51 protein-coding genes (2 of these 51 only partly in view) are annotated in these 55,772 nt (G+C 68.8%); 26 read left to right on the top strand and 25 right to left on the bottom strand.

The genetic code is table 11. The annotated features are described in order from the left end of the window. Together norR and AC07OZ_RS03985 are read left to right on the top strand one after the other, a co-directional pair. A protein-coding gene (gene norR, locus AC07OZ_RS03990) for a nitric oxide reductase transcriptional regulator NorR (RefSeq protein WP_495465857.1) crosses the window boundary here: on the top strand, positions 1-1,366 show its 3' portion. The gene continues 254 nt to the left of window position 1, outside the view; only the last 1,366 of its 1,620 coding nucleotides appear in the window; its start codon lies off the left edge, out of view; the stop codon is at positions 1,364-1,366. 58 nt (positions 1,367-1,424) lie between these two features. After that, the gene (locus AC07OZ_RS03985; protein ID WP_495465856.1) at positions 1,425-2,624 is read left to right on the top strand and encodes a PAS domain-containing sensor histidine kinase; all 1,200 of its coding nucleotides are present in this window, start codon (positions 1,425-1,427) and stop codon (positions 2,622-2,624) included. Between the two features lie 145 nt (positions 2,625-2,769). Here AC07OZ_RS03985 and AC07OZ_RS03980 read toward each other — a convergent pair whose 3' ends face one another. From AC07OZ_RS03980 to AC07OZ_RS03965, 4 genes are all read right to left on the bottom strand, one after another. After that, on the bottom strand, positions 2,770-5,061 hold the full coding sequence (locus AC07OZ_RS03980; protein WP_495465855.1) for a di-heme oxidoreductase family protein: 2,292 nt from the start codon (positions 5,059-5,061) through the stop codon (positions 2,770-2,772). A gap of 177 nt (positions 5,062-5,238) precedes the next feature. Beyond that, complete coding sequence (locus tag AC07OZ_RS03975; RefSeq protein WP_495465854.1) at positions 5,239-7,017, bottom strand: hypothetical protein; 1,779 nt, start codon at positions 7,015-7,017, stop codon at positions 5,239-5,241. A gap of 16 nt (positions 7,018-7,033) precedes the next feature. Beyond that, positions 7,034-8,548 carry a TIGR01777 family oxidoreductase gene (locus tag AC07OZ_RS03970; RefSeq protein ID WP_495465853.1) on the bottom strand — a complete coding sequence of 505 codons (1,515 nt, stop codon included), beginning with the start codon at positions 8,546-8,548 and terminating at the stop codon, positions 7,034-7,036. A 1-nt stretch (position 8,549) separates the two neighbouring features. Next, on the bottom strand, positions 8,550-9,149 hold the full coding sequence (locus AC07OZ_RS03965) for a DUF4166 domain-containing protein (protein WP_495465852.1): 600 nt from the start codon (positions 9,147-9,149) through the stop codon (positions 8,550-8,552). 130 nt (positions 9,150-9,279) lie between these two features. Here AC07OZ_RS03965 and AC07OZ_RS03960 point away from each other — a divergent pair, with 130 nt between their 5' ends. Together AC07OZ_RS03960 and AC07OZ_RS03955 are read left to right on the top strand one after the other, a co-directional pair. Further along, positions 9,280-11,169 carry a sensor histidine kinase gene (locus AC07OZ_RS03960; RefSeq protein WP_495465851.1) on the top strand — a complete coding sequence of 630 codons (1,890 nt, stop codon included), beginning with the start codon at positions 9,280-9,282 and terminating at the stop codon, positions 11,167-11,169. After that, positions 11,166-12,542, top strand: a complete 1,377-nt coding sequence (locus tag AC07OZ_RS03955) for a sigma-54-dependent transcriptional regulator (RefSeq protein ID WP_495465850.1) — start codon at positions 11,166-11,168, stop codon at positions 12,540-12,542. Before AC07OZ_RS03960 ends, AC07OZ_RS03955 begins: the two co-directional genes overlap by 4 nt. Positions 12,543-12,560: 18 nt before the next feature. Here AC07OZ_RS03955 and AC07OZ_RS03950 read toward each other — a convergent pair whose 3' ends face one another. Beyond that, positions 12,561-13,340 (bottom strand): SDR family oxidoreductase, encoded by a 780-nt coding sequence (locus AC07OZ_RS03950; protein ID WP_495465849.1) that lies wholly within the window; start codon positions 13,338-13,340, stop codon positions 12,561-12,563. Between the two features lie 114 nt (positions 13,341-13,454). Between AC07OZ_RS03950 and AC07OZ_RS03945 the strand changes: the two genes are divergently transcribed. Next, positions 13,455-14,384 (top strand): LysR family transcriptional regulator, encoded by a 930-nt coding sequence (locus tag AC07OZ_RS03945; protein WP_495465848.1) that lies wholly within the window; start codon positions 13,455-13,457, stop codon positions 14,382-14,384. Positions 14,385-14,454: 70 nt separating this feature from the next. Here the strand turns inward: AC07OZ_RS03945 and rbp are convergent, their stop codons facing one another. Both rbp and AC07OZ_RS03935 read right to left on the bottom strand, forming a co-directional pair. Beyond that, on the bottom strand, positions 14,455-14,808 hold the full coding sequence (rbp, locus tag AC07OZ_RS03940; RefSeq protein WP_495465847.1) for an RNA-binding regulator: 354 nt from the start codon (positions 14,806-14,808) through the stop codon (positions 14,455-14,457). Positions 14,809-15,084: 276 nt separating this feature from the next. Further along, positions 15,085-15,987, bottom strand: a complete 903-nt coding sequence (locus AC07OZ_RS03935; protein ID WP_495465846.1) for a LysR family transcriptional regulator — start codon at positions 15,985-15,987, stop codon at positions 15,085-15,087. A gap of 157 nt (positions 15,988-16,144) precedes the next feature. Between AC07OZ_RS03935 and AC07OZ_RS03930 the strand changes: the two genes are divergently transcribed. From AC07OZ_RS03930 to AC07OZ_RS03920, 3 genes are read left to right on the top strand one after another with little or no spacing between them, the layout of a single operon-like run. After that, the gene (locus AC07OZ_RS03930; protein WP_495465845.1) at positions 16,145-17,341 is read left to right on the top strand and encodes a CaiB/BaiF CoA transferase family protein; all 1,197 of its coding nucleotides are present in this window, start codon (positions 16,145-16,147) and stop codon (positions 17,339-17,341) included. Then, positions 17,338-18,264, top strand: a complete 927-nt coding sequence (locus AC07OZ_RS03925) for an HTD2 family dehydratase (protein WP_495465844.1) — start codon at positions 17,338-17,340, stop codon at positions 18,262-18,264. The genes AC07OZ_RS03930 and AC07OZ_RS03925 overlap by 4 nt, the downstream gene beginning before the upstream one ends. Further along, the gene (locus tag AC07OZ_RS03920) at positions 18,261-19,280 is read left to right on the top strand and encodes a Bug family tripartite tricarboxylate transporter substrate binding protein (RefSeq protein ID WP_495465843.1); all 1,020 of its coding nucleotides are present in this window, start codon (positions 18,261-18,263) and stop codon (positions 19,278-19,280) included. The genes AC07OZ_RS03925 and AC07OZ_RS03920 overlap by 4 nt, the downstream gene beginning before the upstream one ends. A gap of 36 nt (positions 19,281-19,316) precedes the next feature. Here AC07OZ_RS03920 and AC07OZ_RS03915 read toward each other — a convergent pair whose 3' ends face one another. From AC07OZ_RS03915 to AC07OZ_RS03905, 3 genes are all read right to left on the bottom strand, one after another. Then, the gene (locus tag AC07OZ_RS03915) at positions 19,317-21,008 is read right to left on the bottom strand and encodes a carboxylesterase/lipase family protein (protein WP_495465842.1); all 1,692 of its coding nucleotides are present in this window, start codon (positions 21,006-21,008) and stop codon (positions 19,317-19,319) included. Between the two features lie 170 nt (positions 21,009-21,178). Then, complete coding sequence (locus AC07OZ_RS03910; protein ID WP_495465841.1) at positions 21,179-21,811, bottom strand: response regulator; 633 nt, start codon at positions 21,809-21,811, stop codon at positions 21,179-21,181. A 58-nt stretch (positions 21,812-21,869) separates the two neighbouring features. Next, complete coding sequence (locus AC07OZ_RS03905; RefSeq protein WP_495465840.1) at positions 21,870-22,910, bottom strand: PAS domain-containing sensor histidine kinase; 1,041 nt, start codon at positions 22,908-22,910, stop codon at positions 21,870-21,872. Between the two features lie 179 nt (positions 22,911-23,089). Between AC07OZ_RS03905 and AC07OZ_RS03900 the strand changes: the two genes are divergently transcribed. The 7 genes from AC07OZ_RS03900 to AC07OZ_RS03870 all read left to right on the top strand — a co-directional run bounded on the left by AC07OZ_RS03900 (position 23,090) and on the right by AC07OZ_RS03870 (position 32,588). Continuing rightward, positions 23,090-24,361: a branched-chain amino acid ABC transporter substrate-binding protein gene (locus AC07OZ_RS03900; protein WP_495465839.1), complete on the top strand. Its 1,272-nt coding sequence runs from the start codon at positions 23,090-23,092 to the stop codon at positions 24,359-24,361. A 19-nt stretch (positions 24,362-24,380) separates the two neighbouring features. After that, a complete protein-coding gene (locus tag AC07OZ_RS03895) occupies positions 24,381-25,328 on the top strand; it encodes a branched-chain amino acid ABC transporter permease (RefSeq protein ID WP_495465838.1) in 948 nt (315 codons plus the stop codon). A 1-nt stretch (position 25,329) separates the two neighbouring features. Then, positions 25,330-26,667 (top strand): branched-chain amino acid ABC transporter permease, encoded by a 1,338-nt coding sequence (locus AC07OZ_RS03890; protein ID WP_495465837.1) that lies wholly within the window; start codon positions 25,330-25,332, stop codon positions 26,665-26,667. Then, positions 26,664-27,434, top strand: coding sequence for an ABC transporter ATP-binding protein (locus tag AC07OZ_RS03885; RefSeq protein WP_495465836.1), 771 nt, complete (start codon positions 26,664-26,666; stop codon positions 27,432-27,434). The genes AC07OZ_RS03890 and AC07OZ_RS03885 overlap by 4 nt, the downstream gene beginning before the upstream one ends. Further along, the gene (locus AC07OZ_RS03880) at positions 27,434-28,204 is read left to right on the top strand and encodes an ABC transporter ATP-binding protein (RefSeq protein WP_495465835.1); all 771 of its coding nucleotides are present in this window, start codon (positions 27,434-27,436) and stop codon (positions 28,202-28,204) included. The genes AC07OZ_RS03885 and AC07OZ_RS03880 overlap by 1 nt, the downstream gene beginning before the upstream one ends. 5 nt (positions 28,205-28,209) lie before the next feature. Then, a complete protein-coding gene (locus AC07OZ_RS03875; RefSeq protein ID WP_495465834.1) occupies positions 28,210-30,777 on the top strand; it encodes an SDR family NAD(P)-dependent oxidoreductase in 2,568 nt (855 codons plus the stop codon). A 62-nt stretch (positions 30,778-30,839) separates the two neighbouring features. Next, on the top strand, positions 30,840-32,588 hold the full coding sequence (locus AC07OZ_RS03870) for a carboxylesterase/lipase family protein (protein WP_495465833.1): 1,749 nt from the start codon (positions 30,840-30,842) through the stop codon (positions 32,586-32,588). 193 nt (positions 32,589-32,781) lie between these two features. Here the strand turns inward: AC07OZ_RS03870 and AC07OZ_RS03865 are convergent, their stop codons facing one another. From AC07OZ_RS03865 to AC07OZ_RS03820, 10 genes are all read right to left on the bottom strand, one after another. After that, positions 32,782-33,594, bottom strand: a complete 813-nt coding sequence (locus AC07OZ_RS03865) for a sensor histidine kinase (protein WP_495465832.1) — start codon at positions 33,592-33,594, stop codon at positions 32,782-32,784. After that, positions 33,540-34,151 (bottom strand): hypothetical protein, encoded by a 612-nt coding sequence (locus AC07OZ_RS03860; protein WP_495465831.1) that lies wholly within the window; start codon positions 34,149-34,151, stop codon positions 33,540-33,542. The genes AC07OZ_RS03865 and AC07OZ_RS03860 overlap by 55 nt, the downstream gene beginning before the upstream one ends. Positions 34,152-34,351: 200 nt before the next feature. Then, positions 34,352-34,564: a hypothetical protein gene (locus AC07OZ_RS03855; protein WP_495465830.1), complete on the bottom strand. Its 213-nt coding sequence runs from the start codon at positions 34,562-34,564 to the stop codon at positions 34,352-34,354. Beyond that, positions 34,561-35,337, bottom strand: coding sequence for a COG4280 domain-containing protein (locus tag AC07OZ_RS03850; protein WP_495465829.1), 777 nt, complete (start codon positions 35,335-35,337; stop codon positions 34,561-34,563). Before AC07OZ_RS03850 ends, AC07OZ_RS03855 begins: the two co-directional genes overlap by 4 nt. Before the next feature lie 55 nt (positions 35,338-35,392). Further along, a complete protein-coding gene (locus tag AC07OZ_RS03845) occupies positions 35,393-36,229 on the bottom strand; it encodes a ChbG/HpnK family deacetylase (RefSeq protein WP_495465828.1) in 837 nt (278 codons plus the stop codon). Between the two features lie 9 nt (positions 36,230-36,238). After that, complete coding sequence (locus AC07OZ_RS03840; protein ID WP_495465827.1) at positions 36,239-37,774, bottom strand: ArnT family glycosyltransferase; 1,536 nt, start codon at positions 37,772-37,774, stop codon at positions 36,239-36,241. Next, positions 37,771-38,877, bottom strand: a complete 1,107-nt coding sequence (locus tag AC07OZ_RS03835; RefSeq protein ID WP_495465826.1) for a glycosyltransferase family 2 protein — start codon at positions 38,875-38,877, stop codon at positions 37,771-37,773. Before AC07OZ_RS03835 ends, AC07OZ_RS03840 begins: the two co-directional genes overlap by 4 nt. 36 nt (positions 38,878-38,913) lie before the next feature. Continuing rightward, complete coding sequence (locus tag AC07OZ_RS03830; RefSeq protein ID WP_495465825.1) at positions 38,914-40,344, bottom strand: sensor histidine kinase; 1,431 nt, start codon at positions 40,342-40,344, stop codon at positions 38,914-38,916. After that, a complete protein-coding gene (locus AC07OZ_RS03825; protein ID WP_495465824.1) occupies positions 40,341-41,003 on the bottom strand; it encodes a response regulator in 663 nt (220 codons plus the stop codon). The genes AC07OZ_RS03830 and AC07OZ_RS03825 overlap by 4 nt, the downstream gene beginning before the upstream one ends. Positions 41,004-41,046: 43 nt before the next feature. Beyond that, entirely contained in the window at positions 41,047-41,643 is a 597-nt protein-coding gene (locus AC07OZ_RS03820) for a hypothetical protein (protein ID WP_495465823.1), read from the bottom strand. 178 nt (positions 41,644-41,821) lie between these two features. On the opposite strand from AC07OZ_RS03820, the gene AC07OZ_RS03815 reads away from it, so the two are divergent. The 3 genes from AC07OZ_RS03815 to AC07OZ_RS03805 all read left to right on the top strand — a co-directional run bounded on the left by AC07OZ_RS03815 (position 41,822) and on the right by AC07OZ_RS03805 (position 44,250). Then, entirely contained in the window at positions 41,822-42,220 is a 399-nt protein-coding gene (locus AC07OZ_RS03815) for a GtrA family protein (protein WP_495465822.1), read from the top strand. Between the two features lie 135 nt (positions 42,221-42,355). Continuing rightward, positions 42,356-43,294, top strand: coding sequence for a helix-turn-helix transcriptional regulator (locus tag AC07OZ_RS03810; RefSeq protein ID WP_495465821.1), 939 nt, complete (start codon positions 42,356-42,358; stop codon positions 43,292-43,294). Between the two features lie 62 nt (positions 43,295-43,356). After that, positions 43,357-44,250: an NmrA family NAD(P)-binding protein gene (locus AC07OZ_RS03805; RefSeq protein ID WP_495465820.1), complete on the top strand. Its 894-nt coding sequence runs from the start codon at positions 43,357-43,359 to the stop codon at positions 44,248-44,250. A gap of 15 nt (positions 44,251-44,265) precedes the next feature. Here AC07OZ_RS03805 and AC07OZ_RS03800 read toward each other — a convergent pair whose 3' ends face one another. After that, positions 44,266-44,640, bottom strand: coding sequence for a hypothetical protein (locus tag AC07OZ_RS03800; RefSeq protein ID WP_495465819.1), 375 nt, complete (start codon positions 44,638-44,640; stop codon positions 44,266-44,268). A 110-nt stretch (positions 44,641-44,750) separates the two neighbouring features. Next, positions 44,751-45,239, bottom strand: coding sequence for a hypothetical protein (locus tag AC07OZ_RS03795; protein WP_495465818.1), 489 nt, complete (start codon positions 45,237-45,239; stop codon positions 44,751-44,753). Between the two features lie 122 nt (positions 45,240-45,361). Between AC07OZ_RS03795 and AC07OZ_RS03790 the strand changes: the two genes are divergently transcribed. The 3 genes from AC07OZ_RS03790 to AC07OZ_RS03780 all read left to right on the top strand — a co-directional run bounded on the left by AC07OZ_RS03790 (position 45,362) and on the right by AC07OZ_RS03780 (position 48,031). Beyond that, a complete protein-coding gene (locus AC07OZ_RS03790) occupies positions 45,362-46,366 on the top strand; it encodes an alpha/beta hydrolase (RefSeq protein WP_495465817.1) in 1,005 nt (334 codons plus the stop codon). Positions 46,367-46,599: 233 nt separating this feature from the next. Next, positions 46,600-47,127, top strand: a complete 528-nt coding sequence (locus AC07OZ_RS03785; protein ID WP_495465816.1) for a porin family protein — start codon at positions 46,600-46,602, stop codon at positions 47,125-47,127. 67 nt (positions 47,128-47,194) lie between these two features. Further along, positions 47,195-48,031 carry an APH(6)-I family aminoglycoside O-phosphotransferase gene (locus AC07OZ_RS03780; protein ID WP_495465815.1) on the top strand — a complete coding sequence of 279 codons (837 nt, stop codon included), beginning with the start codon at positions 47,195-47,197 and terminating at the stop codon, positions 48,029-48,031. 9 nt (positions 48,032-48,040) lie between these two features. On the opposite strand, the gene AC07OZ_RS03775 is transcribed toward AC07OZ_RS03780, so the two are convergent. Continuing rightward, positions 48,041-48,676 (bottom strand): mechanosensitive ion channel domain-containing protein, encoded by a 636-nt coding sequence (locus AC07OZ_RS03775; RefSeq protein WP_495465814.1) that lies wholly within the window; start codon positions 48,674-48,676, stop codon positions 48,041-48,043. A gap of 182 nt (positions 48,677-48,858) precedes the next feature. On the opposite strand from AC07OZ_RS03775, the gene AC07OZ_RS03770 reads away from it, so the two are divergent. From AC07OZ_RS03770 to AC07OZ_RS03760, 3 genes are all read left to right on the top strand, one after another. Beyond that, on the top strand, positions 48,859-51,009 hold the full coding sequence (locus AC07OZ_RS03770; protein WP_495465813.1) for an RICIN domain-containing protein: 2,151 nt from the start codon (positions 48,859-48,861) through the stop codon (positions 51,007-51,009). Positions 51,010-51,054: 45 nt separating this feature from the next. Continuing rightward, positions 51,055-51,408 carry a cell envelope biogenesis protein TolA gene (locus tag AC07OZ_RS03765; RefSeq protein ID WP_495465812.1) on the top strand — a complete coding sequence of 118 codons (354 nt, stop codon included), beginning with the start codon at positions 51,055-51,057 and terminating at the stop codon, positions 51,406-51,408. Positions 51,409-52,214: 806 nt separating this feature from the next. Then, positions 52,215-52,679 carry a hypothetical protein gene (locus AC07OZ_RS03760; protein WP_495465811.1) on the top strand — a complete coding sequence of 155 codons (465 nt, stop codon included), beginning with the start codon at positions 52,215-52,217 and terminating at the stop codon, positions 52,677-52,679. A gap of 410 nt (positions 52,680-53,089) precedes the next feature. Here the strand turns inward: AC07OZ_RS03760 and AC07OZ_RS03755 are convergent, their stop codons facing one another. Both AC07OZ_RS03755 and AC07OZ_RS03750 read right to left on the bottom strand, forming a co-directional pair. Continuing rightward, the gene (locus AC07OZ_RS03755; protein WP_495465810.1) at positions 53,090-53,482 is read right to left on the bottom strand and encodes a lysozyme inhibitor LprI family protein; all 393 of its coding nucleotides are present in this window, start codon (positions 53,480-53,482) and stop codon (positions 53,090-53,092) included. A 50-nt stretch (positions 53,483-53,532) separates the two neighbouring features. Further along, positions 53,533-54,072, bottom strand: a complete 540-nt coding sequence (locus AC07OZ_RS03750) for a hypothetical protein (protein ID WP_495465809.1) — start codon at positions 54,070-54,072, stop codon at positions 53,533-53,535. Between the two features lie 105 nt (positions 54,073-54,177). Between AC07OZ_RS03750 and AC07OZ_RS03745 the strand changes: the two genes are divergently transcribed. After that, positions 54,178-54,483 carry an NIPSNAP family protein gene (locus AC07OZ_RS03745; protein ID WP_495465808.1) on the top strand — a complete coding sequence of 102 codons (306 nt, stop codon included), beginning with the start codon at positions 54,178-54,180 and terminating at the stop codon, positions 54,481-54,483. 205 nt (positions 54,484-54,688) lie between these two features. Beyond that, on the top strand, positions 54,689-55,772 hold the 5' portion of the coding sequence (locus AC07OZ_RS03740) for a lectin (protein WP_495465807.1). It continues 587 nt past the right edge of the window; only the first 1,084 of its 1,671 coding nucleotides appear in the window; its start codon is at positions 54,689-54,691; its stop codon lies beyond the right edge, outside the window.

The following is a 55,772-nucleotide window of genomic DNA, read 5'->3' as shown; positions in this document are numbered from 1 at the left end:
CTTCCCGTCGGACGCCGGCCTGCCCGATCCGTACGACGGGCTGCTGGAACACCAGCAGGAGCTCGAGGCCGTGCACGACTGCATGGGCGCGCCGCTGCGCGTCGAGGGGCGGATCTGGGGCCTGGTCACGCTGGATGCGATGGACCCGCGCGCGTTCGACGGCGTCGACGACGGCCGCCTGCAGGGCATCGTCCGGTTGCTCGAGGCCGGCATCGTCGCCGAGGAAACCATCGCCGAGATGGCCCGGCGCGCCGAACAGGAACAGGCGATCGCGCGGACCGCGTCGCGCGGCGGATCGCGCGAGCTGCTCGGCCGCAGCGCCGCGATGGTCCGGCTGCGCGAGGAGATCGACACCGTCGCCGGCTCCGACCTCACCGTGCTGATCCTCGGCGAGACCGGTGTCGGCAAGGAACTCGTCGCGGAGCGGCTGCATGCGCGCTCCTCGCGGCGCGACCGCCCGCTGGTGCAGATCAACTGCGCGGCGCTGCCGGAGACGCTCGCGGACAGCGAGCTCTTCGGCCACAAGCGCGGCGCGTTCACCGGCGCCGTCGCGGACCGCAGCGGCAAGTTCGAGCTCGCCGACGGCGGCACGCTGCTGCTGGACGAGGTCGGCGAACTGCCGCTGCCGGTGCAGGCCAAGCTGCTGCGCGTGCTGCAGAGCGGCGATGTGCAGCGGCCCGGCAGCGATCAGGCGAGGAAGGTCGACGTCCGCGTGATCGCGGCGACCAACCGCGACCTGCGCGAGGAAGTCGCGCGCGGCCGTTTCCGCGCCGATCTCTACCACCGCCTCTCGGTCTACCCGCTGCGCGTGCCGCCGCTGCGCGAGCGCGGCCGCGACGTGCTCGCGCTCGCCGGCGGCTTCCTGGAGGAGAACCAGCATCGCCTCGGCGCGCGCAACCTGCGCCTGTCGCCGGAGGCCTCGCAGGCGCTGCTGGCGCACGACTGGCCGGGCAACGTGCGCGAACTGGAGCACCTGATCAGCCGCGCGGCACTGCGTGCCCTGTCGTCGGCCGGGCGGGGCGGGCGGTGGATCGCGATCGAGCCGGCGCATCTGGGACTGGCACCGGTGGGCAAGGTCGTCGGCGCCAACGCCAACGCCGGGCTCGCATCGGTCATTCCTTCCCCTGGCACCGTCGTGGGCGAGGCATCCGGAATGCCCCTCGAGGCTGCTGCCGCGCCGCAGCCGGTCATCGCTACCGGTCTCGGATTGCGCGAGGCGACCGAGCGTTTCCAGCGCCAATGGATCGAGGAAGCGCTGCGCCGCCACGATGGCGCCATGGCCGCGGCGGCGCGCGAGGCCGGCATGGACCGGAGCAATTTCCTGCGACTGCTGAAACGGCTCGGCGTGAAAGCGCCATCGCGATAGAGTCGCCCGCACAGGGCGGTCGGGACTCACGGCACAAGTGGGACGGACAAAGGACGACATGACGGCTGACAGGTCACAGGACGACCTCGCGCCAGGCGAGGTCGACGACGTCAGGCGCCTGCAGCAGGCGGGCGACGCCGTCTACCGCCGGCTGGTCGAGGGCGTGCTCGACTACGCCATCTTCCTGCTGACGCCCGCGGGCCGCGTCGCCACGTGGAACGCCGGCGCGCAAAGCATCAAGGGCTACGAGGCCCGCGAGGTCATCGGCCGCCACTTCTCGGCCTTCTACACGCAGCCCGACATCGACCGCGCCTGGCCCGCGGAGGAACTCAGGCGCGCGCGCGAGCACGGTCACTTCGAGGATGAAGGCTGGCGCGTGCGCAAGGACGGCACGACCTTCTGGGCCAACGTGGTGATCACCGCGATCCTGAACCCCGACGGCGAGCTGCTCGGCTACGCCAAGGTCACCCGCGACCTCACGGCCCGCCGGGAGCAGGAGGCCGAACGCCTGCGCATGGTCGAACTCGTGGACGAAAGCCGGCGGATGACCGAGTTCATCGCGATGCTCTCGCATGAGATCCGCAACCCGCTCGCGCCCATCATGAACGTGCTCTCGATCATGGGCCGCGAGACGCTCAGCCCGCGCGGGGAATGGTGCCTGGCGGTCGCCGACAAGCAGGTGCGCCAGATCAACCGGCTGGTCGAGGACCTGCTCGACGTCAGCCGTGTCACGACCGGCAAGGTGCGGCTGAGCGTCCAGCCGCTGGAGCTGGGCGTGGTCGTCGATGAAGCCGTCGAAGGCATGCGGCCGGCGGCCGACGCGCGCGGACATCTGCTGCACGCGTCGCTGCCCGGCGAACCGATGCGCCTGAGCGGAGACCGCACCCGCTTGATCCAGTTGGTGTCCAACCTGCTCAGCAACTCGATCAAGTTCACGCCGGCGGGCGGGCGCATCGACCTGAACCTGCGCCGCGATGAGGGCGTGGCCGTGCTGACCGTGTCGGACAACGGCATCGGCATGAACGAGGACACGCTCAGCCATGCGTTCGAACCGTTCTCGCAAGGCGAGGAGCACGCGCGCGGGCATGGGGTGCATGGGGCGCAAGGCGTGCCAGGCGGGCTGGGCGTCGGGCTGGCCCTGGTGCGCAGCATCGCGGAGCTTCACGGCGGTTCTTCGTGTGCCAGCAGCGCGGGGACAGGGCAGGGGAGCGTGGTGACGGTGCGCCTGCCGTTGCGCGGCGGCGCGGAGGGGCAATGACTTCGTCACGCCAAGCGCGGGCTCTCCACGAGGCAGGGGGCATCGCGTCCGCGAACCCCCAGCCTCATTCCGGCCCCAGCATCACTCGCTGACTTCAGGTCTTGCGCCGGTCTGGCGTCTTCAGCGACTTCAGCGACTTCAGCGTCTATAGCGACTTCAGCCAGGCCAGCAGTGCGTCGCGGTCGGCCTTGGACAGCTGCTCGAAGCGCTGACGCGACTTCTCGCCTTCGCCGCCGTGCCACAGGATGGCTTCGGTCAGCGTGCGGGCACGGCCATCGTGCAGGTAGCCCACCCGCGTCGAACCGGCCACCTTGTCGGTGTAACCGATGCCCCACAGGGCCGGTGTGCGCCACATCGCGCCGCGCGCCCGGCCTTCCGGCAGGGTGTCCGCCAGGGCCGGTCCCATGTCGTGCAGCAGCAGGTCGGTGAAGGGGCGGATCGTCTGGTCGCGCAGTTCCGCGAATGGATGGTTTCCGCCCGTCTTCATCTCCGCCGTGTGGCAGGCCGCGCATCGCAGCGCGTCGAATACCTTGCGGCCGTTGGCCACCTGGATCGCATCCACGCGATGCTCGTCCAGCGGCGCGACACCCTTCGGGAATCCGCTCGGGAGGCTGCGTTGGGCCGGCACCGCCAGCAGCTGCATGTACTGCGTCAGCGCGGTCAGATCGACTTCCTCGATGCCTTTCTGCGCGGGCGCCCTGCGGCAACCCATGGGGTCCGTCGTGCAACTGCGGTTCGGGTACACCGGCGAGGTCACCGACATGTCGTTCAGCAGCGCGTCGGCCGCCTGATGACGGACGCTGGCCTTGGACGCCTTCCAGCCGAAGCGGCCCAGGCGCGTCGCGCCGGTTTCCGGATCGAAGGCGAAGTTGGCCTTGCCCACCACGCCGTCCTGGTCGGGCGTGGACCGCACCCGGGCCAGGATGTCCGCTTCAGGCACCGCTTCCAGCAGGCCGGCACCGATCAGCGGCTGCGCGGCTCGCGCCGACCACAGCTGCGGAATGGGGCCATCGAAACCGAACCTGGGTCTGCGCAACTCGACCTTCGTGCCGTCCGCCAGCGTGACGGCGCGGGTGTCGAAGCCCGCGACCCTGACGGCATAACCCCCGGCCTCCGGTGCGCCGGACGAGGACATCGCGTTCATCTGGATCGCCGCGCCGTAGAGCGGGTCCGGACGGAGGACGCCGTCGGCGCCCCTCACGGCCACGCGGAAGCTCATCCGGTCCAGGCGCTGATGGACTGCGAACGGTGCCGGCCCGCGGCCGTTGCCGGTGTGGCACTGGACGCAGGTCGCGGCGTTGAAGTGCGGCCCCGTCAGGCCGGCGATGGCGGCCATCGGTTCGTTGCCGGGCTCGACGTGCGCCCCGGTCGCAAAACTGCTGTGGACCGTGCGGCGGCCTTCGACGAAGCGCTGCATGTTCTGCATGCCGATGTTGCCGGCCGGCTGCTGGAACATCCGGAAGCCTTCGTCCGAGTAGTTGTACGAGACGGAGCCGAGGCCGCCCGACAAGGTGGATTCCGGCAGCGGCGCGCTGTTCAGGCGCGGCTGGACGCCGTACCACGGGGTCAGGCCTTGACCGACGACGTAGACCGCCTCGCCGGCGTAGTAGCGGATGCCGCCGTGGTCGTCCCGGGCTTGCATCGCCGTGGCGGTCGTGAACATCGACGGCGCCATCTCGATCGCGTCCCCGACCTTCAAGGGCCGGGCATCCACGCGGGTGCCGTCGGGAAATCCGTCGCCGCCCAGGCCCGCATGTCCCGGGTACGCCTTGATCAGGACCGTGCAGTGATCGGTGCCGGGTTGGCCGTCGGCCGGATAGCCCACCGGCTGGCAGACCGAGCCCGTCGCGTCGAGCAGCTCGCCGTTGTCCATCCAGCCGTAGCCGGTCACGCCGACGCGGTCGAAGGCGCGGAAGAACGCGGTGCCGCCCGGCAGGAAGTCCACCGTCGGGTTGTAGGTGTTGATCTTCAGCGTGGGCCGCGTGACGCCGGCCACGCGGCTGTCGTCGACGATCTCCATGCCCCAGGTGCGGTTCCTGAAGGAGTTCGGCACGAAGCCCAGGTAGGCCCCCCGGCCCTTGTCGACCGGGTGGCCCTGCGCGTCGACGGTCTCGTTGGGGCCAAAGCCGGCCTCGTTCCATTCCTCGCCGCGCTCGCGGGCGTGCTGGCCCACGGCGCGATTGCCGAAGCGCGTGATCAGCGTGCCGTCGGGCAGGGTGAACTGCAGCGTCTCGATCGGCGATCGGGGCGGAAACAGCGGCGCCAGATTCGCGCCGTCGACGGGCGCGAGGAAGGGGGTCGTGACCGTGGTATCGCCCGGCGTCGTGTCCGAGACAGACTGGATGCTGCCGTCATGCGGGCCGTAGACACTCCCGCCGCCGCCGCAGGCGGTCAGCAAGGCGCTGCCCAGGAGGGCGCGGACCAATGCCTTGCCCATCATGGTGACTCCCTCCCGTGCCTGTCGGTGTGATTGGTGATTGGTCCCTCCGGGGGAGGGTCAGGCGGCAGGAGTGTCCCCGCTTGTTTTGCCAGATGGCAAGTTTAAATGTGTGTCGAATTGAAGCAGCGCCAGGCTTGGGTCATGCGCGACTCCTGCGTGGCCGTTCGGGCAGGGTCATGCGTGCGAGACCGCTGCGGGATCCGGCGCCTTGGGTCCGCCGACGGCGCCGAGCGCGCCGCCCCACACGTGATAGAGCGCCTGCAGCACGACGTACTTCAGCATCTGCGTGGTGATGTTGGCGTCCTTCTCGCTGAGGCCGTGCTGCTGCATGAGCGTCGTCGGCAGGCTGGCCACCATGGCGGTCAGACCGCCGAATCCGGCGCTGAGGATGGCGTGGGAGGTCCAGCCGACCTTGCTGGCGAAGACGTCGCCGAGCGCCTCGGGGAAGGTGTCCTTGAGGTTCTTCACGTGCGCGCCGGCGCGTGCCGCGGCGCTGAGGATCTGCTCGGCCGCCGGTTTCTGCAGGTGGTCGAGGCAGGCGCCGAGATCGTCGCGCGCCAGGAAGTGCTGGAAGCCAGCGCGACCGGCGCCGACGTCGAAGTCGTTCTTGATGACGCGCATGCCGCCGCCGCCCACCGGCAGGCCGAAGCCCGGATCGAGGCGGCCGTCCATGGCGGCGCGCTGCTCCGGCTGCCCCTTGAGCTCGTAGTTGAGCATCGCCGGAATGCGCACGAGCCCGTTGCGCGCGACCCCGTAGCTGAGGCCCGCGGCGATCGCGTTGTCCGCGGCCAGGCTGGCCTTGGTCGGCGGATTCGCGCTGGCGATGGGTTCGGGCAACTGCTCGCCTGGCGGGCGGGTGAAGTAGGCGTCGTGGAAGGTCTTGCCCGTGGCGGCGCCGGAGGCGACATCCAGCATCGACAGCGCGAAGCCCATCACCGCGCCGGTGATGAGCGCCGGCACGGCGACCGGCAGGGTGGGCATCGCCTTCATCAGGCCGGCCAGGGTCAGGTCGGCGAGCTTGAGGTTGGCCGGGATCGTCCCGAGGTTGAAGCCGCTGGCCGAGGCCATGCCGTGCATCAGGGCCGTGCCCTGGTCGCGCCACTGCACCTGCTTGAGCACGGCGACGAGGTCGTCGCGGGTATGGATGCCGCGCGACTCCAGCACGGCGGCCTGCTGCGTGGCCAGGCGCTCGAGCGCCGGGATGTCGTCGGGGCTCTTGCGCATCGCGCTGAGCATGTAGGCGACACAGCCGGTGATGTCGTCCGGCAGCTTCTGCGCGAGCGAGCCGATGTCGACGCGCGGGTTGACGTCACGGGGACTCGGCACGGTGGCCGCATGCAGCGACGCGAGGCCGCCCGGGGCACGCGGGCCGGGGTCCGGCACCTCGCGGGGCAGGGGATCGAAGGCGCCGGGCATGCCGCGGGTGAGCTGGGAGATCTCGTCGTGCGTCTCGCGGGGCAGCGCGGACGAGCTGCCGGTCTCGGTGGCGGTGGAACGGCGCTGCTCGGTGATCGAGGGCGCGCCGCCCGTCGTGCGCTGGGCATCGCTGGCCAGTGAACTGCTGCTGACGTTGAGCTGGCTAGTCACCGGCGTCATGGGGATGTGCTCGCCGCTGCCGTGTGCATCGGCCAGCCGGCCGGGACCGCCGGTGCTGTTCGTGGAGGACGTCCGGCTGAGGACCTTCGGCGCTGACTGACGCGGTGGCGTGGACGGCCGCGAGCGGACCGGCGCGGCGTCGGAGCCGCTGTCGTTCTTCGCGGCATCCAGGGATGCGCGCCGCGAGCCCAAGCCCTCGGGCAGGATGTGCTCGCTCGAAGGCGGCTTGGGCTGCGTGTCGATGGCAGTCGGCGTCGCGGGCAGCGTCGGCAGCGCCGGGCTTTGCGGCCCCGACAGCGTTTCGCCCGACGGAGGCGGGACGTTGATCGGGCGGACGGTGGGAATGGTGCTGCTCATGACGTCTTGAATGCCGTTACATCGAGGCGGCATCCTCGGCAGTGCGTCCCTCATCGGAGCGCCACAACCGAACTCCTGCGCGAGGATGCGAAGCAAGATCGCGCAGCGCCGGCTCCAGCAAGGCGAAGCGGTAGGCGTAGCCGCCTGCCAGCGCGACTCTCGGGACGACGCGCTGACCGTCGAGCAGCAAGGTCGACATCTCGCCCGCGAGCCATCTCAACGGCGCCCCCGGCATCCGCATCCAGGCCATGCTGCCGAAGGAGCCGGCGAGCGCCGCCGAGAAAGTCGCCTGCGAGCACAGGTCCGGCGCCACCGCGTTGACGGCGCCGCGCACGTCCGCGCGCCGCAATGCCCACTCGATCATGCCGATCGCGTCGTCGAGGTGGATCCACGGCATCGGCTGACAACCGTCGCCCAGTCGCGCGCCCAGTCCGAAGCGGGCCGCCAGTGCCTGCATCGGATACGCACCGTCCTCGCGGCCGAGGATCACGCCGAAACGCAGCCGCACGACGCGCATGCCCAGCGCCTCCATGCGCATCGCCTCGTGCTCGACGGCGGCACAGAGGTCGGACTGGAACGCGCCCGGCTGGGCAGGCGACTGCTCGTCGCACGTGACGTCCGCCTCCGGCACGCCGTAGAAGCCGACCGCCGATGCGGCCACCAGCACGGCGGGAGGACGCTCCAGTCGCCGCGCCAGCCGATGGAGTTGTTCGGTCAGGCGGGTGCGACTCTCCAGCAGCTCGCGGCGACGGGCGCGGGTCCACGGACGACCGAGCACGCGAGCGCCGGCCAGATGGACGATGGCGTCGATGCGGGTCTCGGCCGCGATGTCGTCGAGCGCGCCGATGACGGCGATGTCCGCGCCGAACTGCAGGCGCGCCTGCTTCGGATCCCGCGACAGGACGATCAGGCGCCGGCCCTGCGCGCGCAGATGCCGCACCAGCGCCTGGCCCACGAATCCGGTCGCACCGGTCACCAGCACCGCCGAGGCAAGACGTGGCACCGGCGGCGCAGGCTGGTCCAGCAGGGCCGCCGTTTCGCGGCCGAGGCGTCGCACGGCCAGCAGGTTGCGCAGGCTCCATCCCCACACCACGACGGCCATGACGGTGAAGAGCCACGACACCAGACCGCGCCCCGCGGGCGCGAGACCGGTCGGCTGCTGCCACCACTCGATCAGCCTCGGGCCCATGAGCCCGAGGAACAGGCCGTAGCAGACCGTCAGCACGGTGTGCAGCCAGCGCTCGAAGGGTGGCAGCTGACGCGTGCGATCTTCTTCCAGGAAGTCGGTCAGCGTGATGACCACCTCCGCGGCGAGCACGGCCGCGACCGCCACCGCGAGTGCGCCGTGCCACGACCACCAGGCGAGTCCGAGGAAGAGCGCGCCATAGAGCGCCTCGCGTGCCGCATGCAGCGCCAGCTCGCGCCGGGCGCCGCGCTGCTGCGGCAGTCGCGCGGCCCATTCGTGGTGCCAGAGGTTGTCGAAAGCGCCGAGCAGCGCCTGGCCGATGAGGACGGCATCGAGGATGTGCATGTCAGGACTCCTGGAAAGGGTCGACGAATACGCCGGTCTGTTGAAAGGTCTGGCCCCAGCGGGCGTGGGTCATGGTCAGGGTGAAGCGGAAGCGGCCGGCGCCGAGGTCCCGGTGCTCGACGCGGCACCGGCCGGGGCTGAGCCACGCCGGCAGACGCACGCGGACGGGTCCGCAGCACCAGAGGTAGTGGCGGCTCTGGAAGACCAGCGCACCGTCGTCTTCGAGGACGTCGAGTGCCATGGCCAGACCGCCGCGGGTGCGTTCGAGCACGCCGGGCCCGGCGGGGTGCGCGCGCTTGACGGACTGGACGACACGCCGGCCCAGTCGGCGCGACCAGACGACGCCGCCGAAGCCGTCGGGCGAGACGGTCACTTCGACCGGCAGGTCCGTTGCGCTGTCGGGCACCAGCGGCCCGCGAAGCGGCCACGCGAGCCAAGCCAGCACGCGGCCCAGCGGCGAGCAGTGCAGGTCCATGCGGCCGACATAGCGGACTGGCTCGGCGTGGGTATCGAAGCGGCGCTGCACGGCGGCCGGCAGTCGCGACCAGGCTTGGGCGCCCATCAGCGCGGGCAGGTCGAGTGGAGCGGGGAGGGCGTTCATGCCCCTTCCATCGCGAGAATCGGGCCACCCTTGATTGCTGCCTAAGTCATTGATTTCATTGAGCACTAACGCAGCAGGTGTCTTCGTCGTATACAGTTGCCGCCCTGTCGACTGTCTACGACGTATACACATGCTGCTGCGGGTGACGATGGGGTTGGCGTTGGCCGAAACGCTGCTGCTGGCGGGCGTGCTGATGGCGTGGGCGGACCGCGTGGCGGGCGGCCGTCTGCTGGCTGCTTTCCTGGTCGGCATCGCGGTCTGGATCACCGGCAACGAGCTGCCCAACTGGTTCGGCTCCGGCGTCGAAACGCTCGCGCTGCACGTGCTGGCGACGGCCCCGCTGGCGTCGGCGGTGTTCTTCCATTTCTGCGTGGTGTTCTGCCGCGCGCCGCTGCGACGCGGCTGGATCACTGCGGCCTATGCGCTCGGCGGCGTCGCGGTGCTGGTATCGCAGGTCCTGGTACCGGCGCACTTCATCGATCACCCGGATGTGGGCCGGCTGGCGCTCGCGGAACCGGCGGCGGTCATCACCAGCCTGTCCTGGGTCACGCTGGGCCTGGGCGGCGTGGGCGTGCTGCTGCACGCGCTGATGCGCCCGCCGGTCGACGGCGGCGGTCCCGCCCGGGGTCAGGTCGCGGCCGTCACGGCCTCGTGCCTGTGGGGCCTGGCCTGCCTGGGCGGTTACGGCATCGCGCTGACGGGCTGGCCGATTTATCCCTTCCCGCTGCTGGCCTTCCCGCTGTACCCGCTGATGCTGGTCTACGGGATCCTGCGCTATGGCGTGTTCGTCGCGAACGCGTGGGCCGGCAAGGCACTGGTCTGGACCTTGCTACTGGCGTCGGGCATCGCGATCGTGGGGCTGATGCCGCTGGTGCTGCCGTTCGAGTCGCGCTGGCTCAGCGGGTTGGCCGTCGCCGCAGGTTGCCTGGCATTGAACGGGCCGGTCCGGCGCTTCGTTCAACGGCTCATCTATCCGGGCGGCGAGGTCAGCGCGCAGGATCTCGGACGCTGGCGCGAGACCTTGCAGTCGGCGGACAACCTCGGGCGGCTGGGCTCGGAAGCCTCCGCGCTGTTGAGCCGGCGGCTGGGCACACCGGTGACGGTGGTCGTGGAGGAAGGGCCCGGGAAGAACGACGGAGAGCGCGTTGGAGATGTCGTCGGGGCGGGGGGGCAGGTCTTGCCGGCACCGACGGACCGCCCCGCGCTGACGATGCGTCGTGACGACGGGTCGTGGACGCCGCGCTGGACCGCCTGGGAGGCGGCCCCGCCCGGGCAGCGGCACGTCGCGGAGCTGTTCGCGACCGTGCTGGCCGACGCGGCGCTGCGCGTCGAGCAGTCGGAGCAGGCCGCGGCCCGCGAGCGCGACCGCCAGATCCAGGCACGGCTGGCCGAACTGGGCGCGCTGGCAGCGACCGTCGCGCACGACATCCGCAATCCGCTCAACATCATCGGCATGGCCGTGGCGATGGCGCCGACGGAAACGCGCCAGGAGGTCGGCACCCAGGTCGCGCGGATCGCGCACCTGACCAGCGACCTGCTGGACTATGCCAAGCCGTGGAAGCTCCAGCGCGAGCGCTTCGAGCTGCGCGCGCTCGTCGAGTCCCTGATCCGGCGTCAGGCCGGCGCCCGGCTGTCGGCGGCATGGCCGTCCGAGTTGTGGGTCGAGGCGATCGATCCCCGGCGCCTCGAGCAGGCGTTGATCAACCTGATCGAGAACGCGCGGGGCGCGTCGGCGGCAGGCTGCGAGATCGATGTGGAGTGGTCCGTACCGTCTCCCACAGCGTCTGCAGGAGCCACAGCCGAGGGCAAGGTACTGCGCCTGCACGTCTGCGACGACGGCGCGGGCGTGCCGCAAGAGCTCCGTGAGCGCCTCTTCGAACCCTTCGCCTCGCGCAGCCCGGGCGGCACAGGGCTGGGCCTGGCGATCGTCGCGCGCATCGCCGAGGCCCACGGCGGGCGAGTCTTCCTGACGTCCCGTCCCCCCTGGACGACCTGCTTCACGCTGGAGTTGCCGCGATGAATTCCTCTTCGACGCCACCGATCCGTGGCCGCGTCCTGCTGGTCGACGACGAACCCGCGTTCCAGCGGCTGGGCGGCGGTTTCCTGCGCAACCTGGGGCACGAGGTCCTCACCGCGGGCGACGGCGAGGAGGCGCTGTCGACCTTCGCGCGCGAGCAGCCGGACCTGGTGCTGCTGGACCTGGCGATGCCGCCGAGCATGGACCCCGAGCAAGGCCTGACCCTGATCCCGCGCTTCAGCGGCGTGCCGGTCGTGGTGCTGACCGGGCATGCCGAGCACGAGCTCGCGCTGCGCGCGGCGGATCTCGGCGCGTGGGACTTCCTCGCGAAACCGATCGATCCGGACCTGCTGCGCTTCGTCGTGGACCGGGCGCTGCGCAAGCGCACGCTCGACACGGAGTTGGCGCAGCTGCGGCGCCGGCAGGACGAGGACTCGATGGGGCTGGTCGGCCAGTCGGCGGCGCTGCAATCGCTGCGGGCGATGATCCGCCGCGTGGCGCCGACGCGGGTCAACGTGCTGGTGCTCGGTCCGACCGGGACCGGCAAGGAGCTGGTCGCGCGGGCGCTGCACGAGCACGGTCCGATGGCCGCCGCCCCGTTCGTTCCGGTGCATTGCGGCGCCTTGTCGGCGGAGCTGCTCGAGAGTGAGTTGTTCGGTCACATGAAGGGCAGCTTCACCGGCGCCTACCGCGATCAGCCGGGTCTGGTGGAGGTCGCGCGCGGCGGCACGCTGTTCCTCGATGAGGTCGGCGAGATGCCGCCGGCGATGCAGGTGAAGCTGCTGCGATTCCTGCAGGAGGGCACCTACATGCCGGTCGGTGGACGGGTGACGAAAACGAGCGAGGTGCGCGTGGTCGCGGCCACGCATCGCGATCTGGAGGCGATGGTGCGCGCCGGCGAGTTCCGTGAGGACCTGTACTACCGGCTCAAGGGCGTGGTGTTGCGCACGCCGGGATTGGCGGAGCGGCGCGGCGACGTGCCGGTGCTGGCGGCGAGCTTCGCGCGACAGCGCGGGGCCGGCATCGCGCCGGGTGCGATGGCCTGGCTCTCGTCGCGGGAGTGGCCCGGCAACGTGCGCGAGTTGAAGGCGGTGGTCGACGCCGCCGCCGCGCTGCTGCTGCCCGGGCAACAGGATGTCGACGCGGAGGCGCTGTCGCTGGCCGCCGGCGAAGTACCGACGGCGACAGCGGCCGCAGCGGGCACGGACGCGGGCGATCGCGGCGGACTGCTCGACCAGGCGATGACGGAGCTGGAGCGCCGACTGATCAGCGAGGCGATGCAGGCCACCGAGGGCAACCAGTCGGAGGCGGCGCGGCGCCTGGGCATCTCCCGAGCCGGACTGATCAAGAAGCTCGGGAGACTCGGGCTGAAGTGAGGCCGGCCGCTCCGCTGCTCAAGCCGCGAAGCCGCCGTCGATCAGCAGGTCCGCACCAGTGACGAAGCCCGCTTCCGGTCCCGCGAGGTAGGCCACCATGGCGGCGATCTCGTCGGCCTTGCCGTGGCGCGGCAGGGCCATCAGGCCGTGCAGGCCGGCGGCAAACTCGGTGTCGGCCGGGTTCATGTCGGTGTCGACCGGGCCGGGCGCCACGTTGTTGACGGTGATGCCGCGCGGGCCGAGGTCGCGCGCCAGGCCCTTCACCAGCCCGACCAGCGCGGACTTGCTCATCGCGTAGACCGCGCCGCCGGCGAAGGGCATGCGTTGGGCGTTGGTGCTGCCGATGTTGATGATGCGGCCGCCCTCGCGCATGTGCTTGGCCGCCGCCTGCGAGGCGACGAAGACCGAGCGCACGTTCACCGCGACGGTGCGGTCGAAGTCCTCCAGCGTGAACTGGTCCAGCGGCGCCACGGCCAGCACGCCGGCGCTGTTGACGAGGATGTCCAGGCGGCCGAAACGCTCGGCGACGCCGTCGATGGCCCGGGTGAGGGCGGCGGCGTCGGTGGCGTCCGCCTTCACGGCGATCGCCTGGCCGCCGGAGGCCTTGATCTCTTCGACCAGCGCTTCGGCCGCGATGGCCGACGACGCGTAGCCGATGGCGACGGTGGCGCCGTCCCGGGCCAGACGACGCGCGGAAGCCGCGCCGATGCCGCGCGAGCCGCCGTGGATGAAGGCGACCTTGCCGGTCAGGGGGGCGTCGGTCTTGCTGCTGGTGGCGGTGTGGGTAGCGGTGCTCATCATGTTTCCTTTCGAAGGAGGGTGGTTGATGAGCTGAACTATGGTTGCCGGCAGCTGATTGCGGTAGTTGGAAAGGAGCGTGTTCAGTTTCAACCGTTGGTATAAGCTGGCGGTATGACGACCGAATTGCGCAGCCACCTCGATGCCTTCATCACCGCAGCCGACGAGGGCAGCTTTTCAGCGGCCGCGCGTCGCCTGGGGCTGACGCCCGCCGCGGTCAGCAAGAGCGTGGCGCAGTTCGAGGCGCGGCTCGGCGTGCGCCTGTTCCAGCGCAGCACCCGGAGCCTGGCGCTGACCACTGATGGCGAGCGTCTGCACGGCCAGGTGCGGCGCCCCTGGAGCGAGATCGGCGATGCCTTGACGGACCTGCGGCAGGGCGCGGGCAAGCCAGCCGGCACCTTGAAGGTCGCGCTGGCGCACACGGTCGGCCGCGAGTACTTCGTTCCGATGATGGATGGCTTCGTGCGGCGCTATCCGGACGTCGTGCCGGACCTGCACTTCGACAACCGCCAGGTCGACCTCGTCGCCGAAGGTTTCGACGTCGCCATCGGCGGCGGCATCGAGCTGACGGACGCCTTGATCGCGCGCGAACTGGCGCGCCTGCGGATCGTGCTGGTGGCGGCCCCCGCCTACCTGGCGGTGAATCCGGTGCCGAAGCACCCGTCGGACCTCGCGCGCCATCGCGGGCTGCTGCGCCGGTCGCTGGGATCAGGACGCCTGGCGCCGTGGGCCCTGAAGAACAAGACGGGCGAGCAGGTGGTGGCGAGCGTCCGTCCGGTGATGGTCCTCGACGACCCGGAAGCGATGGCCCGCGCGGCGGCCAGCGGCGCGGGCATCGCGATGCTGCCGCTGCCGCATGCGCTGCCGCAGCTGGAACGCGGCGAGCTGGTGCGCGTGCTGCCGGCCTGGTATGCCGACGCGCTGCCGCTGTCGATCTACTACTCGAGCCGACGATTGCTGCCCGCCAAGGTGCGGGTGTTCGTGGACCACGTCGTCGAGGAGTTTCGCGCCCGCGGGCATGCGGCGAGGTTCAGCCAAGGCTGAGCCGGATCATGCGCAGGACGAAAAAAACCGACTCCAGCGAGTCGGTTTCCTTTCATGGGCACTGCGGCGTTCAGTAGCGCCCGCCACCAAAGCCGCCGGACCCGTAACCGACGTCCGAGCGCTTCGTCGAGCGGAACTCACCCGTGCTCTGACCGTCGCGCGGGCCGCTGCCGGCTTCGCGCGGCCGGGCCAGGGTGACGACGATCGTGCGTCCATCCACCGACACGCCATGCAAGGCCGTGATGGCCGCCTGGGCCACTTCGGCCGACGCCATTTCCACGAACCCGAAGCCCTTGGAGTTCCCGGTTTCCCGGTCCATCATGACCTTGGCGGAGGAAACTTGGCCGAACTCCGAGAAATTGCTTCGGAGGCTGGCATCGGTGACGGAATAGGGCAGATTGCCGACGTAGATTTTGCTGCTCAAGGATGAGCCTTTCTTGATGGTGGCGCACCCCTGGGAGACGGAGGCGCAAAGAGGGGATGGGCGGCGCGGAAAATGCAGGGACGGAATCTGGCGCTGCGCAGAATCGTCGATATCAAGGAGGTCACGGAAACGTGACGCTTGAAGCTCGGTCCAGTTTCATGAAAACTCTGGCCGATTTTTAAAATGTATTCCCGAAAATGGTTATACCATTTTGACGACGCGAGAGTCAATTTATATATATTTTATATTTCGACTCCGCGCGAAGACTTGGCGCGATCACGCCGCGCCCGCCGGCGCATCAGTGGCGGTCAGCGTGGTGACCAGTTCGGCGACGAACGGGTTCTGGAGCGTCTGCTCCCGCAAGCACACCTGCAGGTGGCGCAAGGCCCACGGCTCCACCAGACGCAGCACGGCGACCCCCGGCAGGTCGGTCGCCTCCAGCGCCGACCGCGGCACGATCCCCAGGCCCGCCCCGGTGGCGACGAGCTGGGCAATGGCGCGATACCCCGAGACCTGGACCCGCACGTCCAGTTGCCCGCCCAGCTGGGCGGCATGGTTGACCAGGAAGGTGTGCAGGGCCATGCCGCTCTGCAGGCCGACGAAGGGCTCGTCCAGGCAGACCTTGAAGCTGGCCTGCTTGCGCCGCGCCAGGCGCGATGAGGTGGGGACCAGCAGCACGAGTTCGTCTTCGCGATAGGGGATGTAGCGCAGGTCCGGATGGGGCTGCTCGACGGCCACGACGCCCAGATCGGCCCGGCCGGCGACCACCGCGCCGACGATGTCCTGGCTCGGACGCTCTTCCAGCTGGATCCGCACGCCCGGATGGAGCGCGAAGAACCGGGCCAGGTCCGCGGGCAGGTGGCTGCTGATGGCGTTGTTGTTGGCGAAGAGCGTGACATGCCCCGCGAGGCCTTGCGAGAACGGCCGCAGGTCCGCATGCATCTGCTCCAGCTGCGCCAGGCATCGGCGGACGTGCTCGAGCATGACGGCACCGGCGCGCGTGAGCTCGACACCGCGGGCGCGACGCAGGAACAGCGGGCTGCCCAGCGACGCCTCCATCGCCTTGAGCCGCAGGCTCACGGAGGAGGGCGACAGGTGGCAACGCGCGGCGCCCCGGGACAGGTTGAGCTCCTCGGCCACGCTCAGGAATACCCGGAGATCGGTCAGGTCGTAGTGCATCGCGGCGGTCTCCGGAGCGTCGTGGGTTCCGTGCGCGTTCTCCTCTGATCGGGGCGAGCGCGGTCAGTGGAAAGCAGGCGTGGTTTTGTCTGGGACAAACAATCAGTTTGCCAGAACTCGCTTCTTTCCAGAGAGACGGGTTCCCATACTGCGCCGCATGACTGAGCAGCTTTCACAAACACTCGACGTTCCGGAGGCTTCACGGCCCCCGGTCGGAAAACCCCTGGCCGGCCTGGTCGTGGTCTCGCTGGAGCAGGCGCTGGCCGCGCCCCTGGCCACCTGCCGTCTCGCCGAGATGGGCGCACGCGTGATCAAGGTCGAACGCGAGGAGGGCGACTTCGCGCGCGGCTATGACCGCGCCGCCTGCGGCGAAGCCTCCTATTTCGTGTGGATCAACCGCGGCAAGGAGTCCGTGGTCCTCGACTTCAAGCAGGCCGGCGACCGCGCGCTGCTCGACGCGCTGCTGGCGCAGGCCGACGTGTTCGTGCAGAACCTGGCGCCAGGTGCCCTGGCACGTGCCGGACTGGACAGCGCCACGCTGCGCCAGAAGCATCCGCGACTGGTCACCTGCGACATCAGCGGTTACGGCGACGGCCCGGCCAGCGCGCTCAAGGCCTACGACATGCTGGTGCAATGCGAAAGCGGCCTCGCCGGCATCACGGGCACGCCCGAGGCCTGCGGACGGATCGGCGTGTCCATCTGCGACATCGGCGCGGGTCTCAACGCCACGATCGCCATCCTGTCGGCACTGGCCTCCCGCGAACGGACGGGCAGGGGCTGCGGCGTCGCGGTCTCGCTGTTCGACGGCGCCGCCGACTGGATGACGGTGCCCTACGTGCATCAGATGTACGGCGCGGGGGCGCCGACGCGCCAGGGGCTCCAGCATCCCTCCATCGCGCCGTACGGCGCTTTCACGACGAGCGATGGCGCCAGCGTGGTGATCAGCATCCAGAACGAACGCGAGTGGGCGAACTTCTGCGACGGTTTCCTGGCGCAGCCCGGTCTAGCCGGGGACGAGCGCTTCAACAGCAATCACCAGCGCGTGCAGCACCGCGTGGCGCTGCACGCCATCCTCGACGAGGCCTTCGGATCCCTGCCGCTGGACGAGGTGCTTGCCCGGCTGCAACGCGCCAGGACAGCCTACGGGCAGGTCCGCACGGTGGCCGAGATGGCCAGGCATCCAGCGTTGCGCACCTGGCCGATGCCGGTGGGGGACCGGCAGCTCGACCTGGTCGCGCCGCCGGTGCGCGCGCCGTGGGACAGCGGACGTTTCGATCCCGCGCCGTCCCTCGATCAGCACGGCGACGCCCTCCGCGCCGAGTTCCTCACCACCTCCGACCAGGCCATCGCATGAGCGGCATCACCCACCGCGCGAACAGCGCGAACTGCGCGGACAACGCCATCCCTGGCGGCAACGCCGTCCTCGACCTCGACCTCGACCATCTCCGGACCTGGATCGGCCGTGAGACCTGGTCCGAAGACCACCTGTCCGTGCGACATGCCCGGCTCATGGCCGCCGCACTGGGCTCACTTCCGGAGGACCTCGTCGTCGGCACGCCCTTGCCGCCCCTGTGGCATTGGCTGTACTTCCTGGAAGGCCTGCCGCCGAACGACCTCGGCCGCGACGGCCACCCTGCGCGCGGCGGTTTCCTGCCGCCGGTGCCGCTGTCCAACCGGATGTGGGCGGGCGGGGACCTGAGCTTCCATCGGCCGTTGACCTTGGGGTCACCGGTCGGAAAACGGTCGACCGTCCGGTCCGTCGAGCACAAGCGCGGTCGCAGCGGCGATCTCGTGTTCGTCACCGTGCGCCATGAGCTGTTCAACGGCGATGAGCTGGCCCTCACCGAGGACCACGACATCGTCTACAAGGCGCCGACGCCGCCCGGGGCCTCGCGTCCCGTGCCGGTCGCGATGCCGGCGGCGACGCATCGCGAGTCCTTCGCGCTCAACTCGACGCTGCTGTTCCGGTATTCGGCGCTGACCTTCAACGGTCACCGCATCCACTACGACGCCGACTACTGCCGCGAGGTGGAAGGCTATTCGAACCTGGTCGTCCACGGACCGCTGCAGGCCACGCTGCTCGCGGCGTTGGCCAGGCGCCTGGGCGACCGGCGGCTGCGGCGATTCCGCTACCGCGGTGTCCAACCCTGCGTGCTGGGCGCGCCCCTGACCCTCAACGCCGCCCCGTCGCCGGAGGGGCTCACGCTCTGGACGGCGTTGACGGACGGCGTGCCGTTCATGACGGCCGAAGCTTCCTACTGGAGACAACAACCATGACCTCATCGATCCGCCGCCGTTTCCTGTCCCGCGCGTTGTCCCGGGCACTGGGCCTGTCGCTGTCCGCGCTCGGCGCGGCATCCGCCTTGTCGCTGGCCACGCCCGCCGTCGCGCAGACCTTCCCCAGCAAGCCGATCACCCTGGTCGTGCCCTTCGTGGCCGGCGGGACGACCGACATCCTCGGGCGCATCGTCGCGGAGGCCCTGGGCAAGCGCCTGGGCCAGACCGTGCTCGTGGACAACCGCGGCGGCGCGGGCGGCAACCTCGGCGCGGCGCTGGTGGCCAAGGCCGAGCCCGACGGCTACACGCTGCTGATGGGCTACAACGGCACCAACGCGATCAACCCGTCGCTGTATCCCAAGCTGTCCTGGGACCCGCTCAACAGCTTCAGTCCGATCTCGCTGGTCGCGCGGGTGAACAACGTCGTCGTCGTGAACCCCGCGCTGCCCATCCACACGCTGCCGCAACTGGTGGCCTACGCCAGGTCCCATCCAGGCAAGGTGAACTACGGGTCGGCGGGCGCGGGCTCGATCTTCCACCTCGCCGGCGAGATGCTCTCGCAACAGACCGGCGTGCAGATGACCCACGTGCCGTACAAGGGTGCCGCGCCGGCGCTCACCGACCTGATGGGCGGCCAGATCGATCTGATGTTCACCACCATCCCGAACGCGCTGCAGCACATCAAGGGCGGCAGGCTGCGCGCGCTGGGCGTGACCGGCGAACAGCGCTCGCCGCTGTTCCCCGACCTGCCCACGGCCGCGGAGGCCGGCTACAAGGGCATGGTCGTGGATTCGTGGTTCGGGATCTTCGCCCCGCACGGACTGACCCCGGCCGTGCAGGCGAAGCTGAACCAGACCCTGCGCGCCGTGCTCGCCGATCCGGACGTGGTGCGACGCATGAAGGAGCAGGGCGCTGAACCGAAAACGTCCTCCCCGGCCGAGCTGCAGGCGCTGCTGCAGACCGACCTCAAGAGCTGGAAGGCCGTCGTGACGGCGGCGAAGGTCTCGCTGGACTGAGTCGCTGTCAGCCGTCCGCGCCGGGCATGGCGCGGTTCACGGCGCGCTGACCTGCAACTGCGTCGGCGACGCATCCAGCACCAGCTTGGCCGGGTAGTTCTTCCACGTCACGCCCAGCGCCGGCGTGTTCGGATTGCCCGTCCTGGCGAAGGCCGAGAGGCTCGCGATCATCGCGTCCGACAAGGCCTCGCGGCCGCCCTTGTTCGCGGTCGAGTACGCGAACGAGAACACGTTACTGCCGAAGTTCCCGAACAGGAACGGGATGTCCATCGCGTGCGTGGCGCCGTAGACCGTGTTGAACGGCGCCGGCTCCTCGTCCCAGTCGAAGCGGTAGTACCAGACCTGCGTCGGCTGCTTCGCCGCGAGCGAGGCCAGCTGCGGCGTCACCGGTCCGACGAAGATCGAATTCGTCGCGAAGGCCGACAGCGCGTTCCAGCCGAAGGGCAAGGCCGTGACCGGCAGGTAGGCGGCGTTGATGAGGTCCGCCTCGGCCGGCCTCGCCGTGGCATTCGGGTCGAGATTGAACTGCAGGCCGAAGCGGTCGTAGTCGTTCAGCTTGAAGCCGGGAATGCCGCTGCCGGTGACCGTGCCGAAGAGGTTCGCGAACAGCGTGCCCTCGTCGCGCGTGTTGCCGGCCAGCACGGGCACCTTCTGGTACTGCCCGGCATCGAGCGCGGCCACGGCATTCACGGGCACCACGTTGCCGTCCTCGATCGGCGCGGGCGCGTTGCCGAGTTGCGGATTGGCCAGCATCACCTTCAGCAGTTGATCGGACGGGAGCGCCCGCAGATAGGTCGCGATCTGCGCGCTGGTCTGCGTGGCCAGCCATGTCCGGGCCGATGCCGCGTCGGCGGCCTTGCCGTCGGCGACGACGATGACCTCGAGGAGGGCCTGCGAGTACTTCTGCGCGGTGGCGCGCGACGCGTTGACGATGCCGCCGCTCATCGGCACGGCCTTGTGGAAGAGGCCGGCGGTCAGCGGCGACACCAGCAGGTTCCAGACGTTGACGGCGCCGGCCGACTGGCCCATCACCGTGACGTTGGCCGGGTCGCCGCCGAAGTTCGCGATGTTGTTCTTGACGAACTTCAGCGCCTGGATCTGGTCCAGCAGCGCGAAGTTGCCGGAGTCCACGAGCTGATCGCCGGTCTTGAGCTGCGGCAGGTCGAGCCAGCCCAGGATGCCCACGCGGTAGTTGATCGTGACGACGACGGCATTGGCCTTCTTCGCGAGCGTCTGGCCGTTGTACACGGGGTCCGCGGAGTAGCCCGAGATGTTGCTGCCGCCGTGGATGAAGAAGAGCACCGGCAGGTTGGCATCGGCGGTTGCGGGGCGCCAGACGTTGAGCGTCAGGCAGTCCTCGTCGCCCACCGGCTTGCCGAAGCCTTCCCGCACGGCCAGGCCGTAAGGCGCATCGCCCGGGGCCGGGCTGAAGTAGCGCCCGCCCTGCGCGCAGCCGTGGCCGAAGGACTGCGTCTGTCGCACGCCGGTCCAGGCGACCGGGTCCACCGGCGGCATCCAGCGCAGCGCGCCCACCGGCGGCTGCGCGTAGGGCACGCCGAGCCAGGCATAGGTGCTGCTGCTCGCGCTGTTGTCGACGCCCGCCACCGTGCCGAAGGCCGTGGCGCGTTGCGTGGGCGGCGGGTCGTCGGATCCGCCGCCGCAGGCCGCGAGCGACAGGGTCGAGAGGACGAGGACCAGCCTCGATGCGGAATGGAGCATCCGGTTCATGCGCTTGTCTCCTGCTGATTTGTCTGCTTGTCGTCTGCCCGTGCCATGCAGTGGCCGGGCAGTGGTGGTCCGGTGGCGGTGTCCACCCCGGCGCAGATCGATGCTAGGAAACGGCCACCCCGATGACCCTAGGACGATTCCGAGCGCGCGTCCGGACTTCCACGCAGACCTCAGTGCACGAGCCCCTGGCGCACCGCGTACAGCACCAGTTCCGCCGTGCTGCCCAGTCCGAGCTTGGCCAGCAGGTTGGTGCGATGCGTGCTGACGGTCTTCACGCTGACCATCATCTCGTCGGCGATCTCGGTGACCGACATGCCGCGCAGCGTCATCAGCATGATCTGGTGCTCGCGCACCGACAGCCGTTCATGGGCGGGCCGCGCGTCGACGCCGCGCAGCTGGTCCTGCACCTGGGCGCTGACGCGCGCGCTCAGGTACTGCCTGCCGCCGGCGACCGCGCGGATGGCGCGGACCAGCTCCGCGGGTTCGGAGTCCTTGGCCAGGTAGCCGCTGGCGCCGGCCTGCACCGCCACCAGCGCGTACTGCGCCTCGGGGTACATCGAGAGCATCAGCACCGGCGGGCAGCGGGGCAGGGCCCGCATCGAGGCCAGCACCTCGAGCCCGCTGCGTCCCTCCATGTTGATGTCCAGCAGGACGGCATCGAAGGGCTGCGCCCGCACCAGCTCGAGCGCCTCGCCGCCGTTCTGCGCCTCGGCGACGACGCGCATGTCGGGCTCGTCCTGCAGCAGCCGCGTCAGGCCGGAGCGGAAGATGGTGTGGTCGTCGACGACGAGCACCTGGATCATGGGGAGGCCCTCACGGCAACGGCAACGGCATTCACGGCGAAGGCGGCGGCATCGGTTTTCACAGCAGCGGCACCTTCAGCAGGAGCGTCGTGCCCCGACCGGCGCCGGTGTCGATGGCGAGCTCGCCGCCGACGGCCCGCGCGCGCTCGGTCATGCTGAGCAGGCCCAGCGATCCGCTGGCCAGCGTCGATGGCTGGAACCCCTGGCCGTCGTCGCGCAGCGTCATCACGAAGCAGCCCTCCTGCACGCCCAGCGTCACGTCCACCTGCCGCGCCTGCGCATGGCGCGCGACGTTGGTGAGGCCCTCGTTGAAGATGCGGTAGACGGCGGTGGCGCGCCGGGCCGTCAGCCGCAGCGGCGCATCGTCGCCCGTCAGCGTGTGCGGCACGCCGGAGCGCGTCGAGAACTGCTGCAGGTCGTGCGCCATCGCCACCGCGAGGCCGGCGTGATCGAGCGCGCTCGGGCGCAGGGATTCGGAGATCGCCTTCACCGTCTCGATGATGTTCTGCGTCAGGCCCAGCGCGTCCTGCGTCAAGGCCTGCTGCTCGGCGGTCTCGGCGCGGCGCGCGATGCGGGTCACGTCCATCTTCAGTGCCGTGAGCATGCCGCCCAGCACGTCGTGCACGTCGCGGGAGATGGTCAGGCGCTGTTCCTCCAACTGCTCGCTGATGTAGGCGGTCAGCTGCTGCAGCTGCTCGCGCGAGCGGCGCAGTTCCTCGTCGCGCCGCAGGCGCTCGCTGATGTCGATGCCGACGCCGCCCACGGCCGGCCGGCCGCGGAAGGTCATGCGGCTGCCGTGGATCTCGATGTCGACGATGTGGCCGTCGCGATGCACGCCGCGCGTGTGGAAACGCATGCTCTGCACCTCGCCGTGCAGGCGCTGGTAGTAGCGGTGCAGCACCGTCTCGTACATGTCGGGCGCGACCAGCTCCTTGAGCGTCATCCCCTGCAGCTCCTGCGGCGTGTAGCCGACGATCGCGGCCCAGGTCGCGTTGGAGTAGACGAACTGCTCGTCCTGCATGATGTAGATGCCGGCCAGCGACTGCTCGATGATGGCCTGGAACGGAATGTTCGACGGGTCTTCCTGGGGCGTATCCATGGTCCGCATTCTGAGAGCATGCGCGTCCCTGCTCCAGACCGGGGATTGCCCTAGCCCCCGCTCGGAATCGTCCGATGGTCGCGACGGGCCTCGTTTCCTACTCTCCTGGCACACCAACACAAGGACGGACACGGGCCCGGCGACGACGCCGCGCGTGCTCCGCCAACCAGGAGACAAGCATGAACGTCGCAGTGCGGCTGGCGGCAGCCTTTGCCCTGTGCGCCCTTGGGGGCGCGGCGCAGGCCCAGAAGGGCGAGACGGTCCGGATCGCCTTCATCGATCCGCTGTCGGGGCCTTTCGCCAACGTCGGTCAGAACCAGCTCAAGAGCTGGCAGTTCGTCGCGGAGCGCCTGTCCGCCGACAACCCGGCGGGCGTGAAGTTCGAGGTGGCCGCCTTCGACAACAAGGGCTCGCCGCAGGAGAGCCTGAGCGTGCTGCGCGCCGCGATCGACCAGGGCTTCCGCTACGTGGTGCAGGGCAACGGCTCGGGCGCCGCGCTGGCCATCATGGAAGCGGTGGCCAAGCACAACGCGCGTTCTCCGGGCAAGGAGCTGGTCTACCTGGACTACGCCGCGGTGGACCCGGCGCTGACCAACGAGAAGTGCGACTACTGGCACTTCCGGCTGGACGCCGACACCTCGATGAAGATGGAGGCGCTGACCTCCTTCCTGCGCGAGCAGCCGAAGATCAAAAAGGTCTACCTGCTCAACCAGAACTACTCGCACGGCCACCAGGTCGCGAGCTACTTCAAGGACGCGGCCAAGCGCCGCCGGCCCGACATCGAGATCGCCGGCGAGGACCTGCACCCGATCGGCCAGGTCAAGGACTTCGCGCCCTACGTCGCCAAGATCAAGCGGGCGGGCGCGGACGCCGTCGTCACCGGCAACTGGGGTCAGGACTTGACGCTGCTGGTGCGCGCGATGAGCGACGCCGGCCTGAACATCCCGCTCTACACCTACTACGCGATGGCCGCGGGCACGCCCAAGGCGCTGGCCGCCGGCGGGGCGAGCGAGGTCTACGTCGTCGGCTACGGACACCCGAACCTCGCGGCGCCGATCGCGCCGCTGACGGCCGAGTTCAAGAAGCGCTTCAACGACGACTACTTCACCTTCGCCACCTGGAACGGCATCCAGCTGCTGGCGCAGGCGATGGCCAAGGCGAGGTCGACCGATCCGGTGAAGGTGGCCCCGGCGATGGAAGGTCTGCGCATCAACAGCTTCGCGGGCGAAGCGACGATGCGCACCGCCGACCACCAGTTGCAGCAGACGATGTTCATCACCCGCTGGCAGAAGGCCAAGCCGGGCGAGTACAGCGTGGAGGACACCGGCTACACCTTCGCGCCGGTCAAGCGGATGGAGCCCTATGTCTCCACGACGCCGACGAGCTGCGAGATGAAGCGCCCGGCCTCCGCGTCGGTGGCCTCGACCGGTCCGGCCGGAACGGCGCGCTGACGGAGCCGCGGGGACACGCATGGAATTCTTCGCGATCTCGCTGTTGAACGGGCTCAGCTACGGGCTGCTGCTGTTCATGCTCAGCGCCGGCCTCACACTGATCTTCAGCATGATGGGCGTGCTCAACTTCGCCCACGCCAGCTTCTACATGCTGGGCGCCTATTGCGCCTACGCGGTGTCCTCGCTGGTGGGCTTCTGGGTGGCGCTGCTCGCGGCACCGCTGCTGGTCGCCGCGCTGGGCGCGCTGTTCGAGAAACACGCGCTGCGGCGCGCCCACCGGCTGGGCCATGTGCCGGAGCTGCTCATCACCTTCGGCCTGTCCTTCATCGTGCTGGAGGTGGTGCAGCTGGTGTGGGGCACGAGCTCGGTGGACTACCGCGTGCCGGAGGCGCTGTCGGGCTCGCTGTTCACCTTGTACGGCACCACGTTCCCGGTGTACCGCGCCTTCATGATGGGCGTGGCGCTGCTGATGCTGCTGGCCATCTGGCTGCTGCTGACGCGCACGCGCATCGGGCTGGTGATCCAGGCGGCGCTGACGCATCCGGGCGCGGCGCAGGCGCTGGGCCACAACGTGCCGCGCGTGTTCATGCTGGTGTTCGGCGGCGGCGCCGGACTCGCCGGCCTGGCCGGCGTCATCGGCGGCAACGCCTTCGTCACCGAGCCCGGCATGGCCGCCACCGTCGGATCACTGATCTTCGTGGTCGTGGTGGTGGGCGGCATGGGCTCGCTGGTCGGTGCCTTCATCGCGTCCTTGCTGATCGGCATCGTGCAGACCTTCGCGGTGGGCATCGACGCCTCGCTGCCTGGCGCGCTGCAGTCGCTGGGCATGGTCGTCACGCCGCAGACGCCGGGCTATGCCGTGCTGAAGCTCAAGGTCAGCCAGGTCGCGCCCATCCTGCCCTACCTGTTCCTGGTGCTGATCCTGGTGTTCCGGCCCAAGGGTCTCCTCGGCAAGCGGGAGGGTTGAGATGAGCGCCTTGTCCACCACGTCCTCGGCACTGTCGGCTGGCGGCACGCCGACGAGTCGCCGGGTCAAGCCCGGCCACCTCGGCACCGCCATCGTCTGGGGCGGCTTCGCGCTGCTGCTGGCGGTCGCGCCGCTGGTGTTCCGCGGCGGCCTGGGGCAGACCATCCTCAGCCAGATGGGCATCGCCATCATCGTCTGCCTGTCCTACAACATGCTGCTGGGGCAGGGCGGCATGCTCAGCTTCGGGCACGCCGTGTACGCCGGCTTCGGTGCCTTCCTGGGCATGCATGCGCTCAACCTCGTCGCCGACGGCCGGCTGCCCTTGCCGGTGAGCCTGATCCCCATCGTCGGCGGCCTCGCGGCGATGGCGCTCGCGATGGTGTTCGGCTTCGTCAGCACGAAGAAGGCCGGCACACCGTTCGCGATGATCACGCTGGGCATCGGCGAGCTGGTGTGGGCGTCCGCGCTGATGTTCCCGGAGTTCTTCGGCGGGGAGGGCGGCGTGTCGGGCGACCGCGTGGCCGCGGCTGCGGCGTCGGGTTTCGCCAGGGACCTGAGCCTGAGCCTCGGTCTGACCTACGGCCCGCAGATCCAGATGTACGGCCTGATCGCGCTCTACACCTTCGTGTGCACGGCGGCCATGTATGCGTTCACGCGGACGCCGCTGGGCCGCATCAGCAACGCGGTGCGCGACAACCCCGAGCGCGTCGCGTTCATCGGCTACGACACGCGCAAGGTGCGCTACCGGGTGTTCGTGATCTCGGCGTTCTTCGCCGGCGTCGCGGGTGGCCTCACCGCGTTGAACACGGAGATCGTCACCGCCGAGGTCGTCGGCGCCTCGCGCTCCGGCGCGTACCTGCTGTTCACCTTCATCGGCGGCACCAGCGTCTTCTTCGGTCCGATCCTCGGCGGCATCCTGATGGTGCTGGCCTTCGCGCTGCTGTCGGAGTTCACCCGCGCGTGGCTGCTGTATCTGGGCATCGCCTTCGTGCTGATGGTGATGTGGGCGCCGGGCGGGCTGGCCAGCCTGGTGATGGCCAACGTGCGCGTCGCCGCCGCGGGCCGGCTCAAGGCGCTGATCCCGGACTACCTCGTGCTCGGCGCGACCTTGCTGCTGATGCTGCTGGGCGCCGCCACGCTGATCGAGATGGTCTACCACTTGCAGTTCAACGCGGCGCTCGGGTCGACGCTGAGCTTCGTCGGCATCCCGCTCGACGCGAGGCATCCGGGCTACTGGACCGGGGCCACGGTGGTGATGCTGGTCGGTCTCGTCCTGTTCACGCTGGCCCGGCGTCGCTTCGCGCGCCGATGGGCGGAGATCCAGGAGTTCATCGCATGACCTACGCCCTCGAACTGAAGGACCTGCGCAAGCGTTTCGGCCGCACGGAGATCATCCGCGGCTGCAACCTGCAGGTGAAGCCGGGCGAGCGCGTCGCCGTCATCGGGCCCAACGGCGCGGGCAAGTCCACGCTGTTCAACCTGATCAGCGGCCGCTTCGCGCCCACCAGCGGCGAGGTGCTGCTGCACGGCGAGCGCATCGACGGCCGCGAGCCCTTCGAGATCAATCGCCGCGGCCTGTCGCGCAGCTTCCAGATCACCAACATCTTCCCGACGCTGTCGGTGTTCGAGAACCTGCGCTGCGCGGTGCTGTGGGGCCTGGGTTACCGCTACACCTTCCTGCGTTTCCTGTCGAGGCTGGGGGACGCGAACGAGCGCGTCGAGCAGCTGCTTGAACGTCTGCGGCTGGTCGAGCGGCGCGACGTGCCCGCCATGGACCTGACCTACGCGGAGCAGCGTGCGCTGGAGGTCGGCATCACCATCGCCGGCGGCGCCAGCGTGATCCTGCTGGACGAACCGACCGCCGGGATGAGCCGCGCCGAGACCCGGCACTTCATCGCGCTGGTCAAGGACGTGATGCAGGGCCGCACGCTGCTGACCGTGGAGCACGACATGGGCGTGGTCTTCGGCCTGGCCGACCGCATCGCGGTCGTCGTGTACGGCGAGGTCATCGCCTTCGACACGCCCGAGAACGTGCGCGCCGATCCGCGGGTGCAGGAGGCCTACCTCGGCTCCGCGGTGGCGGATGCGCAGGGAGGAGGGCACTGATGGCCACCGACCTCGCCGTCGACGGGACGATCGACAGACCGGTCGGGCGGGGCGCCGACAGTGCCCTCGACAGGGCGCTCGACATCGACGACCTCCACGCCTTCTACGGCAAGAGCCACGTGCTGCACGGCGTGCGCTTCGGCGTGGCGCCGGGCGAGATCGTGGCCCTGCTCGGGCGCAACGGCTCGGGCCGCTCCACGACGGCCAAGGCCATCATGGGCATGGTGGACGCGCGCGGCGGCCTGCGCTGGCGGGGCCGGTCCCTGGCCGGCCTCGCGCCGCACGAGATCGCGCATCGCGGCATCGCCTACGTGCCGGAGAGCCGCGACATCTTTCCCCGGCTGACGGTGCATCAGAACCTGATGCTGGGGCAGAAGCACCCGAACCGCCCCGGCCGCTGGACCTTCGACGACATGTACGCGATGTTCCCGCGCCTGAAGGAGCGTCAGCACGTCGAGGCCGGCGTGCTGTCCGGCGGCGAGCAGCAGATGCTGACGCTGTGCCGCGCGCTGATGGGCGATCCCGATCTGATCATCATCGACGAGCCCACCGAGGGCCTGGCGCCCAAGATCGTCGAGCTGGTGGGGCAATACCTCCGGACGTTGAAGTCGCGCGGCCTCTCGGTCCTGCTGATCGAGCAGAAGCTGACCATCGCGCTGGACATCTCCGACCGCGTGCTCGTGATGGGACACGGCAGCATCGTCTTCGAGGGCACGCCGCAGCGGCTGCTCGGCGATACCGCCGTGCGCAAGGAATGGCTGGAAGTCTGAAAGACATGAACTCAAGAACCCTGATCGCGGCACGCCCCTGGCTCGCCCACTATCCGCCCGGCGCCGACGCCGAGATCGATACCGCCGTCCACGAGAACCTGCCCGAGATGCTGACCGCGCTGACCGCGCCGTACGCGCGGCAGGTGGCGATCTCGAGCGGCGACGACCACCTGAGCTTCGCCGAACTCCATGCGCGCGCGGCCGCCTGGGCCGCCTGGCTGGGCGCGGTCGCCGGCGTCATGCCGGGCGATCGCGTGGCGGTGATGCTGGGCAACGTGTCGGCCTTCCCGGTCGTGCTGCTGGGTTGCCTGAAGGCAGGCGCGGTGCAGGTCAGCGTCAATCCGCAGTACACGGTGCGCGAGCTGCGGCATCAACTGAAGGACGCCGGCGCGCGGGTGCTGGTCGTCTCCGCGCAGGCGCTGCCGGTGGCGGTGAACGCGCTGGACGCGGCGGCGGTCCCGCGCATCGTGGTGGTGGGCAGCACGCCGCCGACGGTCGGGCGCACGCGGCTGCCGGCGGTGTCGTTCGAGGACGCGCTCGCCCTGGGCGCCGTGGCCGGCCACTGGCGGCCGCCGACGCTGGGCCGCGAGGACCTGGCGCTGCTGCAGTACACCGGCGGCACCACCGGCATCTCCAAGGGCGCGGAGCTGACGCACGGCAACCTGATCGCCAACCTGCTGCAGATGCGCGCGATGCTCGGCGGCGCGATCACGCCGGGCGCGGAGACGATTCTCACGGCGCTGCCGCTGTATCACATCTTCGCGCTGACGGTGAACCTGCTGACCTTCGCGAGCCTCGGCGCGCGCAACGTGCTGGTGGCCAATCCGCGCGATGCCGACGCGCTGTCGCGGGCGTTCACGCACGAGGCGGTCACCGTGGTCACCGGCGTCAACACCTTGTTCAGCACCCTGCTGGCCTTGCCGCAGGTCACCGACGAGCACCTGCGCCGCGTGAAGCTGGCCATCGGTGGCGGCGCGGCGGTGCAGCGCGCGACGTCCGAGCGCTGGTACGCGCGCAGCGGCCGCCACCTCCTGGAGGGCTACGGCCTGAGCGAGACCGCGCCGGTGCTGACGGTCAACTCCTTCGCGCAGCTGCGATTCAGCGGCACGGTGGGGCTGCCGGTGCCGTCCACCGACGTGCGCATCGCCGACGCCGCGGGGCGGCCGCTGCCCTTCGGCGAGCAGGGCGAGATCTGCGTGAAGGGCCCGCAGGTGATGCGCGGCTACTGGCGCCAGCCGCAGGCCAACGAGGTGGCGTTCACGCAGGACGGCTTCTTCCGCACCGGCGACATCGGCATCCTGGACGAGCAGGGCTTGCTGCGCATCTGCGACCGGCAGAAGGACATGGTCCTGGTGTCGGGCTTCAACGTCTACCCGAACGAGGTCGAAGGCGTCATCGCCGCGATGCCCGGCGTGGCCGGCTGCGCGGTGACCGGCGTGCCCGACGAGAAGACCGGCGAGGCGGTGCGCGCCTTCGTCGTCCGGCGCGACCCGGCGCTGAGCGAGGACGAGGTGCTCGCGTTCTGCCGCGAGCAGCTGGCGGCCTACAAGGTGCCGAGGCGGGTGGTGTTCATGGCGAGCCTGCCGACCTCGTCGGTGGGCAAGGTGCTGCGTCGCGAGCTGCGTGAGCCGCCGCCATCGGCGGAGCCCGCGCCGCGCCGCGAGGCGGGATCGGGCGCGCTGCAGGACCGCGTGGCCATCGTCACCGGCGCGGGCGCGGGTCTGGGCCGGGCGCATGCGAAGTACCTCGCGAGGCAGGGCGCGCGCGTGGTGCTGGTGGACCTGGGCGAGAGCGCCGCAGCGGTGGCCGAAGAGATCGGCCGCGCCGGCGGCGAGGCGGTGGCGCACCAGGCCTCGGTGACGGACGAGGCGCAGATCCAGGCCGTCGTCGAGGACACGCGTCGCCGCTGGGGCAGGGTGGACATCCTCGTCAACAACGCCGGCTTCCTGCGCGACAAGAGCTTCGCGAAGATGAGCCTCGACGAGTTCCGCCTGGTGCTGGACGTACACCTGATGGGCTCGGTGATCTGCAGCAAGGCCGTGTGGGACCTGATGCGGCGGCAGAACTACGGTCGCATCGTGATGACGAGCTCGTCATCGGGTCTGTACGGCAACTTCGGCCAGGCCAACTACAGCGCCGCCAAGATGGCCGTGGTCGGCCTGATGCAGACGCTGGCGCTGGAAGGCGCCAAGTACGACATCCGCGTCAACTGCCTGGCGCCGACGGCGGCCACCGGCATGACCGACAGCCTGCTGACGCCCGAGGCCAAGCGCGCCCTCGTGCCCGAAGCCGTGAGCCCCGCGCTGCTGGCGCTGGTGGGCGAGGACGCGCCGACGCGCGCCATCCTGTGCGCCGGCGCCGGCCATTACGCGCGCGCCTACGTGTCGCTAACGGCGGGCCGCCACATCGGCGTCGGGCACGACGCGGGCGAGCGCGTGTTGTCGCAGTGGGAAGCCATCAGCGAGCGGACCGGCGATTCCATCCCGGCCGCGGGCAGCGTCCAGGTCGACCAGCAACTCGCGTCCGCGTCGCGTGCCGGCAAGCACGTCGGCGAGGGCGTTCCCCCCGCGTAGCGCCGCGGCCGTCGGCCGCTGCTCGAGCGCTTGGTTCCCACGACAACAACCAGGAGACAACGATGCTTCGTTCCCGATGGCAGGTTCAGGTGCTTGTGCTGCTCGGTGCGGCGCTGCTCGCCGCTTGCGGTGGCGGCGGTTCCGACGATGGTTCTGTGGACGCGGCGCGCATCGCGAGCACCTCGTCGCAGACGGCGGGCGACGGCGCGGACGCGAGTGCGGATGCGGACGCAGATCGGCGGGACGCGCGCTTGCGCCGCGTGACCGCTCAAGGACCGGTGCTCGGATCGACGGAAGCACGGACCGGAACGTTCCGCTGGCTCGGACTGCCGTATGCGAAGGCCCCGACGGGTGCGCTGCGATGGATGCCGCCGGTCGATCCGGATGCGTGGCGCGGCACGCGCGACGCGAGCGCCTTCGGTCCCTCGTGCGCGCAGACGGGGCGCTTCTTCAGCCCGGCGCCTGACAACGCGCCGTTCGGACTCGCGGTGCGCGACGGCTTCGGCAAGCTCGTGGGTTCCGAGGATTGCCTGACGCTCAACGTCTGGCGCCCGGCCGGCGAGACCGGCGCGCTGCCGGTGATCGTCTTCATCCATGGCGGCAGCAACATCAGCGGCTACTCGTCCGATCCGATCTACCAGGGCGGGACGCTGGCCGCCAGGGCCAAGGCGGTGGTCGTGACGATCAACTACCGGCTCGGCATGTTCGGCTGGCTGGACATGGCGCAGCTCAAGACCGGCGAGGCGAGGGCGGACTCCGGCAACTTCGCGACGCTGGACCACATCCAGGCGCTGAAGTACCTCCGGGCCAACGCCGCGGCTTTCGGCGGCGATCCCGGCAACATCACGCTGATGGGGGAATCCGCGGGCTCGGTGAACATCTGGGCGCTGCTGGTGTCGCCGTTGGCGAGTGGCCTGTTCCACAAGGCGGTCGCCATGAGCGGCGGCGTGCAGACGGCCGATGCGTTGACGCCGAAGTTGTATGCGAGCGCCCTGCTGCGTGCGCTGGTGATTGCCGACGGCAAGGCCTTCAACGACTTCACGGCGGAGCTCTATCTGCTGTCCCAGACGCGGCAACAGGTGGCGGCGTTCCTGAGGTCGCGGACGACGCAGCAGCTGATCCAGGCCGAGCAGACGGCGGGACTGTCCGGCAAATCGCCGGCCGTCTTCACCGACGGCACGGTGCTGCCGCAGAACCCCACCGGCGCGATCCTGCTGGGCCGGTACAACCGCGTGCCGATGCTGGCGGGCAATACGCGGGATGAAGGCAAGCTGTTCGGGCCGTTCAAGCCGAACGAGTACGACCGGTTCACGATGCAATACGGCTTCGATCCCGATGCGCCGCCGACCTTGAGCGAGGGCGACCTGCTCAGTCCGCTGTTCCTGCCAGTGGACAAGCCGGTCACGGGCTGGAACACGATCTCGTCGGTGGCGACGGTGGCGGTCTTCGGCAAAGGGATCATCGAGTCGATGAGCGCCTTGTCCTTCCAGCAGCCGTCGCAGACCTGGTACTACCGGTTCGACTGGGACGAGGAGCCGGCGCCGTTCAACACCGTCTACGGCGCGGCGCATGCGATGGACCTGCCGTTCGCGTTCGGGAACTTCGGTCGGAGCGCGCTGTCGTTCGCGTTCAGCAAGGCGAATGAGCCGGGACGGCTGGCGCTGTCGGACGCGATGATGCAGTCGATCGGCGCTTTCGCGGCGACGGGGAATCCGAACCACGCGAGCCTGGGGGCCGCCTGGCCGAACTGGCCGGCGCGGATGGTGTTCGATGCGTCGGAGACGGAAGCGCAGATCGTCGTGGAGCGGTAGGACGTCCGCCGACGTCAATGCGAGGTTGTTCGGGTCGACAGGGGTGCCCGAGACGTAAGGAGCTCTCAACAGAAGGAACGCGAGGCTACTGGCGGCACCCTGGTCGATCCATCCATAAGACTGACAATGTGCATTATGTGATCATCCATGCTGACCCCGAAAACCTATGCTGGTGCCAGATCGTCTTCTGAGATCAGACCGCATCACCCACCGACGGCGACGGCCCCAACCGCATCAACACGGCGAATCCCTGCTCCGCGGTCGGCAGCATCAGATCACCGCCATGGGCCCGTGCCACCAGGTGCGCCATCATGAGCCCCAGCCCCATGCGCCCTTCGTACTGCTGACTGGCCAGCGCTGCATTCAGGTCGTCGCGCTTGTCCTCGTCGACGCCTTCGCCGTCGTCCTGGAGTGTCAGTTCGCACCCGCCGTCGTTGCTCGCATGGATGCGCAGGGTCAGGCGTGTCGCGCGATGCCGCCACGCGTTGTCGAGCAGGTTGATCAATGCCGCCGCCAGCAGATCCGGGTCGGCCCGCACCCGCCCCTCGGTCGGCAGATCCAGCACCAGCCCGTCGGGCAGCGGCAGATGGCCCAGCAGTTCAGTCACGTCCAGCGGCTGCCACTGGAGGCTCATCCCCGTGCGGAACAAGGTCAGCAGCGCGGTCACCACGCGCCGCAGGCGATCCGTCGCTTCCCGCGTCCGCTGCAGGCGCTCGCGCTGGCCCTCGGGCGCCTCGCGCAAGGCCATCGCCAGCTGCGCGTCCATGCCCGCCAACGGCGTGCGCAGCGCATGCGCCGCATGGGCGCTGAAGGCGCGCTCATTGGCCACCCGCTGCGCCAGCCGGAACCCCAGCTCCAGCACCGCGGAGCGGATGGCCGCCAGCTCCTGGCGGTGCTGCTCCGGCAGCGATTGCCGGCTGTCCAGCGGATCGTATTGCGCCAGCGCCCGCGTCATCTCCGACAGCGGCTCCAGTTCGCGCCGGGCCCGCCGGTTGAGCCAGACCATGCAGAAGCCGCCGACGAGTAGCGCGGAAACGGCACTCGCATGCCCACGCGGCTGCGCACTTCACGCCGCTCCGCGCTGGTCTGGGCCACGATCAGCCAGCCGTCCACGTAGCCCGTCTTGAACGGACGCACGAGTACACGCCAGTCGCCATCATGCGCACCATGTTCGGCGCCCTCACCGAGCGCGGCATGCGGCGGCGAAGACGCCGCGTCGCCGTTCCAGTCGCTGAAGCCGACGGGCAGCCGCCAGGGGGCCATCGGCGCCAACGGCGAGCGGAACAGCAGACGGCCGTCGCCGCTCACGAGCTGCCAGGAGAAGTGCGTGGACAGGTCGTCGGGATCGGCCACGGCGCCACTCTCGGGCGGACGGTCGCGCAGCAGTTGCCCCAGCACCTGCGAAGACGCCTGCATCGTTTCGTCGAGCAGCTCGTCGACCTCCTCCTGGACCACCGCCCACACCGACAGGCCCGCCAGCAACGCCCAGCACAAGGAGATGAACAGCACCTGCGTGCCCAGGCGTCCCGCAATGGACGGTACGCGCGGCGCCGGCGGACTCACGTCGCTTGCAGGCCCGGGCGATGGCCCGAGCCGCGCGTGGTGTCGATGAGGCCGCGTCCCTGCGGGCCCTCCCCCAGCCGCTCGTTTTCCTGGAGCAGGCACAGTCGCATGGACATGTCGGTTGTCGTTGGAATGGTCCGGTCCACGAAGATAGCAGCACCGGGCATCTCCTCGCGAGTGCCTGCTTACAGGAAAAGCCTTCAACGCCGCCCGGATCGAGCAGTCCAGACATTCAACAACAGGGTCAGGACGATGCCCGCCACCAGCGCGGCCAGTGCCCAGGGCTCGTCCAGCCAGCCCAGGTGGGTGCCGATGCCGACGCCCAGGACCACCGCCAAGGCGCCGAGGCACAAGCCCGCGTCGGCCCAGAACATTCCGAAGAGTTCCTGGATCACTTCGCGGATCAGGTTCATGAGGGTCTCCCGGGCCGTGCCTCTTGCAAGCGCAGCAGATGCGCCGTGGCGAGGCCGGTGAAGGCGAACAAGGCCACGAGGGCGAGCAGCGCCAGCTCCGCGCCGGGCCATTGGAGGCCCAGCCCTTCACCGGTCCAGAACACGCCGAAGGCGGTGAGGAGGATCCCGACGCCGAACTTGAGTCCGTTCTCCGGCACCCGCGCGAGCGGCTGGCGCAACACCATCCCGATCGCGAGGACAAGGACGCAGGCCGCCGCCGCGCCCAGCGAGGCCTCCAGGATCAGGTCGTGCCCGGCGCCGATGGCCAGCACGGTGAAGGCCACTTCCATGCCTTCGAGGAGGACGGCCTTGAACACGGTGATGACGCCGATCCAGTCGCGGGCGCTCGCGGACGAGCTCATCGCGACGACGACCCTTTCGCCGTCGCCGCCGAGCTCGCGTGTCGCCTTCGCGTAGAGCGCGCTCTCGTCCCGCAGCGCCAGCACGCCGCCCGCGCGCAGGATCGCCTTGCGCAACCACCCGAGTCCGAACAGCAGCAGCAGGACGCCCACGACCAGCTGCAGCGCGTGTATCGGCACCCGGAGCAGCGCCGGTCCGATGAGCGCGACGGCCGCTGCCAGCAGCGCGAGCGCGGCCAGCGTGCCCGTCCACGCCGCCCGCCAGCCGCGCGTGCTGCCGACGGCCAGGACGATCGTGAAGGCCTCGACCACTTCGACGAGAGAGGCCGCGAAGGCCGCGCCGATGGCCGGCCAGGCGGTGGCGAGCGTGTTCATGATTCCTCGAATTGAACGGTGATCGATGAGGGCGGCGCTTCTGCCGCTAGCCTGTTCACGCGACCCTCCGCGCGCCGGCGAAGCGCTGGTCGTCCAGGATGCGCGACATCGCTTCCAGACGGACGAAGTTCGAGCGGACATGCCACTCGAAACGCTTGTCGGACAAGACCTGGAACTCGTCCAGGCGGGCCTGCGCGATGGGATCGCCGGGGATCCGCTGCGTGCTCGGATGGCACATGAGCAGGTCCCCCTGCTTGGCCAGGTGCAGCCAGCGGGTCAGCAGGGACTCGTAGCGCTCCGGGCCGCCGGTGAAGTCGTAGATGCCGAGCAGGCGCCGGTTGTGCGCGAAGGCCAGCACATCCGCCGTGGCCGTCAGCGCACGGCTCCCGAGCTGGCTGATCGCCATCGGCTTGAGCCGCCAGCTCGCGGACCGGGTCGACCGGAGCCAGGGCTTCTGGTACGGGTAGCGCCTCAGCAGCACGTCGACCAGCGCATCGCGGACCTGCGGGAACTGGTGGACATGCTGGTGGCCGTCGATGAAGTCGGGACGACGCCCGATGTTGTGCTCGAACAGGTCGAGCTGGCGGTCGATCTCGTCGCGCAGCGCGGTCAGCGACAGGCGGTCCAGCGTGCCCCGCGCCCACAGCGACGACCACGACTCGGGCGCCAGCGTGACCGGGTATTGCGTCAGGTCCAGGTGCAGTCCCAGGTCGGCGGGACCAACCGTATCCCGGCGCAGGGCGGCGGCGCCGGACGTCCACGCCGGCGCGCCCACCATGCAAGACAGCGCGTGCACCCGCCCTTCCCTGCGCAAGGCCAGCGCCGCCTCGTTGACGCCCTCATGCAGGCCGAAATCGTCGATGCAGAGGCAGATGGATCGCAACCCGTTCATGCCGGCTCCTCAGGGGGCGCAATCCAGCGCGGCGGCGCGCAGGCGCCACAGTGCCATGTGCTTCTCGGTGCCGACGAGATCGGCCTTGGCCAGCCACGCATGGGTCTTGGCCAGCTCGATGTCGCCGATGGCCCACGCCACCTGGCGGCGGCAGGCGAGCGCCTGGATCGAGGACCAGGTCTGGAACGCGGACGTGTCGCGTCCGGCCCCGGCGAAGGCGCGCGTGTCCCCCAGCTCCTTGCGCCAGCTGTCGCGCGCCATCAGGTCACTGTCGTCCCAGTCCTCCACCACCACCATCGGGGCGCGCAGCCGCGCATAGAAAGGCACGTCGTACTCGAAGCGTTCGAGCATCACGACACCGTCCTGCGGCTGGCGCAGCGCCGCCAGTTCCCGGGCCAGCAGGCGGTTCGACTTGCCCGCGCCCAGGCCGAAGGCCGCCACGGCCGCGATCCCGATGACCGCGCCGACGGCGATCGAGACCTGACCCCACCGCCGCCAGCGGGGAGCGATCGTCACGACGCGATGCCAGGCCACGGCGATGAGTCCGGCCAGCGGCGGCAAGGCCGGCAGGATGTAGCCCACCAGCTTGGACTGCGGGATCGAGAAGAACAGCAGGATCACCGCGAACCAGACCAGCAGCAGCCAGTGCAAGGCATGCGGGCCCGGCGCCGGCCGCCACAGCTCGCCCTTCCAGCCCTTGACGAGCCAGGGCAGCGCCGGCAGCGTCGCCGCAAGCAGGACCGCGGGGTAGAACCACAGCGGCTGCACGTTGTTGAAGCCGCCGCCGGCAAAGCGCTGCACGTGCTGGACGACGAAGAAGTAATGCAGGAAGCCGGGGAAGCGCCACTGCATGGCGACGAACCATGGCGCGCAGACCAGCAGCATCAGCGCGATGCCCGGGATCCACAGCAGGCGCAGGATCGTGCGCCACTGCCCGGCGAGCCCCAGCCACAGCAGCAGCACGGCGCCCGGCAGCACGACACCGATCAAGCCCTTGGCGAGGATGCCCAGTCCGGCGAGCACATACGCCGCGGCCAGCATGCGCCGATGCGGCAGACCGGTGTTCACGCGCAGGGCCGCGTCCGCGCCCGCGGCGATCGTGGCGGTGATCAGCCCGGCCACCAGCATGTCCAGGTTGGCGAACTGCGAACCGACGAAATGCAGCGGCATCGCCAGCAGCGTCAGCAGCGCGGCCCAGGCCTGCGCGGGCGTCGTCCAGCGGCGCAGCAGCATGAACAGGCCGATCGCGCCGGCCAGTCCACCGATCAGCGGCGCCGCGCGCGCGGCCCAGACGTTCGGGCCGAAGATCGCCAGCGACGCTTCGGTGATCCAGTAGAACAGCGGCGGCTTGTGGAAGAACGGCAGGCCGTTGAGCGTCGGGACCAGCCAGTCGCCGTGCTGCAGGCCTTCCCAGGCGACGCCGACATAGCGCCCTTCGTCGGGCAGCGACAGCGGACGTGCCCACGCGGTGAACCAGAGCCAGAGGAAACTCAGCGCCGAGGCGGTCAGGACCTCTTGGCGCGGCGGGGAAAGAGGACGATTCATTGTCTTGCGTTGGAGAGCCCGGAGTGGGAGAGCCCGGTTCCCCAAGCGTTCTTGATGACGTAGAGCGGCCGGCCCTTGACCTCCTCGAAGATGCGGCCGACGTATTCGCCGACGACGCCGAGGAAGAGCAGCTGCAGGCCGGAGAAGAACATCAGTCCCACGACGATCGTGGTCCAGCCGCTCACCGTGTGGCCGTAGAGGAAATACACGAGCGTCAGGTAGGTCCCGTACAGGAAGGCCGCGAACGCGAGCAGCACGCCCAGCGCGCTGGCGGCCCGCAGCGGCCAGGTCGTGAACGAGGTGAGCCCGTCCAGCGCGAGATGGGCCAGGCGCAGCGGATTGAAGTGGGTCCTGCCGTGCGCGCGGACCTCGGGCTGGTAGGGCACGGCCACGGTCTGATAACCGACCCAGGCATACAGGCCCTTCATGAAGCGGTTGCGCTCCGGCAGCGCCATCAGCGCGTCGACGACCGAGCGGTCCATGAGCCGGAAATCGCCCGCCCCCGCCGGCACCTCGAAGCGGCCCGACCGGTTGAGCAGTCCATAGAACAGGCGCGTGCCCACGCGCTTGTGCCAGGCCTCGTCGTCGCGGGTCGTGCGGACCGCGTAGACCATGTCGGCGCCGTGACACCAATGCAGGATGAACTGCGGGATGAGGCGCGGATCGTGCTGCTGGTCGGCATCGAGCATCACGACCACGTCGCCGCTGGCGCGGGCGATACCCGCCGTCAGCGCCGCTTCCTTGCCGAAGTTGCGCGAGAGCTGCAGGGCCATGATGCCCGGCCGGCGCGCCCATTGGCGCAGCACCTGGACCGTCTCGTCCGAGCTGCCGTCGTCGACCAGGATGACTTCCCACGCGTCGCTGCAGGAGCCGAGCACGGCGCACAGCCGCGGCAGCAGCTCGCCCAGGTTCGCGGCCTCGTTGTAGCAGGGGACCACGCAGGACACGCGGGGCCGGCGTTCCCGCAGCGGCACGCCGGAATCGCCCAGCCCGGCTGCGGCGCCCGCGCCGCCGCTGGACTGGAGCGGCGACGCATCGGGCGGCGCCGGCGCAAACCGGCGGGCCGTGGGCCATTGGGACGCGATGGGACGGACATCAGACATGTCCATCAGTATGAAAAACGGTCGCTTATCGCGTACTTAAGAATCCGGATGCAAAGCGCCGCCACCGCCCCTACCGCCCCCACTGCCATCACGCATCTCACCCACGTCGGACGCGGGTCCCGACACCGGAAACTGCACGCGCACTTCCAGCCCCGGGCCGTGTGCGCGATCCAGCAGGCGCACGGTCGCGCCGTGGCGTTCCGCGATCGCCTTGACGATGGCCAGACCCAGGCCGCTGCCGACGTTCTCCCGCCCCGCGGCACTGCCGCTGTCGCCGCGGAAGAAACGTCCGAACACGCGATCCCGGTCCACGGCCGGGATGCCCGGCCCCGAGTCGCGCACGAACAGCGTCGGCCGGCCGTCGACTGTCACGGTACCGACATCGATCACGCCGCTGCCGGGCGTATGACGCAAGGCGTTCTCGATCAGGTTGTCGAGCAGCATCGCCAGCTGCGCCGTGTCGCCCAGCACCTCGAGGGGTCCTGACAGCTCGGCGCCGAGATCCACGTGGCACGACTCGGCCTTCGATGCGAACGGTTCCAGCACGGTCCGGACCAGGTCGTCCAGATCGACCGGTTGCAACGGGTCGAAGCTGCCCGCCGGGTCCGTCCGGGCCACGGCAAGCAGTTGCTCGATCAATCGCTGCGCACGCACGACGCCCAGCTTGAGTGCGGCCGTGGCCGCGGAACGTTCGAACTCGCCGGCGCTGCGCTCGAGCAGCGTGAGCTGCAGCCGCAGCGCGGCGATCGGCGTGCGCAGTTCATGGGCCGCATCGCCGAGGAACTTGCGCTGCGCGCTGAAGGACTGGTCGAGCTTGGCCATCAGGCTGTTGATGGCGCGCACCATCGGCAGGAGCTCGGACGGCACCGCGGAGGTGTCGATCGCCTCGAGCGAGCGCGCGCTGCGCCCGGCGACGTCGCGCGCCGCCGCGTCCAGCGGACGCAGACCCCGGCGCAGGCCGTAGATCAGCAGGCCCGCCACGATCAGCGCCATCGCGACCAGGAAGGGCAGGATCTTGGCCGCCGACTCGCCCGCCATCTCGCGCCGCGACGCGCGACGCTGCGCCGCCTGCACGATGCCGTTGTCATGGACCGCCGTGTAGACGATCCAGTCTTCCCCGGCGATCCGCGGGTGGGACAGGCCTTCCTTCGAGACGAAGGTGATGGGCACCCGGGGATCCGACGAGTAGATCAAGGTCCCCGAGGCATTCCATGCGAACGTGGCGATCTCGCTGTCCTGCGGCTCGTCGTCGCGGGGGATCAGCACCGGCGCGTGGACCTGCTCGTGCGGCGCATTGCTGCGGTGATAGGTCGCCACGCCGATGGCGACGTTCTTGAGGTCGTTGTCGAAGACCTCGTTCATCTCGTCGAGCGTGACGACGTAGGTCGTCATCGCCACGAGGGCCGATCCCAGCAGCAAGGTGCCGACGATCCACGCGAGCAGCTCGCGCTCGATCGACCGCATCATGGCGCGTTGCCGATCCGGTAACCGACGCCGCGCACGTTCTTGATGGTGTCGCTGCCCAGTTTCTTGCGCAGGTTGTGCAGGTGGACCTCGATCGAATTGCTGGCGACCTCCTGCCCCCAGCCGTAGACCGCTTCCTCGAGCCGTTCGCGCGAGAGGACGGCGCCGGGCTTCTGCATCAGGGCCTCCAGCACGGCGAACTCGCGCGCCGACAGCTCCACGAGCTTGTCGGCGAGGGTCACTTCCTTGCGGACGGGATCCAGGGCCAGATCGCCGTGGCGCATCACCGGACTGCCGCTGCCGGCGTGGCGGCGCATCAGGGCGCGCACGCGGGCCACCAGTTCGTCCAGGTCGAAGGGCTTGAGGACGTAGTCGTCGGCGCCCGCCTCCAGGCCGGCGATCCGGTCCTTGACCGTGTCGCGCGCCGAGGCGATGAGCACCGGCAACGAGTCGCCGCCCTTGCGCAGCTCCTTCAGCAGCTCCATCCCGTCGCCGCGCGGCAGGCCGAGGTCGAGGATCGCGAGGTCGTACACCCCCGTGGACAGGGACAGCTGCGCGTCCCGCGCGTCGGTCACCCAGTCCACGGCGAAGCCCGCCGTCACGAGGCCCTGCCGGACGGCTCGGCCGATCATGTCGTCATCTTCGATGAGCAGCAATCTCATGCATCAGTCCTTTCGGTCCGCCCGCGCCGCCGGGTTCATCGTGTCAGCGCTGGTCGCGGGGTCGCCGGAGCGCTGTCCGCCACGCGCCATAGGCATCGTCCAGACGCAACGCTAACCGATGGATCCGTCCGCGCGTGAACCAGGTGACGGCCGCCGCCGCCGCGGCGACCGGCAAGGCCCCCAGGACGTCCCAGGGCAGGCTCGCGCCGAGGTAGATCCGGGACCAGCCCACGGCCAGTCCCAGCGTGAGCAGGAAGGGGGCCGCGGCCGACAGCCGTCCGTGCCCGAACGCGGCGAACGCGACGGCCCAGAGCATCGCGACCTGACGCGCCGGCAGGCCGGGCAGGCAGTCCTGGACCAGGTAGTGCGTGCCGCCGACGGCATGCTGGGCGGGCTCCTGGGCGCCGGCGGTCCCCACTGCGATCGCCGCCGCCACGGCCAGCAGCAGCGCAATGGCCGCGCACGCCGCGAATTTCACCAGCTCCGCCCTCACCTCGCGTTCGGCGAAGAACCACGAGAAGACCAGCAGCATCGTGACCGCGTGGACGCTCCATCGCGCGATGGACATCGGCAGGAACAGCTGCGCCGGCGTCAGCCCGGGCGCGGCATTGATGAGCAGGAACAGGTGGTGGTTGAGCATGGTCGGAGCCGTCGATGCTCCAACGGCGCCGCTTAACTCCGGCTTAACTGTCGCGGGCACGGCGCTTGAGGTGGTGTGCCCGCAACAGCGCGGCAACGGGACGCCAGGGAGCGCGCCTTCATCGAACGGGCGCGGACTTCGAGGCCGGCCGCCGGGCTATTCTTCACGCCGACACGCCATGACCGACCTCCACGCCCGCCGCATTCCCCGTTTCATCGCCGTCGGCACCGCCGCCGCGCTCGTGCATTGGCTGGTGGTGACCGCGATCGTCCAGACCCTGGACTGGCATCCGCTGGCCGCCAACGTGCTGGGCTGGATCGTCGCGCTGCAGGTGTCCTTCTTCGGCCACCACCGGATGACCTTCCAGGGTCATGGCGCTCCGCTCCTGCGCTCGGCGATGCGCTTCTCCGCGATCTCGGCGGGCGGCTTCCTCGTCAACGAACTCGCCTACGCCGCCCTGCTCCGCTGGACCGACCAGTCCTACCAGGTGAGCCTGGTGATGGTGCTGCTCGGGGTCGCGGTGCTGACCTACCTGCTCAGCAGTCGGTGGGCGTTTCTCGCAAGCGCGCAAGACTAGCGCCGGTTGACGCGGCGTGCGGCCGGGCCGGGTCCACGTCCAGCATGCCGTCGCCTGCTGCCGCAATCGGGTCTGGCGATCACGTAGGCTCGACGCCCGTCGGATCGGAATTCCGTCGTCATCGAGACCTACGCCATGACCCATCAGATCGAGCATCTTCCAGCCGCCATGGAGAGTCATTCCCTCCCGGCGCTCGCCCGTTCCCCACGCGTGCTGCTATCGAGTGCCGGCAGGGATTGGCGCGATCTGCAAGCGGCGCTGCTCCAAGTGCCTCGCGGCATGTCCCGGGTCGCGGGCCAGGAGGTGCACCGGATCGGCATCCATGTCAGCCGGCCCGTCCATGCGACCTGCTCGTGCGATGGCCGATTCATGAGTCGGATCCAGAAGCCTGGCGACATCGACATCCTTCCCGCAGGGATGGATGGGAGCTGGGAAGACGACGCCGAGTGCCGGGTCCTCTCGCTGGGCTTGCCGCAGTCCCTGCTCACGAGGGTTGCCGAAGATCTGGGCGGCAGGACGACGCCCGTTCAGGTCGCTCCGGAGTTGCAGCTGCGGGATACGCGGATCGAGGCCATCGGGTGGGCGATCAAGGCCGACCTGGAGTCGTCGACGCCCTCGGATCCTCTGTACATCGACCTGCTTGCGCAGGCCCTCGCCGTCAGGCTCATTGAAACGGCCTCAGGACGGAGCCACCAGCCGAACGAAAGGGGCGAGCCAAGATTTTCGCCGCGCCAACTCGCGCGCCTTACCGACTTCATCGAGAGCCACCTGGGTCAGAAGCTCGGGCTGATGGACCTCGCCCGGGAGGTCGGTGTCAGTGGAACCCGGTTCAAGACCCTCTTCCGCAACAGCACCGGCATTCCCGTTCACCAGTACGTCATCCGGCGCCGTGTCGAGTACGCGCGCGCGCTCCTGTCATCGACGGGCATGTCCGCCAGCGAAGTGGCCCTTGCCGCCGGTTTCTCCCATCAGAGCCACATGAGTTCGACCCTGCGCCGGGTCCTTGGCCAGACGCCCGGCGAGATCGCCCGCAGCGCCGGAAAGTTCCGTCCGAACTCGAAAGCGCCGGTCTGAATCTGCAAGACGCGCACGGGCCCAACCCGCATCCTTGCGGTTTTCAAGCAAGGAGAGTGACCGTGATTGTTGTTGTCGGAGCCGCCGGAAAAGTCGGTCATGCCACGTGTGCGGCGCTGCGAAGCGCGGGAGTGCCGGTCAAGGCCGTGCTGCGAGACAAGACCAAGTCGACGTCATTGCGCGCCATGGGGTGCGAGGTGGCCGTGGCGGACCTGCAGGATCCGCTGGCACTGAGTCTCGCGGTCATGGGGGCGGATGCGGTGCAGATCATCCTGCCACCCTCCCCTGGCGCGCCTGATGCCATTGCGGACATGCGGAAGTCCATCGGCAGCCTGGTGTCAGCGATGAGGTTGGCTCGGCCCGGGCGGGTCCTCGCCATCTCCGACTACGGCGCCCACGTGCCGGAGAACATCGGCATGCCGACCCTGTTTCGCGAGTTTGAGGGCCAGCTGCGGCAACTGGAGCCACCCAAGCTGTTCCTGAGATCGGCGGAGCACATGGAGGGTTGGGCTGCGCGGGTGTCGATCGCTGGTGCCATGGGCGTGCTGCCCAGTTTTCACTGCCCGCTCGAGAAGGAATTTCCCACCATCTCGGCCGCCGATCTTGGCCGTCTCTCGGCGAGCTTGATGCTTCAGCCGATGCCATGGGCGCACGAGCAGATCGTGCATGCCGAAGGCCCGCGCCGACTGTCGGCGAACGACGTCGCCGCAGTCCTGGGCGAGCTGCTCGGTCGGTCCGTCGTCGCTCAGGCAATTCCACGCAGTCAGTGGCAGGAGACGCTGCAGCGGCACGTCAGCGCGAGTACGGCGGACTTGCTCGTCAAGCTCTACGACGCGCACAGCGCGGGCGGTCTCATCGACATCGAGCCGGACGTCGGGACAGTCCACAAAGGCTCGACAGCGTTGAAGGACGTGCTTCGACCCTTCGTGAACGCCTTTCAGCACGCCAGCGCCTGAGGGCGGTCGGGAGCGCTACTTGGCGGGCGTGGGTCTCACGCACGCGTTCGCGCTGGCGGGCACGCAGCGTCCGGCGCAGGCGGGGGTGCCATACCAATCCGAGGAGGCTGCACCGCGCGCCGTGTTCGAGCAGAACACGTCCCCGCGCGAATCCTTGGTGCAATACCCGGCACCGCACATCGGCACCCCGTACCGATCGAGTTCGATGCCGCCGCCGGGCGAAGAGCAGACCACGGCGCCATTGCGATCGTTGAGACACGTCGAATCCGGCGCCGGGCAGATGAGCTTGCCATCACGCCCCACCGCACACCCCTTGTCCTGCGACATCGCCGGCACGGCAACGAGGGCCAGCAGGAGGGCTGCAACGAGTTGATGTGCGCGGCTCTTCATGACTCTTCTCCCTGTCCGGCGATGTTGACCTGATCGTCGTCAGCGTACACAAAAAGTGTCGCCAGCGTGCGCGCCCGGCCGCCGCACCCGAGTCAAGCGTGCGGCTGGGGTCAAGGCTTGCCGGCAGCCCGCGTGAAGTGCGCCGTGCGCAGCACCGGCGCGCCGTCCCTGAAGTACACCTCGGTCTCCGTGAGCACAGCGCCATCGGCGCTCACGGAATAGACCCGGGTCGAACGCGGGATCCCTTCGTAGATGAACTGCATCACCAGCACGTTGGGCTCGGGCATCTTGGCCGCGATCACGTCGACCCAGTAGGTCCCGGTCGCGCGGCCGGGTGTCCCGTCCAGCGCCACCGTCGATGCCGAATGCAGCCGCGTGCCCTTCGCGTCGACGATCTCGACCTGCGTCGACCACTTGCCGTCGGGATCGTCCCGGAAGGACAAGGCCACCCGCTTGGGCCGTGCCTCCGGCGGCATCGGCAAGGTGGCGACATCGAGGGTCCATTCGCCCACGAGCGGCGACGCGGTCGAAGGCGCGGCGGCCGCCGGCGTTCCGACGAGTGCAACGACCATCAGCAAAGTGGCGAAAAGGTTGTTCATCCCTGTCCCCTTGAAGGTGTTTGAGCAAGTCTAGCAATCCGCCCCATCCGGTGATCCCGTGCCCCTGGCATGTTTCAATCAGCGGATCATTCCCAGCGAAACCCCACCCGCCCTGGAGTCCCATGCACAGAGATCCGAACACCCCCGCCGGCACCGTCCATCGCCTGACGCTCGACAGCGAGGTGCTCGCCGGCAACCTGGTCGGCGCCCCGATCCGCCGCCTCGTGGACGTCTACATCCCGCACGGCCATGACGGACGAGGCCTGCCGATGCTCGTGGACATCGTGGGCTTCACCGCCGGCGGCCCGGTGCACACGAACTGGAAGAACTTCGGCGAGAACGTGCCCGAGCGTCTGGACCGGCTGATCGCCGCCGGCGAACTGCCGCCGGTCGTTGTCGCCTTCCCGGACTGCTTCACGAAGCTGGGCGGCAACCAGTACGTCAACTCGGTCGCCATGGGCCGGTGGGACGACTTCCTCCGCGACGAGGTCGTGCCCTTCGTCGAGCAGCACTTCGACTGCGGCGGCAACGGCCGTCGCGGTCTCTTCGGCAAGTCCAGCGGCGGCTACGGCGCCATGGTCCATGCGCTGCTGCATCCGGACTTCTGGTCCGCGGCGGCCGTGCATTCCGGCGACATGGGCTTCGAACTGCTGTATCGCCACGAGTTCGTCCCGGTGCTGCGCGCGCTGGCCAAGGAGCCGGACATCGGCCGATGGGTGGAGGCCTTCTGGTCGGCCAAGAAACCCAAGGACAGCGACGTCCACATCCTGATGATGCTCGCGCAGGCCGCGAGCTTCGACCCCGATCCCTCCGCGCCCTACGGCGTCCGGCTGCCGGTGACTTCCGACACCTGCGAGCTGATCCCGGACCGCTGGGCCAACTGGCTGGCCTGGGACCCGCTGACGCTGGTCGAATCGCATGGCCGCGGCCTGGGCGCGCTCAAGGCGCTCTACATCGACTGCGGGGACGTCGACCAGTACAACCTGGTCTACGGCGCCCGCCGCATGCACAAGCAGCTGAACGCGATGGGCGTGAACCACCACTACGAGGAGTTCCCCGACGATCACACGGCCGTCGACTACCGCATGGACATCAGCCTGCCGATCCTGGCGAAGGCGCTGAGCTGAGCCGAGGATCTGACCGGCGCCTGTCCGGGGCCAGGTCTTGCCCCTGCCGGCAGCGCACGCAGCGCAGACTCCGCTCACAGTGTGAAGGTTTGTGTCGTCGTCAACCCCGTTCGCCGGCGGGGCGTTTCCTCCAGCGCAGTGACTTCTGCGCGCGCCAATGAATTGGGAGTCATCGCGACCTTCTGCCCCGCCTCCACGAGGCGCGGTTTCCATCCCATCAAAGAAGTGCTCGAATGACCAAGATTTCCATCCTCACCGCGGCCCTGCTGCTCGCCGCCGGCGCTGGCGCCCAGGCACAGACCGCCACCGCGACCAGCGGCCTGTATGGCGACGTGGGCTACACCTTCCTCAACCTCAAGTCGGATGGTCCGACCGTCAAGCCGGGCGCCCTGCGCGGCATCGTCGGCTGGGACCTGCACCCCAACGTGGCCATCGAAGCCATGCTGGCCACCGGCTTGAAGGACGACACCGTGGACGGCGTCAAGTTCAAGGTCACGCGCAGCTACGGCCTCTTCTTGACGCCGAAGTACAGCTTCGACCAGTTCGAGGTCTTCGGCCGCGTCGGTTATGCCGACAGCAAGATCAAGGCCTCGAGCCAGGGGCTGAGCGGCTCGGACAGCGACGGCAGCTTCGCCTGGGGCCTGGGCGGCCGCTACAACTTCAGCAAGACCATCTACGGCGGCCTCGACTACATGCAGTACTACAAGAAGGACGGCGTGAAGATCGACGGCGTGAACCTGAACGTCGGTTATCGCTTCTGATCATGGAATCCCCGGCCCGGGACGCGGGTCGTCCCAAGGCCGGGGCGTCGATCGATACTCTGCTTCGATGAATCCACCGCCCGTCCTTCCCCCCGACATCGCCCCGTGGCTTGAACGCTGGGCCCTCGTCCCCGACGGAGAGCTGCTGACCACGCGATCGAGCTGGGTGCTGCCCGTCCGGCGCGAAGGTGCGGCGGCCATGCTGAAGGTCGCCCGCATCCCCGATGAAGCGGCGGGCTTCCGTCTGATGACCTGGTGGAACGGTCAAGGAGCGGCCCGCGTCTTCGAATCGGCCCAGGGCGTCCTGCTCATCGAGCGGGCCTCGGGTGGCGGAGATCTCGCGCAGATGGCCTGGTCCGGCCGGGACGACGAGGCCTGCAGGATCCTCTGCGACACGGCAGCTCGTCTGCATGCGCCACGCAGCGGACCGATGCCCGAGCTTCATCCGGTGGAAGGCTGGTTCCAGCCGCTCTTTCAGCTGGCGCCGACGCACGCGGCGCTCGCGCCTGCCGCCGGGGTGGCGCGCGAACTGCTGGCGTCGCCGCGCGAGGTCGTGCCGCTTCACGGCGATCTGCACCACGAGAACGTGCTCGACTTCGGCGCGCGCGGATGGCTGGCCATCGACCCGCATGGCCTGTTGGGCGAGCGCGCGTTCGACTATGCCAACCTCTTCACCAACCCCGACCTCAGCGATCCGGGCCGCCCACTGGCGACGCTGCCGGGCCGCTTCGAGCGCCGGCTGGAGACCGTCGTCGCGGCAACAGGGCTTGAGCCCGAGCGGCTCCTTCGCTGGATCGTTGCATGGACCGGGTTGTCCGCCGCCTGGCTCATCGAAGATGCCGACGACGCAGGCGCCGCCATCGATCTCGCCATCAACTCAAAAGCGCGCGGCCTGCTCGGGTAGGCGACGACCTCAAACGACAGTCGTCGCGGACGGCGCTGCGCGCTCCGCCGGGCCATGCGACAGCGCCCCGTCCGCCGCCGCGCCGTTCCACCGCCTCAACGCCCGTTGGAAGAAGAGGCTGTTCGGCAACTGCAGCATCGTGCCGTTCTGCGCGTCGCCGCTCTCCAGCAGCGTGGTGTAGACCAGGTTGATGTCGACCACCCTGCCCTTCACGCCGGGCCGATCGCCCGCCTCCAGCAGCTCCACGACGTCCCCGATCCGGAACGCATGCGTGATGTAGATCAGCAGCGTGCAGAAGAGGTTCGAGAGCACGCTCCACGCCGCGAAGAACGCGACCGCGCCCACCGCGGCGAACCCCGTGAACGCCGTCCACAACACCGAGCCCGACACGCCCAGACGCTCCAGCGACCACAGCACCGCGCCGCCGTAGATCAGCACGCCGATGCTGCGCAGGAACAGCGACGTCACCTTGACGGGGAAGCCATAGCGGGTCGTCAGCCGACGGGAGATCAGCCGCGCCACGCGCATCAGCAGCCACGCGCCGACGCCGATCACGGCCACTTCGATCAGCGGCACGAAGATGTCCAGCCATTCGGCCAGCCACAGCGGAAGACGGGCGTGCAGGGATTGGTAAAGCTTGTTCATGGCGCAGGAGATTACACGCCGATGGCGGCACTACCTCTTCCGGGTGCGTGCCCGTTGCAGCTCATGACAAAGAGAGCCGCGCCGTAGCGTTCGCGCACAACGTTCCGATCTCGTGAAGATGAAGATGCGCACGTCGCCCACGGGCCCACAGGCCCGTCCTTCCACTTCACCCCCACGAGTCCATGAACACCCTTCAGCGCTTCGCTCTCCTGCCTCTGGTTGCGTTGGTCGCCTCGCTGGCAACGACTGGCACCGCCCTCGCCCACAGCAGCTTCCTGAAGGTCGACGGCCGCACCGTCAGGAACCAGAACGGCACCGGCGACGCCATCTACCTCCGCGGGGTCAACCTCGGCGGCTGGCAGGTGCATGAGGGCTGGATGTCGCCGCTGGGTGGCGTCAGCGACGACTACACGATGCGCAAGACGCTGAGCCAGCGCTTCGGCGACAGCGGCCGCGACGCGCTGATCAACGCCTACCAGGACAGCTACCTGCAGGAGAAGGATTTCAAGATCCTCTCGGACCTCGGCATGAGCGCCTTGCGCCTGCCCATCTACTACCTGAACCACATGAACGAGGACGGCTCGTGGAAGCGCGATGCCGCCGGCCGCATCGATTTCCGCCGCATCGAGTGGGTGGTCGCGATGGCCAAGAAGTACCGGATGTACGTCATCCTCGACCTGCACGGCGCGCCGGGCTCGCAGAACGGCGCCGACCACAGCGGCCGCATCGGCGGCTCGGGCCAGCTGTGGAACAACACGACCTACCAGAACCAGACGCTGACCTTCTGGCGCGAGCTGGCCACGCGCTTCCGCAACGAGCCCACGGTCGCCGGCTACGACGTGCTCAACGAGCCCTCGCTCAACTACCCGTCGCCGGCAACGCGTCCGGTGCTCGACATGTACGACCGGATCTACAAGGAGATCCGCGCGGTCGACCCGAACCACATCGTGATCATGGAAGGCATCTGGGACTGGTCCGCGATCACGCGGCCGTCCGACTACGGCTGGACCAACGTCATCTACGAGTTCCACTACTACAACTGGGGCAACGACTCGAACTACCAGTCGCAGGTGAATTTCACCGAGGCCAAGATCAACCAGGAGAAGCAGTACCTCTCGTACAACGTGCCGCACTACGTGGGCGAGTTCATGTACTTCAACCTGCAGAGCAGCTGGGAGTACGGCCTGCGCCGCTACAACGAGGCCGGCTGGCACTGGACGAGCTGGACCTACAAGGGCACCAACATCGGCAACTGGGCGCTCTACAACAGCACCAACGCCGGCGCCAACACACCCAACGTGAACAGCGACAGCTACGCCACCATCGAAGCGAAGTGGCGCAACTGGGACGTCGAGAAGAACATGGCGCCCAACACGATGCTGAACAGCGTGTTCAAGGCCGCGCTGACGGGCAAGAACAGCCTCATCCGCAACCTGCCCTTCGAGGGCACCTGGCGCGCGACCAACAAGCTCGAGGCGGAGATGTTCTATGCGCAGAGCGGCGTGAGCTTCGACAGCACGGGCATCGGCGGCTTCGACGCGGGCGACTGGCTGCGCTACATCGACATGGACTTCGGCAGCGGCGTCGACCGGCTGAAGCTGCGCCTGGCGGTGGATGCCTCGAGCGCCGGCAAGCAGATCGAGGTCCGGCTGGACAGCCCGACGGGCGCGCAGATCGGCACCGTCACCGTGCCGAGCACCGGCGGATGGACGACGTTCCAGGAAGTGACGACCCCGATCCAGCGCAGCACCGGCGTGCGCAACCTCTACCTGGTGGCCAAGGGCGGCACCGGCGTCGCCAACATCGACTGGCTGCAATTCGAGGACTCGACCGGCACCAACACACCGACGCCCCCCACCAATCCTCCGACCACGCCGCCGACGAATCCGCCGGGTTCGAGCTCGCCGGTCTCGGGCCAGACCTACGCGCTGATCGCCAAGCACAGCGGCAAGGCGCTCGACGTGCGCGAACGCTCGACGCAGGACGGTGGATTGCTGCAGCAATGGGCCTACGGCCGCGGCACCAACCAGCAGTGGGTGGCGCAGAGCGCGGGCAACGGCCTGTGGCAACTGCGCTCGCTGTCCAGCAACAAGTGCGTGGACATCACCGGCGTCAGCACCGCCAACGGCGCGGCTGTCCAGCAATGGACCTGCACGGGCGGCGGCAACCAGCTGTTCCGCCTGGAGGACCAGGGCAACGGCTTCTTCTACCTGCGCGCCTCGCACAGCAACAAGTGCCTGGACGTGACCAACGTGTCGGCGCAGGACGGCGCGGGCGTGCAGCAGTGGGATTGCGCCGGGGACAACGCGCGCTGGAAATTCCAGGCGCCTTGACCCTGGGGCGTCCGGGGGGCGGGATCGCCATTTGCTGGATAGACCTTGCTCGCAGGCCGGCGACGTCGTCGCCGTTCACGTTGTTTTAACGACAAGGAGATCCTCATGAAGCAATCCCTGCTCATCGCCGCTACGGCTGCCGTTCTTTCCCTGGGCGCCGCCGGCTCGGCCATGGCGCAAGCCGCCTCCAGCCCGTCCTCCGGCACCGTCGATCAGGCGAAGGCGCTGAAGAAGCAGGCCGACGCCGACTACAAGGCCGCCAAGAAGGCCTGCAACGCCATGAAGGGCGACGCCGAGAAGCAATGCGAAAAGGACGCCAAGGCGACTCACGAAAAGGCCGAGGCGGATGCCAAGGCCATGAAGGAGAAGGCTGAGGCCGACAAGAAGGCGATGAAGTAATCGTCGGCGCCTGCCGCGGCGCCCCGGCGTCGCGGCAGGCGTGCCACCCTGGCTTGGCTGCGTGGGTCCGTGACCGCGCGCGCTGAGTTCAGCTCACCATCAGTTCGCACCCCACCCGCTCGTCGTCGACCGCGGGCTGCTGTGCTGCGCGGGAGTCGTCGAGGACCTTCCCGTGGCCCACCCGGATCACGCGATCCGCCAGAAGGACTTCGATCGTCTGCGGGCCATCGTGCTGGAGCGGGCAAGCTCAGGCCTGGCACCGTGGCAAAGCCTGACCCTCAAGTGCCGTAGAGTGCTGCCCATGAGCCCCCGCCACTTCAGCAGCGGTTTCAGCAGACATGCTTCGCCCTTCCCTGAAAACTTGTCACCAGCTCGCCTCGACGGCGATCCGACAGCGACTGGAGTCCGGCGACTCTGTCGGAGAGGCATTGCGCGGAGCGCTGCAGGATTGCGATGTACCGCTGATGCTCATGAAGTCGGCCATCTGCGAGATTCTCGAGGTGACTCCTCAAGAGGCGTCGCGACTCATTGCTCGCGAGATCACGATGTATCGGAATGGCGGCGCCGGCGACCGTTGATTGAATTCAGCGCTCAGGCTGAGACGGGCGCACGCTGTGCAGCGGAACCCGCCATTCGCCACCGTGCGCCCGCTGACCGCTCGCGGCCATCAGCGGCCGCTAGCGACAGTCGGCTTCGGGGCGATCCAGTTGGCGTTCTACCTCCCTAAGGCTAGGTAGTGCACGCTGCGTTGGAGGCGATCAAACTCTCGCGCGACGATGGCCACGACATCGAAAGGATGTGAGCCGATGCACCCAAACCCCCTCAGCCTCAGCGAACTCAAGAAGATAAATAAGCCGCAAACACTGACATGGTATGCAAACCAGATCAAACGTCATGGGCGGCAGGAGGGCACGACAGTGCAAATAGCACTTGCGGAAATTGGGGGTAAGCAAGTCTTCATCGCAGGCATCAATTCGTCGAGTGAATGGACCGAGACTCAGCTCGCTATGCTGCAGTCCTGGGGAGTACTGGTCGTGCCACCAATCTTTCAAGATGGCGCCATGACACTGAAGTTGCACGGCGGCGCGCCGCATGCAGAGGAAAACATGGGGTGCTACATCCATTCACAAGGAGGGCGCGGACTTCGATGGAGTCGTGCCGTCGTGGGATCGCCACGGGTGGACAGCAAGTCAGGATCCCGGTCCTACGTGTGCGAACAATGCAAGTTAATCATCAAGATCATTGGCGGCTCCATCGAACCGCCGCTTTAAAGGATCTAAGCGGAACACCAGAAACTTCCGCCATTCCTGCGACCGACTAGCAATCCGCTGGATTCGCTCGGCAAAGTGTCAAACGCTTTGTTCACGAACTCCAACCCCCTGGGGTCCATACCGCGAAGGGTGCTATTGAAGCTTGAACTCAATCGCAATATCGCAGTGAGAGGCCGTTGCAAGGCATCCCAATCGAGAATCTGAAGGTCAGCAAGGGGTCGGAAGCAGTCGACCTGCGCACTCGACGCGAAGGACTGCAATCAGCCTGAAGCTGCCGAGGCCTGCGCAGCGATAGCCGGCAGACAACCTCTGGAAGCGCAGCTGGGGTCCGCGCCTCCCGAACGCCACATGAAACCAATGCTTCTGCATTACTCGCTGCCGATAGCGGTGGCCTGTTTTGACAACCTGACCTACCGACGGTCACGCGAGGCGCCGCCCTCCGCCAGCTCAGCGATGCGCTGACGCACCTTCGCGGTCATGCATTCATTCAACCATTGGGTCTGTGCACTACCGCCCTCCCCGGGCTCTCCCTCGTCCACGTCCTTCACACATGCCCGCAGCAGTTGACTCCTCCAGGCAGCCTGCTCTGCTGCCAGAGCGTTCCGAGCCGGAGCAGGGGTTCGGGCGAGAACTGACTGAAAAACCTTGGACATGCGCGCGTCCGCAGCCTTGAACTCCAGCTTTGCGCACTCGTTCAGGAAATACTGAGCGTCTTCGCTGCCGCACGGCACGCCGTCCACAACCAATGCAGACCGTTCAGCGAAGGCCGCTGCGGGCCAGATCGCCAGAAGGGCGAGAAGCATCGAAGAAAAGGCTGGCGCGAGGCCTGCGCGTTGAATGCGCACCGGACGCCCTACTTCGCCGCGCCGAGATAGGCGCCGACGAGACTCTTCGCGATGTCGCTCGCCACCAGGCGATCCAAGGTCTCCTTCGTCAGCGGGTCCGACTGCTCCTTCTTGAACGTCTCCTGGCCAATCACGTAGCTGGTGCCCGCCGGAGCTTCCCTCTTCTCGGCGGTGACCGGATTGACCCGAAGCGTGCTCATGAATTGATGCGTCTGCTGATCCGCGTACATGGAGGCACTGACGATCAGATTGCAACCCTCCTGTTGCGCCTTCTTCAAGAGGCGATCCGTGTTGACAGTCATATCGGTCGCCTCCACGGGATGGGGCATCTCGATCACCCTTCGGCCAGCCCCCTTGAACTCCGCGGACACGAACTGACCGAACGTGTTGTTCAGTTGATTCCACATCCGATTGACCTGCGGATCGCTGGAGGACATGTTTTTCCCTCGGCTGAAGACGACCACGCATTTGGATTCGGAAGCTTCCTGCGCATGTGTGGAACCGGAGGCCAATGCCAAAAGGATGCTCAACGGAAGAGTGAAGCGCATGAAGGTAGGTGTGAGAGAGGGCGGACTGGATCCTAGCCGACGTGGCGGAGCGACGAACGGCGGTGAGCGAGCGGTGACACCAAGTGTCCGCGTCACAATCGCCCCATGATCACCTGCCATCTCCGCTACGTCCTCGATCCCTACAAGCTCAAGGAGTTCGAGCACTACGGCAAGCTGTGGATTCCGCTCGTGCGCAAGTTCGGCGGCGTGCACCACGGGTATCTGCTGCCTTCGGAGGGCGCGAACAACATCGCGCTCGCGTCCTTCTCCTTCCCGTCGCTCGCCGCGTACGAGGACTACCGGACCCGGTCCCTGGACGATCCGGCGTGTCAGGCCGCCTTCCGGTATGCCGAAGAGACACGCTGCATCCTCAGCTACGAGCGCACGTTCTTCCGGCCAGTATTCGACTGAACGGCTCGGACCGGTGCCAGGTCTTGACGGGCTGCCGTTTCGGCGGATGACGCGCCGACTGCCTCCGAAGAGGTAGCGCCCCGCGCAAGCCTCGTTGCGTGTCTGCAAGCATTGCAACGCGACCCCCTGGCGCGCGTCACTTCGACGCACCTCGAAACAGGCGTGGCCAGAGGCTCCCTACAGTGGCTCCACTTCGACGCCGGTCATGGCGTCCCTGCTGGAGACCGCCTTGACCTTGTCCCGCCGTACCTTCCTGGGCACCGCCGCCGCTGGCGTCGCTGCTTCCACGCTGCCGTTGTCCAGCACCATCGCCGCCAGTCCGGTCGGCGACGTCGTCGGCAAGATCACCGTGGGCTACCAGGGCTGGTTCGCCTGCGCTGGCGACAACGCGCCGATCAACGGCTGGTGGCACTGGGCACAGGACTGGAGCCGCACGCCCTCCCCGACCAATCGCGCCATCATCTCGTGGCCCGACATGCGCGAGTACGCCTCCGGCTACACCACCGCCTTCGCCAGGCTCGGCAACGGCGGACCGGCCACGCTGTTCTCGTCCTACGACCAGTCCACCGTCGACACGCACTTCCGCTGGATGCAGCAGAACGGCTGCGACACCGCCGCGCTGCAGCGCTTCAACCCCAACGGCGGCGAAGGCGCGACCCGCGACGCGATGGCGTTGAAGGTGCGCAGCGCCGCCGAGTCCTATGGCCGCAAGTTCTACGTCATGTACGACGTGAGCGGCTGGCGCAACATGCAGCCCGAGATCAAGGCGGACTGGCTGAACAAGATGTCCGCGCTGGTGGCGTCGTCGGCCTACGCGCGCCAGAACGGCAAGCCGGTCGTGGGCATCTGGGGCTTCGGCTTCAACGACGACAACCATCCCTGGTCCGCCGCCGCCTGCCTGGACGTGATCAACTGGTTCAAGAGCCAGGGCTGCTACGTGATGGGCGGCGTGCCGACCTACTGGCGCGAAGGCAAGAACGATTCGCGCGCCGGCTACGGCGACGTCTATCACGCGCTGAACATGATCTCGCCGTGGATGGTCGGCCGCATCGGCGACGTGGCAGGGTCCGACTGGTTCTACCAGAACGTCAACCGCGCCGACCAGGCCGACTGCAATGCGCGCGGCATCGATTACCAGCCCTGCGTCCTGCCCGGCGACCTGAGCGTGCGCCAGCGAGCGCACGGCGACTTCATGTGGCGCCAGTTCTACAACATGGTCCGGGTCGGCGCGCAGGGCATCTACATCTCGATGTTCGACGAGTTCAACGAGGGCAACCAGATCGCCAAGA

The sequence above is a fragment of the Roseateles sp. GW821-FHT09G03 genome (assembly GCF_059416045.1).
This window is presented reverse-complemented; position numbering and strand designations above follow the sequence as displayed.

What these genes read in the sequence shown, in the direction of transcription:
- AC07OZ_RS03985 (WP_495465856.1), top strand. Translation starts at nt 1,425, where the DNA reads ATGACGGCTGACAGGTCACAGGACGACCTCGCGCCAGGCGAGGTCGAC.
- AC07OZ_RS03980 (WP_495465855.1), bottom strand. Translation starts at nt 5,061, where the DNA reads ATGGGCAAGGCATTGGTCCGCGCCCTCCTGGGCAGCGCCTTGCTGACC.
- AC07OZ_RS03975 (WP_495465854.1), bottom strand. Translation starts at nt 7,017, where the DNA reads ATGAGCAGCACCATTCCCACCGTCCGCCCGATCAACGTCCCGCCTCCG.
- AC07OZ_RS03970 (WP_495465853.1), bottom strand. Translation starts at nt 8,548, where the DNA reads ATGCACATCCTCGATGCCGTCCTCATCGGCCAGGCGCTGCTCGGCGCT.
- AC07OZ_RS03965 (WP_495465852.1), bottom strand. Translation starts at nt 9,149, where the DNA reads ATGAACGCCCTCCCCGCTCCACTCGACCTGCCCGCGCTGATGGGCGCC.
- AC07OZ_RS03960 (WP_495465851.1), top strand. Translation starts at nt 9,280, where the DNA reads ATGCTGCTGCGGGTGACGATGGGGTTGGCGTTGGCCGAAACGCTGCTG.
- AC07OZ_RS03955 (WP_495465850.1), top strand. Translation starts at nt 11,166, where the DNA reads ATGAATTCCTCTTCGACGCCACCGATCCGTGGCCGCGTCCTGCTGGTC.
- AC07OZ_RS03950 (WP_495465849.1), bottom strand. Translation starts at nt 13,340, where the DNA reads ATGAGCACCGCTACCCACACCGCCACCAGCAGCAAGACCGACGCCCCC.
- AC07OZ_RS03945 (WP_495465848.1), top strand. Translation starts at nt 13,455, where the DNA reads ATGACGACCGAATTGCGCAGCCACCTCGATGCCTTCATCACCGCAGCC.
- AC07OZ_RS03935 (WP_495465846.1), bottom strand. Translation starts at nt 15,987, where the DNA reads ATGCACTACGACCTGACCGATCTCCGGGTATTCCTGAGCGTGGCCGAG.
- AC07OZ_RS03930 (WP_495465845.1), top strand. Translation starts at nt 16,145, where the DNA reads ATGACTGAGCAGCTTTCACAAACACTCGACGTTCCGGAGGCTTCACGG.
- AC07OZ_RS03925 (WP_495465844.1), top strand. Translation starts at nt 17,338, where the DNA reads ATGAGCGGCATCACCCACCGCGCGAACAGCGCGAACTGCGCGGACAAC.
- AC07OZ_RS03920 (WP_495465843.1), top strand. Translation starts at nt 18,261, where the DNA reads ATGACCTCATCGATCCGCCGCCGTTTCCTGTCCCGCGCGTTGTCCCGG.
- AC07OZ_RS03915 (WP_495465842.1), bottom strand. Translation starts at nt 21,008, where the DNA reads ATGAACCGGATGCTCCATTCCGCATCGAGGCTGGTCCTCGTCCTCTCG.
- AC07OZ_RS03910 (WP_495465841.1), bottom strand. Translation starts at nt 21,811, where the DNA reads ATGATCCAGGTGCTCGTCGTCGACGACCACACCATCTTCCGCTCCGGC.
- AC07OZ_RS03905 (WP_495465840.1), bottom strand. Translation starts at nt 22,910, where the DNA reads ATGGATACGCCCCAGGAAGACCCGTCGAACATTCCGTTCCAGGCCATC.
- AC07OZ_RS03900 (WP_495465839.1), top strand. Translation starts at nt 23,090, where the DNA reads ATGAACGTCGCAGTGCGGCTGGCGGCAGCCTTTGCCCTGTGCGCCCTT.
- AC07OZ_RS03895 (WP_495465838.1), top strand. Translation starts at nt 24,381, where the DNA reads ATGGAATTCTTCGCGATCTCGCTGTTGAACGGGCTCAGCTACGGGCTG.
- AC07OZ_RS03890 (WP_495465837.1), top strand. Translation starts at nt 25,330, where the DNA reads ATGAGCGCCTTGTCCACCACGTCCTCGGCACTGTCGGCTGGCGGCACG.
- AC07OZ_RS03885 (WP_495465836.1), top strand. Translation starts at nt 26,664, where the DNA reads ATGACCTACGCCCTCGAACTGAAGGACCTGCGCAAGCGTTTCGGCCGC.
- AC07OZ_RS03880 (WP_495465835.1), top strand. Translation starts at nt 27,434, where the DNA reads ATGGCCACCGACCTCGCCGTCGACGGGACGATCGACAGACCGGTCGGG.
- AC07OZ_RS03875 (WP_495465834.1), top strand. Translation starts at nt 28,210, where the DNA reads ATGAACTCAAGAACCCTGATCGCGGCACGCCCCTGGCTCGCCCACTAT.
- AC07OZ_RS03870 (WP_495465833.1), top strand. Translation starts at nt 30,840, where the DNA reads ATGCTTCGTTCCCGATGGCAGGTTCAGGTGCTTGTGCTGCTCGGTGCG.
- AC07OZ_RS03865 (WP_495465832.1), bottom strand. Translation starts at nt 33,594, where the DNA reads ATGGTCTGGCTCAACCGGCGGGCCCGGCGCGAACTGGAGCCGCTGTCG.
- AC07OZ_RS03855 (WP_495465830.1), bottom strand. Translation starts at nt 34,564, where the DNA reads ATGAACCTGATCCGCGAAGTGATCCAGGAACTCTTCGGAATGTTCTGG.
- AC07OZ_RS03850 (WP_495465829.1), bottom strand. Translation starts at nt 35,337, where the DNA reads ATGAACACGCTCGCCACCGCCTGGCCGGCCATCGGCGCGGCCTTCGCG.
- AC07OZ_RS03845 (WP_495465828.1), bottom strand. Translation starts at nt 36,229, where the DNA reads ATGAACGGGTTGCGATCCATCTGCCTCTGCATCGACGATTTCGGCCTG.
- AC07OZ_RS03840 (WP_495465827.1), bottom strand. Translation starts at nt 37,774, where the DNA reads ATGAATCGTCCTCTTTCCCCGCCGCGCCAAGAGGTCCTGACCGCCTCG.
- AC07OZ_RS03835 (WP_495465826.1), bottom strand. Translation starts at nt 38,877, where the DNA reads ATGTCTGATGTCCGTCCCATCGCGTCCCAATGGCCCACGGCCCGCCGG.
- AC07OZ_RS03830 (WP_495465825.1), bottom strand. Translation starts at nt 40,344, where the DNA reads ATGATGCGGTCGATCGAGCGCGAGCTGCTCGCGTGGATCGTCGGCACC.
- AC07OZ_RS03825 (WP_495465824.1), bottom strand. Translation starts at nt 41,003, where the DNA reads ATGAGATTGCTGCTCATCGAAGATGACGACATGATCGGCCGAGCCGTC.
- AC07OZ_RS03820 (WP_495465823.1), bottom strand. Translation starts at nt 41,643, where the DNA reads ATGCTCAACCACCACCTGTTCCTGCTCATCAATGCCGCGCCCGGGCTG.
- AC07OZ_RS03815 (WP_495465822.1), top strand. Translation starts at nt 41,822, where the DNA reads ATGACCGACCTCCACGCCCGCCGCATTCCCCGTTTCATCGCCGTCGGC.
- AC07OZ_RS03810 (WP_495465821.1), top strand. Translation starts at nt 42,356, where the DNA reads ATGACCCATCAGATCGAGCATCTTCCAGCCGCCATGGAGAGTCATTCC.
- AC07OZ_RS03800 (WP_495465819.1), bottom strand. Translation starts at nt 44,640, where the DNA reads ATGAAGAGCCGCGCACATCAACTCGTTGCAGCCCTCCTGCTGGCCCTC.
- AC07OZ_RS03795 (WP_495465818.1), bottom strand. Translation starts at nt 45,239, where the DNA reads ATGAACAACCTTTTCGCCACTTTGCTGATGGTCGTTGCACTCGTCGGA.
- AC07OZ_RS03790 (WP_495465817.1), top strand. Translation starts at nt 45,362, where the DNA reads ATGCACAGAGATCCGAACACCCCCGCCGGCACCGTCCATCGCCTGACG.
- AC07OZ_RS03785 (WP_495465816.1), top strand. Translation starts at nt 46,600, where the DNA reads ATGACCAAGATTTCCATCCTCACCGCGGCCCTGCTGCTCGCCGCCGGC.
- AC07OZ_RS03780 (WP_495465815.1), top strand. Translation starts at nt 47,195, where the DNA reads ATGAATCCACCGCCCGTCCTTCCCCCCGACATCGCCCCGTGGCTTGAA.
- AC07OZ_RS03775 (WP_495465814.1), bottom strand. Translation starts at nt 48,676, where the DNA reads ATGAACAAGCTTTACCAATCCCTGCACGCCCGTCTTCCGCTGTGGCTG.
- AC07OZ_RS03770 (WP_495465813.1), top strand. Translation starts at nt 48,859, where the DNA reads ATGAACACCCTTCAGCGCTTCGCTCTCCTGCCTCTGGTTGCGTTGGTC.
- AC07OZ_RS03760 (WP_495465811.1), top strand. Translation starts at nt 52,215, where the DNA reads ATGCACCCAAACCCCCTCAGCCTCAGCGAACTCAAGAAGATAAATAAG.
- AC07OZ_RS03755 (WP_495465810.1), bottom strand. Translation starts at nt 53,482, where the DNA reads ATGCTTCTCGCCCTTCTGGCGATCTGGCCCGCAGCGGCCTTCGCTGAA.
- AC07OZ_RS03750 (WP_495465809.1), bottom strand. Translation starts at nt 54,072, where the DNA reads ATGCGCTTCACTCTTCCGTTGAGCATCCTTTTGGCATTGGCCTCCGGT.
- AC07OZ_RS03745 (WP_495465808.1), top strand. Translation starts at nt 54,178, where the DNA reads ATGATCACCTGCCATCTCCGCTACGTCCTCGATCCCTACAAGCTCAAG.